This window comes from Corallincola platygyrae (assembly GCF_039544265.1).
Lineage (GTDB): Bacteria > Pseudomonadota > Gammaproteobacteria > Enterobacterales > Neiellaceae > Corallincola > Corallincola platygyrae.
In genome coordinates this window covers 115344-168975 of sequence record NZ_BAABLI010000034.1, presented here as the reverse complement: position 1 = coordinate 168975, position 53632 = coordinate 115344, and the positions used below count along the sequence as shown (strand labels likewise).

50 protein-coding genes (1 of these 50 running past the window's edge) are annotated in these 53632 nt (G+C 47.8%); 12 read left to right on the top strand and 38 right to left on the bottom strand.

Going from position 1 to position 53632, the window contains the following annotated elements; all coding sequences use genetic code 11:
* The 12 genes from tolA to ABEA14_RS19245 all read right to left on the bottom strand — a co-directional run.
* A partial coding sequence (gene tolA, locus ABEA14_RS19300; protein WP_345342487.1) for a cell envelope integrity protein TolA occupies positions 1-383 on the bottom strand: 383 nt, incomplete at its 3' end.
* Positions 384-389: 6 nt separating this feature from the next.
* On the bottom strand, positions 390-815 hold the full coding sequence (tolR, locus tag ABEA14_RS19295; RefSeq protein WP_345342485.1) for a protein TolR: 426 nt from the start codon (positions 813-815) through the stop codon (positions 390-392).
* A 6-nt stretch (positions 816-821) separates the two neighbouring features.
* Entirely contained in the window at positions 822-1517 is a 696-nt protein-coding gene (gene tolQ / locus ABEA14_RS19290; protein WP_345342483.1) for a protein TolQ, read from the bottom strand.
* Complete coding sequence (ybgC, locus tag ABEA14_RS19285; RefSeq protein WP_377776270.1) at positions 1510-1914, bottom strand: tol-pal system-associated acyl-CoA thioesterase; 405 nt, start codon at positions 1912-1914, stop codon at positions 1510-1512. The genes tolQ and ybgC overlap by 8 nt, the downstream gene beginning before the upstream one ends.
* Positions 1915-2588: 674 nt before the next feature.
* The gene (ruvB, locus tag ABEA14_RS19280) at positions 2589-3596 is read right to left on the bottom strand and encodes a Holliday junction branch migration DNA helicase RuvB (RefSeq protein WP_345342479.1); all 1008 of its coding nucleotides are present in this window, start codon (positions 3594-3596) and stop codon (positions 2589-2591) included.
* A gap of 8 nt (positions 3597-3604) precedes the next feature.
* Positions 3605-4231, bottom strand: coding sequence for a Holliday junction branch migration protein RuvA (gene ruvA / locus ABEA14_RS19275; protein WP_345342478.1), 627 nt, complete (start codon positions 4229-4231; stop codon positions 3605-3607).
* Between the two features lie 48 nt (positions 4232-4279).
* Complete coding sequence (gene ruvC / locus ABEA14_RS19270) at positions 4280-4801, bottom strand: crossover junction endodeoxyribonuclease RuvC (protein ID WP_345342476.1); 522 nt, start codon at positions 4799-4801, stop codon at positions 4280-4282.
* 4 nt (positions 4802-4805) lie between these two features.
* On the bottom strand, positions 4806-5552 hold the full coding sequence (locus ABEA14_RS19265) for a YebC/PmpR family DNA-binding transcriptional regulator (protein WP_345342474.1): 747 nt from the start codon (positions 5550-5552) through the stop codon (positions 4806-4808).
* A gap of 52 nt (positions 5553-5604) precedes the next feature.
* Positions 5605-6060 carry a dihydroneopterin triphosphate diphosphatase gene (gene nudB / locus ABEA14_RS19260; RefSeq protein ID WP_345342471.1) on the bottom strand — a complete coding sequence of 152 codons (456 nt, stop codon included), beginning with the start codon at positions 6058-6060 and terminating at the stop codon, positions 5605-5607.
* Entirely contained in the window at positions 6060-7847 is a 1788-nt protein-coding gene (gene aspS, locus ABEA14_RS19255; RefSeq protein ID WP_345342469.1) for an aspartate--tRNA ligase, read from the bottom strand. Before aspS ends, nudB begins: the two co-directional genes overlap by 1 nt.
* 74 nt (positions 7848-7921) lie before the next feature.
* Complete coding sequence (locus tag ABEA14_RS19250) at positions 7922-8170, bottom strand: FmdB family zinc ribbon protein (protein ID WP_345342467.1); 249 nt, start codon at positions 8168-8170, stop codon at positions 7922-7924.
* 183 nt (positions 8171-8353) lie between these two features.
* A complete protein-coding gene (locus ABEA14_RS19245) occupies positions 8354-11152 on the bottom strand; it encodes a transporter substrate-binding domain-containing protein (RefSeq protein ID WP_345342465.1) in 2799 nt (932 codons plus the stop codon).
* A gap of 269 nt (positions 11153-11421) precedes the next feature.
* Here ABEA14_RS19245 and cmoA point away from each other — a divergent pair, with 269 nt between their 5' ends.
* The 4 genes from cmoA to ABEA14_RS19225 all read left to right on the top strand — a co-directional run bounded on the left by cmoA (position 11422) and on the right by ABEA14_RS19225 (position 15992).
* Positions 11422-12150: a carboxy-S-adenosyl-L-methionine synthase CmoA gene (gene cmoA, locus ABEA14_RS19240; RefSeq protein WP_345342463.1), complete on the top strand. Its 729-nt coding sequence runs from the start codon at positions 11422-11424 to the stop codon at positions 12148-12150.
* Complete coding sequence (cmoB, locus tag ABEA14_RS19235; protein ID WP_345342461.1) at positions 12150-13139, top strand: tRNA 5-methoxyuridine(34)/uridine 5-oxyacetic acid(34) synthase CmoB; 990 nt, start codon at positions 12150-12152, stop codon at positions 13137-13139. Before cmoA ends, cmoB begins: the two co-directional genes overlap by 1 nt.
* 181 nt (positions 13140-13320) lie before the next feature.
* Positions 13321-15003 (top strand): M3 family metallopeptidase, encoded by a 1683-nt coding sequence (locus tag ABEA14_RS19230; protein ID WP_345342459.1) that lies wholly within the window; start codon positions 13321-13323, stop codon positions 15001-15003.
* 95 nt (positions 15004-15098) lie between these two features.
* Positions 15099-15992 (top strand): LysR family transcriptional regulator, encoded by an 894-nt coding sequence (locus tag ABEA14_RS19225; protein WP_345342457.1) that lies wholly within the window; start codon positions 15099-15101, stop codon positions 15990-15992.
* Positions 15993-16034: 42 nt separating this feature from the next.
* On the opposite strand, the gene ABEA14_RS19220 is transcribed toward ABEA14_RS19225, so the two are convergent.
* The 8 genes from ABEA14_RS19220 to cysC form a co-directional block, all read right to left on the bottom strand.
* On the bottom strand, positions 16035-17042 hold the full coding sequence (locus tag ABEA14_RS19220; RefSeq protein WP_345342454.1) for an NAD-dependent epimerase: 1008 nt from the start codon (positions 17040-17042) through the stop codon (positions 16035-16037).
* 152 nt (positions 17043-17194) lie between these two features.
* Positions 17195-18208 (bottom strand): UDP-glucose 4-epimerase GalE, encoded by a 1014-nt coding sequence (galE, locus tag ABEA14_RS19215; protein WP_345342499.1) that lies wholly within the window; start codon positions 18206-18208, stop codon positions 17195-17197.
* A 59-nt stretch (positions 18209-18267) separates the two neighbouring features.
* Positions 18268-19161 carry a UTP--glucose-1-phosphate uridylyltransferase GalU gene (gene galU / locus ABEA14_RS19210; RefSeq protein WP_345342452.1) on the bottom strand — a complete coding sequence of 298 codons (894 nt, stop codon included), beginning with the start codon at positions 19159-19161 and terminating at the stop codon, positions 18268-18270.
* A gap of 128 nt (positions 19162-19289) precedes the next feature.
* Complete coding sequence (locus ABEA14_RS19205) at positions 19290-21017, bottom strand: SLC13 family permease (RefSeq protein ID WP_345342450.1); 1728 nt, start codon at positions 21015-21017, stop codon at positions 19290-19292.
* Positions 21018-21026: 9 nt separating this feature from the next.
* Positions 21027-22442 carry a sulfate adenylyltransferase subunit CysN gene (gene cysN / locus ABEA14_RS19200; RefSeq protein WP_345342448.1) on the bottom strand — a complete coding sequence of 472 codons (1416 nt, stop codon included), beginning with the start codon at positions 22440-22442 and terminating at the stop codon, positions 21027-21029.
* A gap of 41 nt (positions 22443-22483) precedes the next feature.
* A complete protein-coding gene (cysD, locus tag ABEA14_RS19195) occupies positions 22484-23392 on the bottom strand; it encodes a sulfate adenylyltransferase subunit CysD (protein WP_345342446.1) in 909 nt (302 codons plus the stop codon).
* A gap of 24 nt (positions 23393-23416) precedes the next feature.
* Positions 23417-24220 (bottom strand): 3'(2'),5'-bisphosphate nucleotidase CysQ, encoded by an 804-nt coding sequence (cysQ, locus tag ABEA14_RS19190; protein WP_345342497.1) that lies wholly within the window; start codon positions 24218-24220, stop codon positions 23417-23419.
* 19 nt (positions 24221-24239) lie between these two features.
* Complete coding sequence (gene cysC / locus ABEA14_RS19185; RefSeq protein WP_345342444.1) at positions 24240-24842, bottom strand: adenylyl-sulfate kinase; 603 nt, start codon at positions 24840-24842, stop codon at positions 24240-24242.
* 362 nt (positions 24843-25204) lie between these two features.
* Between cysC and gltX the strand changes: the two genes are divergently transcribed.
* Positions 25205-26695, top strand: coding sequence for a glutamate--tRNA ligase (gltX, locus tag ABEA14_RS19180; protein WP_345342442.1), 1491 nt, complete (start codon positions 25205-25207; stop codon positions 26693-26695).
* Between the two features lie 212 nt (positions 26696-26907).
* Positions 26908-27246: a ComEA family DNA-binding protein gene (locus ABEA14_RS19175; RefSeq protein WP_345342440.1), complete on the top strand. Its 339-nt coding sequence runs from the start codon at positions 26908-26910 to the stop codon at positions 27244-27246.
* Positions 27247-27300: 54 nt separating this feature from the next.
* On the opposite strand, the gene recR is transcribed toward ABEA14_RS19175, so the two are convergent.
* A complete protein-coding gene (gene recR / locus ABEA14_RS19170) occupies positions 27301-27903 on the bottom strand; it encodes a recombination mediator RecR (RefSeq protein ID WP_345342438.1) in 603 nt (200 codons plus the stop codon).
* A 392-nt stretch (positions 27904-28295) separates the two neighbouring features.
* Between recR and ABEA14_RS19165 the strand changes: the two genes are divergently transcribed.
* Positions 28296-28646, top strand: a complete 351-nt coding sequence (locus tag ABEA14_RS19165) for a putative quinol monooxygenase (RefSeq protein WP_345342436.1) — start codon at positions 28296-28298, stop codon at positions 28644-28646.
* Between the two features lie 89 nt (positions 28647-28735).
* Complete coding sequence (locus tag ABEA14_RS19160; protein WP_345342434.1) at positions 28736-29278, top strand: glutathione peroxidase; 543 nt, start codon at positions 28736-28738, stop codon at positions 29276-29278.
* A gap of 43 nt (positions 29279-29321) precedes the next feature.
* On the opposite strand, the gene ABEA14_RS19155 is transcribed toward ABEA14_RS19160, so the two are convergent.
* The 8 genes from ABEA14_RS19155 to ABEA14_RS19120 form a co-directional block, all read right to left on the bottom strand.
* Positions 29322-32933, bottom strand: a complete 3612-nt coding sequence (locus tag ABEA14_RS19155) for a putative Ig domain-containing protein (protein ID WP_345342432.1) — start codon at positions 32931-32933, stop codon at positions 29322-29324.
* A gap of 261 nt (positions 32934-33194) precedes the next feature.
* Positions 33195-33524: a YbaB/EbfC family nucleoid-associated protein gene (locus tag ABEA14_RS19150; RefSeq protein ID WP_345342495.1), complete on the bottom strand. Its 330-nt coding sequence runs from the start codon at positions 33522-33524 to the stop codon at positions 33195-33197.
* A 71-nt stretch (positions 33525-33595) separates the two neighbouring features.
* On the bottom strand, positions 33596-36010 hold the full coding sequence (gene dnaX / locus ABEA14_RS19145; RefSeq protein WP_345342430.1) for a DNA polymerase III subunit gamma/tau: 2415 nt from the start codon (positions 36008-36010) through the stop codon (positions 33596-33598).
* Between the two features lie 2 nt (positions 36011-36012).
* Positions 36013-36558: an adenine phosphoribosyltransferase gene (gene apt, locus ABEA14_RS19140; protein ID WP_345342428.1), complete on the bottom strand. Its 546-nt coding sequence runs from the start codon at positions 36556-36558 to the stop codon at positions 36013-36015.
* A 126-nt stretch (positions 36559-36684) separates the two neighbouring features.
* A complete protein-coding gene (locus tag ABEA14_RS19135) occupies positions 36685-37050 on the bottom strand; it encodes a response regulator (RefSeq protein ID WP_345342426.1) in 366 nt (121 codons plus the stop codon).
* A gap of 519 nt (positions 37051-37569) precedes the next feature.
* Complete coding sequence (locus ABEA14_RS19130; protein ID WP_345342424.1) at positions 37570-38316, bottom strand: HvfC family RiPP maturation protein; 747 nt, start codon at positions 38314-38316, stop codon at positions 37570-37572.
* Positions 38313-39161, bottom strand: a complete 849-nt coding sequence (locus ABEA14_RS19125; RefSeq protein ID WP_345342422.1) for an HvfB family MNIO-type RiPP peptide maturase — start codon at positions 39159-39161, stop codon at positions 38313-38315. The genes ABEA14_RS19130 and ABEA14_RS19125 overlap by 4 nt, the downstream gene beginning before the upstream one ends.
* An 85-nt stretch (positions 39162-39246) precedes the next feature.
* Positions 39247-39621 carry an HvfA family oxazolone/thioamide-modified RiPP metallophore gene (locus ABEA14_RS19120; RefSeq protein WP_345342420.1) on the bottom strand — a complete coding sequence of 125 codons (375 nt, stop codon included), beginning with the start codon at positions 39619-39621 and terminating at the stop codon, positions 39247-39249.
* 225 nt (positions 39622-39846) lie between these two features.
* Here ABEA14_RS19120 and ABEA14_RS19115 point away from each other — a divergent pair, with 225 nt between their 5' ends.
* Positions 39847-40791: a tRNA-dihydrouridine synthase gene (locus ABEA14_RS19115; protein ID WP_345342418.1), complete on the top strand. Its 945-nt coding sequence runs from the start codon at positions 39847-39849 to the stop codon at positions 40789-40791.
* 95 nt (positions 40792-40886) lie between these two features.
* Positions 40887-41279, top strand: coding sequence for a TraR/DksA family transcriptional regulator (locus ABEA14_RS19110; protein ID WP_345342416.1), 393 nt, complete (start codon positions 40887-40889; stop codon positions 41277-41279).
* 58 nt (positions 41280-41337) lie between these two features.
* Here the strand turns inward: ABEA14_RS19110 and ABEA14_RS19105 are convergent, their stop codons facing one another.
* From ABEA14_RS19105 to ABEA14_RS19065, 9 genes are all read right to left on the bottom strand, one after another.
* Positions 41338-43095, bottom strand: a complete 1758-nt coding sequence (locus ABEA14_RS19105; RefSeq protein WP_377776269.1) for a DUF885 domain-containing protein — start codon at positions 43093-43095, stop codon at positions 41338-41340.
* Between the two features lie 201 nt (positions 43096-43296).
* On the bottom strand, positions 43297-44580 hold the full coding sequence (locus tag ABEA14_RS19100) for a tetratricopeptide repeat protein (RefSeq protein WP_345342413.1): 1284 nt from the start codon (positions 44578-44580) through the stop codon (positions 43297-43299).
* Positions 44580-45197, bottom strand: a complete 618-nt coding sequence (locus ABEA14_RS19095) for an energy transducer TonB (RefSeq protein WP_345342411.1) — start codon at positions 45195-45197, stop codon at positions 44580-44582. The genes ABEA14_RS19100 and ABEA14_RS19095 overlap by 1 nt, the downstream gene beginning before the upstream one ends.
* A 2-nt stretch (positions 45198-45199) precedes the next feature.
* Positions 45200-45601 carry an ExbD/TolR family protein gene (locus tag ABEA14_RS19090; RefSeq protein ID WP_345342409.1) on the bottom strand — a complete coding sequence of 134 codons (402 nt, stop codon included), beginning with the start codon at positions 45599-45601 and terminating at the stop codon, positions 45200-45202.
* A gap of 14 nt (positions 45602-45615) precedes the next feature.
* The gene (locus tag ABEA14_RS19085; RefSeq protein WP_345342491.1) at positions 45616-46140 is read right to left on the bottom strand and encodes a MotA/TolQ/ExbB proton channel family protein; all 525 of its coding nucleotides are present in this window, start codon (positions 46138-46140) and stop codon (positions 45616-45618) included.
* A 2-nt stretch (positions 46141-46142) separates the two neighbouring features.
* Positions 46143-47495, bottom strand: coding sequence for a MotA/TolQ/ExbB proton channel family protein (locus ABEA14_RS19080; protein ID WP_345342407.1), 1353 nt, complete (start codon positions 47493-47495; stop codon positions 46143-46145).
* Positions 47492-48271 (bottom strand): DUF3450 domain-containing protein, encoded by a 780-nt coding sequence (locus ABEA14_RS19075; protein WP_345342405.1) that lies wholly within the window; start codon positions 48269-48271, stop codon positions 47492-47494. Before ABEA14_RS19075 ends, ABEA14_RS19080 begins: the two co-directional genes overlap by 4 nt.
* 211 nt (positions 48272-48482) lie before the next feature.
* Positions 48483-49130, bottom strand: coding sequence for a TIGR02466 family protein (locus ABEA14_RS19070; protein WP_345342403.1), 648 nt, complete (start codon positions 49128-49130; stop codon positions 48483-48485).
* Between the two features lie 177 nt (positions 49131-49307).
* Positions 49308-52205 (bottom strand): TonB-dependent receptor domain-containing protein, encoded by a 2898-nt coding sequence (locus ABEA14_RS19065; RefSeq protein WP_345342401.1) that lies wholly within the window; start codon positions 52203-52205, stop codon positions 49308-49310.
* 456 nt (positions 52206-52661) lie between these two features.
* On the opposite strand from ABEA14_RS19065, the gene ABEA14_RS19060 reads away from it, so the two are divergent.
* Both ABEA14_RS19060 and priC read left to right on the top strand, forming a co-directional pair.
* Positions 52662-53435: a TSUP family transporter gene (locus ABEA14_RS19060; protein ID WP_345342400.1), complete on the top strand. Its 774-nt coding sequence runs from the start codon at positions 52662-52664 to the stop codon at positions 53433-53435.
* On the top strand, positions 53435-53632 hold the start of the coding sequence (gene priC / locus ABEA14_RS19055; RefSeq protein ID WP_345342398.1) for a primosomal replication protein PriC. The gene runs 348 nt beyond the window's last position; only the first 198 of its 546 coding nucleotides appear in the window; it begins with the start codon at positions 53435-53437; the stop codon falls past the right edge of the window. Before ABEA14_RS19060 ends, priC begins: the two co-directional genes overlap by 1 nt.

Sequence of the window (53632 nt, the reverse complement as noted above, 5' to 3'; positions counted from 1 at the left end):
TTTGCTGCTAGCTCTTTTGCCTTCTTCGCTTCTTGCTCCGCTTTTTTACGCTCTGCTTCTTTGCGCTTGCGATCTCGCTCAAGCTTCTTGATTCTGGCTTCTTCGGCTTTTCGCTTATCCTCTGCTTCTTTTAGCTTGCGCTTCTGTTCGTCTAACTTTCTCTGCTCCGCACGTTCAGCAGCTTTTTTTCTATCTTCGATTTGCCTCAACTGCTTTTCAACCAGCTTGCGATCGACTGTAACAGCTTGAATAGGCGCTGTATTTACCATCTGAGGCTGACGCTCAGGCTTGGTAAATTGAACACTCGCGAACAAAACGACACCCAGCACAATATGCGCCAGTGCCGAAATAATGATGAAATGATGAAGTGGACGCTGAGACACCCTAAGTTAGCCCCCACTCGGATCTGTCATTAGGCCGACAGTCTCTATTCCAGCGTTTTCCAAATCAGCCATAAGTGAGACCACATAACCATATGGCACCTTCTCGTCGCCCTTGACAACTACATGGGTCGATGGGGCTAACTCAACAATGGCTGCAATTCGAGCAACCAAGTCATCAAGAGGCAACTCTTCCGATTTACCTTTGTCATCAGTGAACCAATAAGTGCCATCGGATTCAATCGTCGCAATAACTGGAGGCTTAGCGTCTTCCAGCAAGGGGTTAGCGTCTTGTTTAGGCAGATTAACTTTCACCCCCTGAGTGATAAGAGGTGCTGTCACCATAAAGATAACCAGCAGTACCAACATCACGTCGATATACGGTACTACATTGATCTCCGCTTTTGGCTTGCGCCTTTTGCGTTGATAGCTCATTGAGACTTACTCCTGATCTGCCGCCACAGACTGACGATGCAAGATGCTGGAGAACTCCTCCATAAAGTTGCCATAACTGTTTTCCAGTCGCTCAACCTGGTGACTGAATTTGTTGTATGCAATGACCGCGGGAATCGCCGCGAACAGGCCCATAGCCGTTGCAATCAAGGCTTCAGCAATAGCCGGAGCCACAAGGGAAAGCGTCAGCTGAGCCTGGTTCATACTACCGAGGGCAACGAACGCATTCATAATTCCCCAAACGGTGCCAAACAAGCCGATATAAGGGCTGATTGAGCCAACGGTGGCCATAAACGGTAAGTGAGTTTCCAGCTCGTCAACTTCTCTGGATAGTGCAACACGCATGGCACGAGCAGTCCCTTCAACGGCATTTACGCCAGACTGATTGCCTGTGCTTCGGTGCAAACGAGCAAACTCTTTGAAGCCTGACTTAAAAATCTGCTCCATGCCTTTTGCATCAGCGCTGCGCGCATTCACTTCTTGATAAAGCTTGTTCAGATCAACCCCTGACCAGAATCGATCTTCAAACTTGTCCGCATGGTCCTGAGCTGCTTTCAATGCTTTTGCACGCTGAATAATCATTGCCCAGGAAGCAACTGACATCGCCAGCAGGATCAGCATCACAAGCTGCACCAGAAGACTGGCGTCAAAAATTAATTTGAGAAACGAAATGTCATTAGACACGGGGCAATACTCCTGTGATCTGTTCAGGTATGGCGATGGGTTTCGCTTGGTTTAGGTTAACGCAGGCTACTTTAACTTCTGCGGTTGCTATCAGAATGTCATCTTGGTTTCGAATCGCCTGCCTGAAAACAAGGCTGGCCTTCTTTCGCACGACAATTTCCGCAGTCACGTCGAGCATATCGTTAAACTTGGCTGACGCCAGGTTATTCATCACCACAGAGCGAACGACAAAGCCGATCCCTTGTTTGAGAAGCAAATCCTGTTCAATACCAAGTTCGCGAAGCCATTCAGTCCTCGCTCTTTCAAAGAATTTTAGGTAGTTGGCATAAAAAACTATGCCACCAGCATCTGTATCTTCGTAATAGACACGCACTGGCCAATGGAAGTTGTTACTTATCAAGGCTGCCCTGCCAAACTCCGAATTAATAAAGATGTCATTTTTATTGATGGCAGCTAACTATACAGAAAGTTCCGCCTGCATGGTAAGCCACATTCATGTCTAACTGAAGTTGTGATTTTCGACACAGGTTGAGGCGTAATTTATTTAAATATTCAGGCAAATTCGATAGAGGTTCGCGCGCCAAGTCACTTTGATGTAGTAAATTGATCTCAATCAATTTCATCATTTTTTTGACCACATCCTGCAAACCAAGCACGCTAAAAAAGATATTCTAACTTAATAAGTATTCAGGCCGACTGCATAACAAAAACAACACCAAACAAATAAAACCAATAAAAACAACATCATAATTCGAGCAAGCATTATTCAACCTTGCTTTACCAAAGCTATTACGCATTAGTTTTTCTTATTCTTAACCGAAAAATAACTCGTTTGTTTTGTATACAGGGCCTGCCTACAATGAGCCCCAGTTGAAGACAATTACTTGTAGTTTTTTGATCATCTTTGGATGGCGAGTTCGGTGAGTGTCTTCTCTCCCTGGAATCGAGGCGACGCCTCATTTATCAATCTGGATTTTCGCCTATCAGGCGCTTCCCGTTGAATGATATTGTTCTCTTTAACCCGCGAATTTCGCGGGTTTTTTTTACCTATATTTCAGAGAGTTATGCTGACTAGCTTTCTTTTCGCTCTAACCCAAAATGCATATAAGCACGTTGAGTTGCAATGCGGCCTCTGGGGGTTCGCTGCAAAAAACCTTGCTGGATAAGGTACGGTTCAAGCACATCTTCAATGGTTTCTTTGGCTTCACCTATCGCTGCGGCTACGTTTTCCAAGCCTACTGGACCACCATCAAACTTATCAATAAGTGCCAGCAGTAACTTCCGATCCATGAAGTCAAAACCTGCATCGTCAACATCCAGCATGTCCAGCGCCTGAGACGCGACCTGATCGCTAATTTGTCCCGCTGCTTTAACCTCGGCATAGTCACGAACCCGACGTAACAAGCGATTGGCAATACGCGGTGTGCCGCGGCTTCGGCGTGCTATCTCACCAGCACCTTCCTGAAGCAACTCCATGCCCAGATGTGCAGCTGAGCGTTGAACAATTTTGGTGAGCTCTACAACATTGTAAAACTCCAGCCGCTGCACAATACCAAATCGGTCACGAAGAGGCGATGTAAGTGAACCAGCTCGGGTAGTTGCCCCAATCAGGGTGAATGGGGGCAGGTCCAACTTAATTGAGCGAGCCGCAGGCCCCTCGCCAATCATGATATCCAACTGGTAATCTTCCATCGCCGGATACAGTACTTCCTCAACAACAGGACTGAGCCGATGAATTTCATCAATAAACAACACATCATTTGGTTCAAGATTGGTTAAAAGCGCTGCCAAATCCCCCGCTTTCTCTAGGACAGGACCTGAGGTGGTTTTGATATTTACATCAAGCTCATTGGCAACGATGTTAGCGAGCGTGGTTTTACCTAATCCAGGTGGACCAAATATCAACAGGTGGTCCAAGGCATCCTGACGCAACTTTGCGGCTTTGATGAAGATCTCCATCTGCTCGACAACGTGAGATTGGCCAGTGTAATCAGAAAGCAGTTTAGGGCGAATCGCCCTGTCGAGGGCTTCTTCTTCTCGTAAGTGGGTGCCCTGCACCAATCGATCAGCCTCAATCATTTCGTTTCCTAGACCATATTACGGAGTGCTTCACGGATAAGGGATTCACTATCCATCCCCTCACCTTTTACCTGGCTTACAGCGCGGCTTGCTTGTGCGGGTTTATAGCCCAAAGCGACCAACGCGGCAACGGCGTCTTCAACAGCATCAGTTGCCCTAACGAACGTATCGTCTTTCCCTTGCGGGCTCAATTCGAAGCCTTCACTAGCAGCTATAGCAGGTAGCTCTCCCCAGTTTTTAAGCCTGTCGCGCATCTCAACGAGCAAGCGTTCTGCGGTCTTCTTTCCCACACCTGGGAGTTTGATCAAGGATGAGATGTCATCATGATTTACGACTTGTACAAATTGAGCGGATGACATACCAGACAGAATAGCCAATGCCAGCTTGGGCCCTACACCATTAGTTTTTATCAGCTCACGAAACATTGCCCTTTCATGTAGAGCCGAAAAGCCAAAAAGCAGCTGAGCATCTTCTCTGACGACAAAATGTGTATAAACCGTGGCTTCCTGCCCAATATCCGGTAGCTCATAAAAGCTGGTCATTGGCAGCTGAACCTCATAGCCCACACCTGATACATCGATAACCAGATCTGGTGGCTGCTTAGAAACTATGGTTCCACGTAACTGTCCGATCAAAATCTCACCTTGTTGTTTTGCTTGGGTACTGGTGGTACTTGTAATGGATTAGCGCCAACGGCCCTTTGCTGTGCCGGAAACTTTTCCAGACATAGCTATCAAGCTCTGTCTCGTATGGCAGTGGCACAAGGCAATCGCTAACGCATCGGCAGCATCCGCTTGCGGCGTCGCCGGCAGTTTAAGAATATGCGCCACCATATGTTGGACTTGCGCTTTATCGGCGCCACCGGTCCCCACCACAGCTTGCTTTACTTCTCTGGCAGAGTATTCATGAACCGGAAGCTCTCGACAGGCAGCAGCAACGATCGCGGCACCTCTTGCCTGACCCAGCTTTAACGCAGAGTCAGCATTCCTCGCCATAAATACGCGTTCAATCGCAAACTCATCTGGCTGAAACTGGTGAATTAATTCGCTAACACCGTCATGAATGGTTCTGAGCCTTTCCGACAACGCAGATGCTGTCATACGAATGCACCCACTACCTAGGTATTTATACTTGGCGCCAACCTGCTGAATGACGCCGTATCCGGTAATGCGGGAGCCGGGATCAATGCCTAGAATAATACTCAAGCCGTTAGCCTAGCTGTTCCATAACATCGTCGGAGATATCTGCATTATGATAAACCTCCTGGACATCATCGTCGTCTTCAAGGCCGTCGATTAGACGCAGCAGTTTCTGGGCAGTGTCCAGATCAAGTTCAGCCTTGGTCGAGGGCACCATGGTAACTTCGGCGTTAACCGCCTCCAGCCCTGCTGCATCAAGTGCATCCTTCACGGTACCAAAGTCTTCAGGCAAGGTATAAACGTCAACGGAGCTGTCATCGTTCGTCTCTACATCTTCCGCACCCGCGTCCAAAGCCGCTTCCATGACCTGATCTTCATCTGTGCCTTCTGGATAAGAGATAACGCCCTTCTTGGTAAACAAGTAGGAAACAGAACCATCGGTACCCAGGTTTCCGCCAGATTTAGTAAACAGGTGGCGAACACTGGAAACCGTACGATTACGGTTGTCGGTCATAGTCTCAACCATCACCGCTGTGCCGCCAGGACCATAGCCTTCATAGATGATGGTTTCCAACTCCTGGCCATCTAATTCACCCGCACCACGCTTGACTGCGCGATCAACGGTATCTCTGGTCATATTGTTCGACAATGCTTTGTCGATAGCGGCTCGCAAACGGGGGTTAGCATCGGCATCAGAGCCACCTTCACGGGCGGCAACCGTCAACTCACGGATAAGCTTTGTGAAGATCTTACCGCGCTTTGCATCCTGCGCGGCTTTGCGATGTTTAATATTTGCCCATTTACTGTGGCCTGCCATAACCTATCTCCAATCTTTAGCACCGTGTCAGGTTTACATCGGTGCTCTTATTTCAATTCGCGTGTAATTCTAATTTCTCAGCAAGCTGAACAATGGCGTCACGATTAGACTCAGACGATACCTGAGCCAACGCCTCAGCAAACGTCAACCAGACATACTCCTGGTGTTCGCCTTCGCAAAGCCTGATAACCGTGTTCTGTGGGACTTTTAAAAAGAACCAATGCTCAAGATTTTCATTCACATCGGGGGCATACCGTTGTTTCCATTCAGGATACAAGGGGTAACGAACTTGTGTATTTACATCAACAATGGATGCGCCCACCAAGCCAGGCTCGACTCCGGTTTCTTCGTGAACTTCACGGATCGCCGCTGCGAGAGGCTGCTCTTGATGTTCCAGAGAACCGGTTACAGATTGCCAAAAATCATCGGGGAATGATCTTCGCATAAGAAGCACCCGGAAATCTTCCCGGTAGATCACTACCAGCACAGATTCCGGGCGTTTATACATTACTCAGCCGCCTTTTCCTCGGCAGCCTTCGGTTCTGCGGTGATCGCTATCTGAAGCTCAGCAAGCTGCTCAGGGTTTGCCATGCCTGGGGCATCGGTCAATGGACAAGCGGCAGTTGTGGTTTTAGGGAATGCCATTACGTCACGGATCGTGTCTGCTCCGCACATCAGCATTACCAAACGGTCCAAGCCGAATGCCAGACCAGCATGTGGTGGCGCACCGTACTGAAGTGCTTCGAGTAGGAAGCCAAATTTCTCTTTTGCTTCTTCATCGGAAATGCCAAGAATACGGAATACCGTCGCCTGCATCTTCTGATCAAAGATACGTACAGAGCCGCCACCGACTTCGCAACCATTAAGTACCATGTCATAGGCGTCAGAAAGTGCAGTAAACGGATCAGCTTCCAGCTCTTCTGGGGTTGCATTTGAAGGCGCAGTGAATGGATGGTGTAACGCTTGCGGACGACCATCGCTCTCTTCAAACATTGGGAAGTCAACAACCCACAGAGGGCGCCATTCGTCTGCTACCAGGCCAAGCTCTTCACCCAGTTTAATACGCAGTGCACCCATAGCCTCAGTAACGACATGTTTGCTGTCAGCACCAAAGAACAGGATATCGCCAGTTTCCGCACCAACTTGTTCCAACAGCGCTTCCATCACTTCTGCAGAGAAGAATTTGGCGACTGGCGACTGCACACCTTCAAGGCCTGCGGCTCTATCATTGATCTTCATCCAAGCCAGGCCTTTAGCACCATAGATGCCAACAAACTTGCCTAACTCATCGATCTGCTTACGGCTGAACTTGTCTGCACCACCCGGCACTTTGATCGCTGCCACGCGACCTTTTGGATCATTTGCAGGGCCCGAGAATACTTTGAAGTCGACAGATTTCACCTGCTCGGCCACGTCAACCAGCTCCAGCGGAATACGCAGATCTGGCTTGTCGCTACCAAAGCGACGCATCGCTTCTTCATAACTCATGCGAGGGAAGTCACCCAAGTCGACATCCAACAGTTTTTGGAACAGCTGGCGGATCATCTGTTCGGTAACACCCATGACTTCGTCAGCGCTCATAAATGAGGTTTCGATATCAATCTGGGTAAACTCAGGCTGACGATCAGCACGTAAATCTTCGTCACGGAAACACTTAACAATCTGATAGTAACGATCAACACCTGACATCATCAGCAACTGCTTGAACAGCTGCGGTGATTGGGGTAAGGCAAAGAATTTGCCTTTGTGAGTACGGCTTGGAACAAGGTAATCACGCGCACCTTCTGGCGTAGCAGCCGTCAGAATAGGTGTTTCAACATCAAGGAAACCAGCCTCATCCATAAAACGACGAACTTCACTGGTCACCTTGGCACGGAAAACCATCTTCTCATTCATCTCTGGACGACGCAGATCCAGATAACGATAACGCAAACGTTGCTCTTCGCTATTGTGCTGGTTGAAATCCAGTGGCAACGGCGCAGAAGCGTTGAGGATTTCAAGCTGCTTACCAAGCAGTTCTACACCGCCGGTGGCCATATCTTTATTTACCTGGCCTTCTGGACGAGCACGGACAATACCGGTGACCTTAACGCAGAATTCGTTTCTAAGCGTGTTTGCCAGCGCAAATACATCTTCAATATCAGGATCGTAAACAACCTGAATTATTCCCTCACGGTCTCGCAAATCGAGAAAAATCACACCCCCAAGATCACGTCGGCGATTAACCCAACCGCATAACGTGACTTCCTGGCCGATAAGGGATTCATTTACTTGTCCACAGTAATGGCTGCGCATTTGTACTTTCCTGTATTTCAGAACAGATTGCGCCACCTGAAAGGCAGCGCAATCGCGTGTTAACTCTTTAAATTCTAAATTGGCTCAGCCGTCTTGCCAGAAGAGCCCTGCCCGGAATCGGATGCAAGGTTCTTTTTCGTGCCGCTCTTAAAGTCAGTTTCGTACCAGCCTCCGCCCTTTAGGCGGAAACCTGCAGCAGAGATCATTTTCTTAAGAGCGGGCGCAGAGCAGCTTGGACAGTCTACCAGCGGCGCGTCACTGATCCGCTGCAGCTTTTCTAGCTGATGACCACAATCTTCACAACGATACTCATAAATTGGCATTGGCTAACTTACCTACTTCGTCTTAACCAAGATAGAAGAACAGCCCTGCATTATATTCAAACCACTTTTATTGTCACGGGCTGGGGGGCTGTTTATCTCACCGTTGTGGATTTTGCAGGCGAAAAATTATGTATTTGGCTGGGAAACAGGCGACGAAGCTCACCGCCAGACAGGGCGGCTATATTAAGTCAGCATATAACCGTTTTTGTCAGCATCTTTGATTCGGTACATCAAAGCATCGGCACATCGAAGAAGACTTTCAATGCTTTCACCATCTTCAGGGTAAACCGCTACCCCAATACTGGCACTGAGCTTGGCGTTTCCATCAGATAACTCGAATGGCTCGGACAGTACCTGAAGAAGTTTTCTAGCCAACTCCGCTGCATGTAAACGATGATGCAAGTTAGTGGCTAGTACGACAAACTCGTCTCCACCAAACCTAGCCAACGTATCTGAACGTCTCACCACGCCCTGAAAGCGATCTGCAACACCCTTCAATACAGCGTCACCAATGGCGTGACCGTATTTATCGTTGATCTCTTTGAAACCGTCGAGATCGATAAACATCAAAGCCATCAGGTTTTTTGTTCGTGCGTGATTCTCCAGAGCCTGACTCATCGCATCTTCAAATTGACGTCGATTGGCTAACCCAGTCAGCTCATCGTGGCGGGCAAGATGGCGAACCGTTTCTTCAGCCGCACGACGTCGCTCAATTTCGCGATTCAAACGGCGATTCCACAGCACCATCAGAGACATGGCCAGCAACACCAGCGCCCCGACTTGAACGCTGACCCGCCATATTTTTTCTGAAGAAACACCTTGATCAATAGTCAGGTCAAGCCACTTCGACAAAATGGTTCTGCGCTCATTTTCCGTCAACATCTGCAGTGCTTTGTTCAGAATCGAAACGAGTTCCGGCCAATCTTTTCGAATACCAAACTTTGACGATTCCTGCTGAATATCATGCAGTGTTGAGAGTTTCAGATTACTTAATCCAAGCTCTCGAACGGTAGCGACTGCGACCGTCAAGTTATCCAACAAACCAAACACTTCTCCGCGAGCAACAGCGTTTAATCCTTCCTGTCCAGAATCAAACACTTTCAGTTGGATCTCTGGATGGTTTCGCCTTAGCCAGGGAATCACTTGGTAACCAGCAATAACACCCAATGTTTTGCCGTGAAGTTGGCTCAGCTGTGAGATCAACAGCTCCTCTTCCCGCATTGCTATCGCCCATGGCGTGGGCCAGTAACCATTTGAAAATGACAGTGCTGTTTTGCGTTCCGGCGTATCACTGATTGCAGCGACAAAATCGACCTTATGAGCCATCACTGCATCCAGCACTTGTTGCCAGCTAGCGTAGAGCACGACATCGATTCGCATGCCTGTGCGGCTCTCCAGCCACTCCACCAAATCGGCATTTACGCCAGAAAAGTTGCCGAGATCATCCACAAACTCGAATGGCGGGTAGTTCCGAACCGCTCCCAAACGTATAACGGGATGGCGTGCCAGCCACTGGTTTTCCTGTCGACTTAACTCAACGGATAAAGGAAGATTTTCGAAATAACGGTCTTTTGGCGCAAGAACCCAGCGTCGCTCAATATCAGCCAAGTCACTGATATCAATTGATTCAAAGCCGAGTTGAATACGATGTTTGAGGTTTTCATTACCGCGCCCAACCATTGAAAGCACTTCAGCCGCAAATGATGGCTCCGGCAGTCGAACAAACTGATTCAATTGATTACGCTGGATCAGCACATATTCGGTCAGGTTAGATAAACCAAAGAAGCCAACAATTTCGTCAGCAATCGTCGCTTGAATCATCTCAAAGTGGTCATCGTAATATCGCAGGTTTAGCTGTGGATACTGGCTCTGTAGTTGAGGAAGATAACTCGCCTGCCTGAGAACACCCACTGGCCTGTTTTCAAGCTGACTCAACTGACGCACGTTAGACGTTTCAGGAGAGTAGAACTGCGCTTTCAGGGTCATAATCTGGTTGGCAGGCTCTAACCCTTCGTGTGAGATATCAGCGCTAGGGAGAGCTGATACAATATCCACCAGCTGCAACTCCATCTGGCTATTAAGCGTGTGGCGGTCTTGAACCACAAAATTCACTTTATAACCATTACGTTGTCCCCAAAGCTTCCAGATATCAACCACCATGCCGCCAGGATTGCCATCCTCATCCAGCATCATGTAAGGCGGTGCATCTGGCAGAATGGCGATCACAATGCCCGCTTGCTCACCTGAGGTACCAAACCAGCGGCGATAAATAGCGGAGCGCTCTTCGTCAGTAAAAAGGGCAAAACCTGCTTCAATAGACTGCAAAAGCGCTTCATTACCCTCGGAGACAGCAGGGTGCAAAGAAAGCGTGTGATAAGTCAGCTTACGATGGTTCGGATATTTTTTCTCAAGCTCTCGGGCATTTTCGTATTGATTGGAGATCCTGTTCAAACCAGTAAAAGCAAGCACATCGCCACGAACAGCGGCATCATAAACATCAAACTGACGCTCATATTCACTTACACGCAATTGCGGATAAAGTTTGTTTAACAGATTGACGTGATTCGCGCCCTTAACGGAGCCAATTAAATAGGGTGTCAGGGATGTCGCCTGCTTAATATCTGGCAGGGAACGATGAATGAAAACGTTTGAAGTTACGTGGGCAAGCGGCGATGCAAAATCCAGGAATCCTTCCCTCTCCGGGTTTATCGCCAGCCCAGCATGGATCTGAGCTTCACCGGTTTGCATCATCTCAAGAGTTTGGTACCAGGGTAAGGAAAGAATGTTGACCGGTTGACCAGTTTTGTCAGACCACAAACGCCACATATCAATCAACATGCCTGTGGGTTTGCCGTTCACGGAGAAATGGTATGGATAAGTATCGGCGCTGGAAACTATAGTGATAGGCTCATCGTTTGCTGAAGCAAAATGAGACACTGCAAAGACTAAAAAGCCGAATATTCGATACAACCAAGACGTCAAGTTCGCATTCCTTTGACCAAAAAGACCTGAGGTGGTCGGGTTTGCGCTTCGCTTATTCGAAGGGCAAGACTCCAAACTTCCTTTGCCATAACCACAACGATGATTCACCAATGCGATATCGATTATAACGCGAAGTGTCAAAAAACCTAACACTCATTATTTGTAGCCTGGCATTTGAGTAAAGCATCAAAAGCACTACGGAGTCGCGGTTTTCAGATTGTTTGCGTTACAATAGCGCCTACATTCTCCAAGCACATCAATGTAGTTAAATGCAGAACAAAGATACGCTGTTCTCAACGCCTCTCACCAATATTGGCGATTTTCGTTTTGACCAAGGCGTGGCTGATGTCTTTTCAGACATGATCCAACGCTCTGTGCCAGGCTATACAAATATTATTGCAACCATTGGCGAGCTTGCAAAAAGTTACGTGACTCCTGGCAGCCGTGTATATGACTTGGGTTGCTCTCTTGGTGCCGCAACATTGGCGGCAAGAAGGAATATTGATGCCAGCGAAGTAGAAATTGTTGCCATTGATAATTCAGAGCAGATGATTGAACGTTGTCAGAGGAACCTTGGCGCATATCGCTCCGAAATTCCGGTACATATCGCGTGTGAGGATATCCGGCAAACAGAGATTAAAAACGCTTCTATGGTGATCCTGAATTTCACGCTGCAATTTCTCCCACCCGCAGATCGCCAGGCACTGTTAAACAAAATATATTCAGGTATGCTGCCCGGCGGACTGCTTCTGTTGTCAGAAAAAGTGCACTTTGAAGATACGCAAATTAACGAACTGCAAATCGAACTACACCATAACTTTAAACGCGCTCACGGATACAGTGAGTTAGAGATCAGTCAGAAGCGCACAGCACTAGAGAATGTGCTGCGAACAGATACCCTGCCTGAGCACATAGCCAGACTAAAAGAGATTGGCTTCAAGCATGCATCCCCTTGGTTCCAGTGTTTCAACTTCACTTCGATGGTAGCGATCAAATAATGCCTCAGGTTCATCACGATATTTTTTCGCCCTTTTATCGCGACATTATTGATTCCCCCCTGGCTCACTGGCTTGAAACTGCCCCTGCGCAACTGAAAGCCTGGTACACAGAGCATCTGCATGGCGAATTTGGCCGCTGGCTGCGCGTCATCGAGCAACTACCTGAGTTTGAAACTGCAGAATACGACCTATGTAAAGAGGTCCGATTCGGAACTGGAGAGCTCTCTTCGGAGAGCGAAAAAGCCCGGATAACGGGTTTGCTCAAACAACTAATGCCATGGCGCAAGGGCCCATTCAACCTCTATGGGGTTCACATCGACACTGAATGGCGTTCTGATTGGAAGTGGGACCGATTACTGCCTCATATTTCTCCTCTGAAAAACCGGACCGTGCTTGATGTTGGTTGCGGAAGTGGTTACCACATGTGGCGCATGTTGGGTGAAAAAGCGGCTTGTGTTATTGGCATTGATCCCACTCAGCTTTTTTTAGCCCAATTCTTGGCAGTAAAAAAATTCGCTCCGCAAAACCTACCCATCCACCTTCTGCCATTTGGGATCCAGGAGCTGCCTGACCTGGAAGCATTCGATACCGTTTTTAGTATGGGAGTGCTTTATCATCGGCGCTCTCCAATCGACCACCTTTATCAGTTAAAGAGCCAGCTTAGACCTGGTGGAGAGTTAGTACTTGAAACTCTGGTGGTTGATGGAGACGAGCAACAGGTTGTGGTGCCCGGTGAACGCTATGCGCAAATGCCGAATGTTTGGTTCCTACCCAGTGTAAAAGCCTTGGAGCACTGGTTGAGTCGCTGTGGTTTTGAACAGATAAGAACCGTAGACATCAATGACACCAGCCTTGATGAACAAAGAAGTACCGAGTGGATGGATCGCCAATCACTGAAGAACTATCTGGATCCACTGGACCAGAGCAAAACAGTGGAAGGCTATCCTGCCCCGAAACGGGCAGTAGTTATTGCACGGCGTCCAGAGTAGCGCCACGGTGTTTCGTAGAGCAATTCAGGGAACTTTGAATGCAGTTCTCTGCACACTACTTTTAATTAGCTTTGGATTACAAAGCGCTGAACAAAGCAGTGTACAGCACTCACCCGCGCTTGCTACGCAGTGGCAAAATCCTGCACAGCTAAAAAGTCGTTGTGACCAGGCGGTAGGCCAAATGATACAAGGGCCGAAGTTTAGTGCCGACCAGAGCGAGTCGTCAGGAAGGCTGCTTGGCATCTGGTTACTGCCCTATTTTGATCTTCTCGCTCAATCTGAGCAAATGTATCTACTTCACCCGGATGCTCATTGGCGTGAAGCATTCAGTTACTGTCGGCTTGCCATTAACCTAGCAATCACAGACTGGAAGTTAGGTAACAATGGTGATTGGTGGAGACCCTTTTTAAACAGAAACAGGCAAACAGAGCCAGCGAAATGGCAGCAAGCACTTTTTAACAAGAGCTACCCTGGCCTTATGTACGATAGTTTTCCTGAAGATCTGCAGATTGATATAAATACAGCGAAAAACAGCTTTCTGCTCTCTCTACAGAGTGGTGAGCCTATATCTCTACCCTGGCAATGTGCTGAACGGAAACCCCATAGGAAAGAAACGCTCGCAGAAGATAAGCGGATATCGATAGATATCTATAGACCTGCTGAGTTTTATCGATTCATGGCAAAGGCATATCGCAGTGAGTGTCGCGCCTATACATTCCGAGCTCATAAGTCTCGTGGGGGCAAGGAAGCAAGGAACCAGCTCAACCGGCTTTTGGCTGCCAGAGCTAGATTTGCCATCGACGTTGGGGCTGACAACTGGACCGACTATCAACTCCAACACAGTCTACTATCGAAGCATGAGATCCGAAATTTTCTGCTTGCATTAGAACGCCAACTAACAGCATTCTCTAAAGATTATTCGCCGTCTTCACTTCAACCTTGGGATCTTTGGTTTCGCCAAACGCAATCGCTATCTCAACACAGTCACCAGTCTAACCAAGAACTACGAATCGCTTTGACCACTGACGCTGTCACCAATCGCATTGCGTTTTGGTCTGAGAAGCTTGAACTAAGGCTGAAGCATCTTGAAGCGTACAAATGGGGCGCTGATGTCAGCATATTGCAACTTCTGGATAGCCAAGAGCGTGTATTTGGTGAGATTTATATCGACCTTTCACACCCCAAAACCAAGTTAGGGATTGGTCGTTTACGCTACCCCGTAGCAGGGTATCAAGCTGGTGCGATGCTGATTAAAGGCCAAAAATCACCTCTGGCTAAAGTCCGGCTGAGCAGTTTGGATAGCGCCATTCTTCAAGCGTTACAGGGGATATTGCACCACCCCGAATATCCGGGCTTTACAGCTTCTGCCTATCCAGACTTACAAGGCCTGGAAAACAAAATTCTGAAAGCTATTTCAGAACAGCGGCAGCCAACTCGTCATCCTCACTTATGGTTGAGACAGGTACTCAGCGCCAAGCTCGCCTTAGCCTATCACCAAAACGACCTGAGCCAAGGCAGTTTCGAAAAGCTCACTATCAAGCTGATTGGCGACAACCTGGACGCCATCGGCACACCACCGGCACAGATACCGTATGCAATGAGCAATTTAGCCTCGCCCGGCGTGTTCAGCTACCGAGAGCTGTGGCAAAAAGCTATCGCTCAGCAGGTTTCTGCTCGCTACCACGCCGGCGAGCTTGAGCTGGACACTCTTTTATCAGAGCTAAATCGACTTAGAGGCCCGCAGGCAAAACAGACGCTTAAGCGCCTCACGGGGTTTGAAGTTGGCAGCAAGCGCTATGGTGTAGAGCTCGCGAAAAAATTCATAAGTTCTCTTTATCCCGACTTGCCAGAGAAAAGCGAATAGTTACAATAAAATAGCGAGCGACACGGAAGTCAGCACGTAACTTCCCTCGCAGCCTGCCGCCAATAGCAATCACTTGCGATGAGAGACGAAAGGACATGAGTCAATACCGCCCCCGAACAACTTTAGAACAATGGCGAATTCTGCAAGCTGTTGTTGACGCTGGAAGCTATGCCAAAGCGGCGGAACTCCTTAATAAGAGCCAGTCTTCGCTAAACCACGCCGTTGCAAAGATGCAAACACAGTTGGGCATTGCATTGCTCGAAGTAAAAGGGCGAAAGGCTTTTCTCACTGAAGCGGGCGAAGTCATGTTACGCCGCTCCCGCCAGTTGACTGAAAACATTGAATCACTTGAACATTTGGCCGAAAGCATCGATTTAGGTTGGGAGCCAGAAATACGGCTAGCGGTTGAGTTGGTGTATCCCATTGATGACTTAAACAATGTCCTGCGGCAATTTGCACCAGAAAGTCGAGGCTCTCGTATTAATGTAAAGCGAGTGGTCATCTCGGGAGGGCAAGAAGCAATCAAAGATAAAGACGTCGATATTGCCATTGTAAACAACGTCCCCAAAGGTTATCTGGGCGAACCTCTAACGAGTACCGAGCTTTGGTTAGTTTGTCACCCTCAACACCCTCTCTCTGAAGAGGAAAGACTCGAAAGCCACCATCTGGAACAGCATTTACAGCTGGTAATAAGAGACACTGGCAAACAGCCAAAAGAAGAACAGGGTTGGCTAAGATCGGAACAACGCTGGACAGTGGATAATTTCTATGAGGCACTGAGCCTTCTCCGTCAGGGTACCGGTTTTGCGTGGTTACCCAGATTTATTGCTGAGGCCGAAATCAAAGCCGGTAGTTTAAAAAGGCTCTCGATGCATGGAAGCGAAAAGAAAGCGGTTCAACTTAGTATGGTGATACCTGAGCCTGATAAGCTGGGCCCAGGTAGCCAAAGGCTCAGAGACTTATTCTTGACCCACCACTCAAACAGTTAGCAATGACATTGAGTTAAAAAAGGCCGCTAAAGCGGCCTTTTCTTATACTTGGTAATAGTCACGATACCAGTCAATAAACCTCTGAACACCGGTCTCGATTGGAGTCGATGGGTGGAACCCGACCGCTTTATTCAGATCATCAATATCAGCATAAGTAGCAGGCACATCACCGGGTTGGATTGGCATGTAATTTCTGTTCGCTTCCATACCCAACGCTTTTTCAATACAGGTGATGAAATACTCAAGCTCTACAGGCTGATTATTGCCGATGTTGAACACTTTATACGGCGCACTTGAACAGTCAGGCAAAGGCGCAGCACCAGTCCAATTTGGATTCGGCTGAGCAGGTTTATCCTGAATGCGAACAATGCCCTCAACAATGTCATCGACATAGGTAAAATCACGCTGCATCTTGCCGTGATTAAAAACGTTGATTGGCTTGCCTTCCAATATCGCTTTAGTAAACAGGAAAAGCGCCATATCAGGACGGCCCCACGGACCATAAACGGTAAAAAAGCGCAGACCGGTCGTTGGAATACCGTACAAATGGCTGTAGGTGTGGCCCATCAATTCATTGGCCTTCTTGGTGGCTGCATACAGAGAAACAGGATGATCCACATTGTTATGAGTGGCGAATGGCATAGTGGTATTTAAGCCATATACCGAACTGGACGACGCATATACCAAGTGCTCTACGTCATTGTGTCGACACCCCTCTAAAATGGTGAGTGTTCCGGTGATGTTCGCATCTGTATACGCAAAAGGATGTTCCAAAGAGTATCTGACACCGGCTTGTGCCGCCAAATGAATCACACGATCAAATTTTTCAGTAGCAAAGAGCTTTGCAATAGCATCACGATCTTCTAAAGCCATTTTCACATGACGAAAGCCGCTCAATTTTTCAAGTTGGCTCAAACGGTCTAGCTTTAGATTAACATCATAATAGTCATTGACTATGTCCAGGCCGACTACCTCATGCCCCTGCGAACAAAGGCGCATGGAAGTATGGAAGCCAATAAAGCCTGCGGCGCCTGTTACTAAAAATTTCATTCGTTTTCCTTTGCTAATACCAATCAGAATAAGAATATTATCTACCAACGGGAAGCCTGGTTGACCATATCTTTATGCGGATTGGTACAATAAAAAAGGGCCACATAAGCCCCTTCCCCATAACGTCCAAGTCAAAGCTTAACCTTAACTGGCTAGCTCTGATAGCCCTTTGGATTGCCAGACTGCCAACGCCACGTATCTTGGGTCATCTCTTTCACAGTTCTGGATGCCTCCCAATCCAGTTCACTTTTCGCTAGCGCAGGGTCAGCCCAACATTCAGCGATATCACCAGGACGACGAGGCGCTATTTTGTAAGGCACCTGTTTGCCAGAAGCCTGCTCAAAAGCATCAACCATCTGCAATACAGAATACCCGCAGCCCGTACCCAAATTGTAAGTGACAACACCCGGTGAGGCTCTGAGTTTATCAAGCGCTTTCAAATGGCCAATAGCTAGGTCAACTACATGAATGTAATCACGCACACCGGTGCCATCAACCGTAGCATAGTCGTCGCCAAATACGCTGAGTTGCTCCAGTTTGCCTACGGCAACCTGCGAGATAAACGGCATCAGGTTGTTAGGCAAACCATTAGGATCTTCACCGATCAAGCCACTTTCATGCGCGCCAACCGGGTTGAAATAACGCAGCAGCGCAATATTCCAAACACTATCAGACACATACAAATCTCTGAGCACTTCTTCGACCATCAGCTTGCTACGGCCGTAAGGGTTGGTCGCACTGGTAGGGAAATCTTCCTGAATAGGTACCGATGCAGGATCGCCATACACTGTGGCAGAAGAACTGAATACCAGGTTCTTGACACCAAACTCAGCCATTACTTCACAAAGAACAATGGTACCAGTCACGTTATTCATGTAGTAGCTCAATGGCTTCTGTACCGACTCTCCTACCGCCTTCAGGCCTGCGAAGTGAACCACCGCAGAAATATCGTGCTTCTCAAATACGGTTCTCAATGCGTCTCGGTCAAGAATATCTATCTGATAAAATGGCACTGACTTACCGGTAATCTTCTCAACTCGATTTAGCGACTCTTGAGATGAGTTGCATAGGTTGTCGACAACCACCAATTCCTGCTCATCACTGAGAAGTTCAACCACTGTGTGGCTGCCAATATAGCCGGCTCCGCCTGTAACAAGGATGGTCATAATAAATTGCTCGCGAACAATGAGGGGTTGCACAGGCAACCCCTCATAAACAGATAATTTTATACTTCAGCTGTAACTTGCTTCAGGAACTCGGCAAACTCGCTGCCCATACCTTTATGGCGCAAAGCGTATTCAACATTCGCCTTCATGTAACCCAGCTTAGAGCCACAGTCATGGCTCTTACCCTTCATGTAGTAGGCGTTTACCTGTTGCTGCTTCATTAACACAGCGATGGCATCTGTCAGTTGGATCTCGTCACCGGCACCAGCAGGAGTGAATTCAAGAATATCCCAAATATCTGAACTCAGGACATAGCGACCAACAACGGCAAGATTAGAAGGCGCCTCTGCGAGTTCTGGTTTTTCAACAATCGCCGTCATAGGCGCAGACTCACCCTGCTTCAGTTCATGTCCTTTGACATCAGCAATACCGAACTTGGACACATCCTCATCTGGCACGGCTTCAACCATCACCTGGCTACAACCTGTGTCTTTAAACATGCGGACCATTTCAGCCATGTTTTCACGGGTCAAATCACTTTGCACATCATCAATAATCACGTCGGGCAGTACAACTGCAAACGGCGCGTCACCAACCATAGGGCGAGCACATAAAATGGCGTGCCCCAAGCCTTTAGCTGTTCCCTGGCGCACATGCATGATGGTTACGTCTTTCGGACAAATGCTCTGAACCTCGTCCAGCAACTGACGCTTAACACGCTTTTCCAATGTTGCTTCAAGTTCAAAGGAGGTATCAAAATGGTTTTCAATTGAATTTTTACTGCCATGAGTAACCAGCACTATCTCCTTGATGCCGGCTGCTACGCACTCATTGACCACATATTGGATCAGTGGCTTATCAACAATAGGCAGCATCTCTTTTGGTATGGCTTTGGTGGCGGGAAGCATTCGAGTACCGAGACCGGCTACGGGAATAACAGCTTTCCTGATCATTAATGTGTCCTTACAGTTGGTATTGTATCTGCAGATTATATGCCGAACGTGACATTTTAGTTAAGCACAAATGTGACATATATCTCATCAGGAGTCACCTAAAGGAAGTCATATTGCCGTGGGCGGCTTTAGAAAGGAAACAGCTTCGGCACCAAATAGAGTACAACCACGCTATAAACCGCAGAAACAGGTAGTCCAACTGTGGCAAAATCCTTCAAGTGATAGCGCCCGGTATTAAATACCATCAAGTTAGTCTGGTATCCGTAAGGACTGATAAAACTTGCGCTGGCACCGAATGCAACAGCCAAAGCAAATGGCATCAGGTTCACTTCAAATCCTACAGCGAAACCATAGGCTAAAGGGAATGTGAGCGCCGCTGCCGCATTATTCGTCACCAATTCAGTCATGACCAAGGTCATCAGATAGATACCAACAAAGGCCCAAAAGACATCTCCACTTGCGAACCAGATTTCGGCCTGAGTAGCCAGCAAGTCGGCTAACCCGGTGTTTTCTACAGACTTAGCCAAAGTTAGCGCTGAGGTAACAATTAGCCACAACTCAAACGGGAAACGCCGTTTTATCTCATTGGTGTTCAGCACCTTGATAGCCAACATTCCAGCAAGCAAAAACACTAGCCCAGTAAGTAAACTAACGAACCCAGTCGCTGCAGCTGCTACAACCGAAGCAAAGGCTCCGAGTATCGACCATTCTTGCCAACGCGAAAGAGCCTTAGGAAGTTGAATGCCACTGACAACAAAAAAGTTTTTGTCGATATTTCTGTGTTGCGTGAAATCGGGGCCAACCGCCAGAACTAAATTATCCCCGGCCCTCAACTTTACATCCCCGAGCTTTCCAGAGATCTGCTCACCTCCCCTACGCATAGCAACAACAGCAGCATCAAAGCGTGCTCGAAATCCCGCTCGTTTGAGCGTTCTTCCTATTACCGATGCAGTGGGAGTAACAACCACTTCAATGAGGTTTTCCGATGGCAGACCGTTATTTTCAGCAAATAGACGCACACCTTCAAACTGTTTGAGCTGATGAAGCTTTTTGACATCTCCAGAGAAAACCAAACGGTCACCCGCTTCAATCACAGCCTGTGGTGTCACAGGACTAATCAAGCGTTCATCTCGCACAATCTCAACCAGGAACAGCGACTCCATGTTTCGCAATCCGTTGTCCTGCACACTCTTTCCCACAAGGGGCGAGTCCTCAGCCACTTTCGCATCGATGAAGTAATTCTTATATTCACTGCTGGCTTGAGCATGACTTGGCAACCAACGCGCTACCAACATGAGCGTCACGCCGCCGCCAACGACCAATGCTAATCCAACCCAAAAGAAGTCAAAAAAAGCGAAGCCCTTTGCCCCCGTATCCAACATCAAACTATCCACAATCAGATTCGTTGAGGTACCAATCAAGGTCATTGTGCCCCCTAAAATGGCAGCATAAGACAATGGGATAAACAGCTTAGAAGGCGCATGAACGCCATTGTTTCTGATAGCAGGAATTAGAGATGCGACGACGGCGGTATTATTAAGGAATGCAGATGAAACAGAGGTGAAGCTAATCAGTTTGACAAGAGAAACTGCATAGCTGTCAGAAATGAGCCTATGCGCAAGTTTTTTAAGCCAACTGGTCTTCTCTAATCCAAGAGAAACCGTCATTAAAAGCAATAACGTTACCAACCCTGGATTGACCGCATTTGCCATAAGTTGGTCCTGGCTGATAAGAGAACCAGCCAGAGCAAAAACAAGCACCACACCAAACAGAGACGCGGGTCGAATGCGAGTGAAGAGTAATCCGGCTAACAAGAAACCGAATAAAGCGAGCACTCCCCACTGCGCAAACGTCATAGTTCTCTCTTATTTTAATGCCAGAATATCTTTCGCTTCCCAATGTGGGAAATGCTTTCTGACCAATGCATTCAGCTCAATCTCAAACTCAGAGTATTGGCCACGCACTATATCAACACGCTTACCCGCGCCCGAAATCATTCCGGCACCCACCGTGACATTGGTCAGGCGATCTATGATGACAAAGCTACCGCAACCTTTAACACTCTTATAGTTATCAAACGCTACAGGTTGATTTAAGCTGATTTGGCACTGGCCGATCTCATTCAGGTTCAATCGTACCGCGTCATTCCTCTCCATGGTGTTGACGTCGATCTGATAATCAACGTCATCTATACTGCCCGCGGTAGTTTTGGACGCCAGTTTGAAATCATACTGCTTCCGAGGCAGCATGGGTTCCTCTGACATCCATACCACTGTTGCCTCAAGCGAATCGCTGACTGCAGGCTGATTATTGGCATGGACCAGCATATCTCCACGGCTAACATCGATTTCGTCTTCTAACGTTAAGGTGACAGCTTGGCCAGCAAATGCTTCTTCCAGCTCTCCATCAAAAGTGACGATAGATTTAACCTTTGAGCACTTGCCTGATGGCAAAGACAACACATCATCACCAATTCGAACAACACCACCAGCAATCGTACCGGCAAAACCGCGAAAGTTGAGGTTCGGGCGGCTGACATACTGCACAGGCAAGCGGAAATCTTCATAGTTACTGCTCGCTGTTAGCTCCGCATTTTCGAGCATCGCCATCAATGTTTCGCCGTGGTACCAAGGCGTTGATGCACTGCGTTCAACAACATTGTCGCCCTTCAAGGCGGACAACGGAACGAACTTAATCTGTGGTATGTCGAGATTCTCTGCGAATTTCAGGTAGTCAGTACGGATATCTTCAAATACCTGCTCAGAGAACTCCATCAGGTCCATTTTGTTTACCGCAACAACCACCTGTTTAATACCAAGCAGCGAAACGATGAAACTATGACGTTTGGTCTGAGTTTGAACTCCGTAGCGCGCATCGATAAGAATCACAGCAAGGTCACAGGTCGACGCACCAGTAGCCATGTTACGCGTGTACTGCTCATGTCCTGGTGTATCGGCAATGATGAACTTACGTTTATCGGTAGAGAAGTAGCGATACGCCACATCGATGGTGATACCTTGCTCTCGCTCTGATTGCAGGCCATCGACAAGCAACGCAAGGTCGAACTCTTCGTCAGTCGTATTAAATTTTTTCGAGTCTTTCTTAATAGATGCCATCTGATCTTCAAAGATCATCTTGGAATCATGCAGTAAGCGCCCGATAAGCGTACTTTTACCATCATCTACGTTACCGCAGGTCAGAAAGCGCATCAGCTCTTTCTGCTCGTGCTGTTTGAGGTACCCCTGAATATCTGAGGCGATAAGTTCTGATTGATGAGACATAACTATATTCCGTGCTAATCGCTTTCTTTATCACCCAGGGCCTAGAAGTACCCTTCACGCTTTTTCTGTTCCATCGACGCCGCCTGGTCATGGTCAATGACCCTGCCCTGGCGTTCAGACGTCTTGGTTAACAGCATCTCCTGAATGATTTCAGGTAAGGTCGTAGCTGTAGACTCTACGGCTCCCGTAAGCGGATAACATCCCAGCGTGCGGAAGCGCACCATCTTCATTTCTGGCGTTTCACCTTCACGAAGAGGCATACGATCATCATCGACCATGATCAGAGTGCCATCACGCTCAACCACTGGTCGTTCCGCAGCGAAATAGAGTGGAACAATCTCGATATTTTCGAGATAGATGTATTGCCAGATATCTAACTCTGTCCAATTAGACAAAGGGAATACGCGTATACTTTCGCCCTTATTAACCTTGCCGTTGTATATGTTCCACAACTCTGGACGTTGGTTCTTTGGGTCCCAGCGATGGTTGTTGTCTCGGAAAGAGTACACCCGTTCTTTCGCTCTGGACTTCTCTTCATCACGACGAGCACCGCCAAAGGCCGCATCAAACTGATAGTGATTTAATGCCTGCTTCAGCGACTGAGTCTTCATTATGTCGGTGTGTTTAGCACTGCCATGGGTAAACGGACCAACCCCCATATCCACACCTTCCTGGTTGATATGAACTAACAACTCCATATCATGCTCTTCGGTGAAACGATCACGAAACTCTATCATTTCACGGAATTTCCAGGTCGTGTCTACATGAAGCAGAGGGAATGGCAACTTACCAGGGTAAAAGGCCTTTCGGGCCAAATGAAGCATGACAGCAGAGTCTTTACCAATGGAGTAAAGCATTACTGGGTTATCGAACTCAGCTGCGACTTCGCGAATGATGTGTATACTTTCGGCTTCGAGCGCCTTCAAGTGTGTCATATTGAACGGTTTCATAATCCGGCCACTACTCTGCTAGCGTTAAAACAGGTCAGCAGTAAGCAATTCCTTGCTCGCTGCAATAAAAAACGGGTTGAGAATCGATTCTTTCTGGTTATACCTCAATGGCAATCGAGTCTCAGCATCAACCATCTCGGCACCAGCGGCTAGCACAACTGCGTGCGCGGCGGCGGTATCCCATTCCGATGTCAATCCCAATCGTGGATAAAGGTGTGCTTTGCCTTCTGCAACCAAGCAAATCTTTAAGGAGCTGCCCATTGCCACCATTTCATGGTTAGGCAATTTGGTTAAAAAATCCGCGACTTCAGGTGACTGGTGACTGCGAGAACCAACGACAGCCCAAACGTCACTCTGCGACGGGGTAACCGAGCTGATGGTTGTACTATTCCCATCTTTTACTTTCTCAGCGCCAAGCCCCTTACCACCTAAGTATGCAGTTTCCAGAACAGGGGCAACGACAACTCCAAGGGTTGGTTCACCACTTTCAACAAGGGCAATGTTGACGGTGAATTCGCCATTACGCTTGATGAACTCCTTCGTCCCATCCAAGGGATCTATAAGCCAGTACTGAGTCCATGACTGGCGCGTTGGCCAATCAATATCATCCGACTCCTCGGATAATATGGGGATATCTGGAGTTAACTTAGAAAGACCCGCTACGATAGTTTCATGCGATGCTAAATCAGCAGCGGTAAGCGGACTGTTATCACCTTTGACTTCTACACCAAAATCGTCTTGCTGGTAAATCGTCATGATGGCTTTGCCAGCATCTTCAGCAATGGCTAAAACCTGATTAAGCAAACTTTTATCGACTGTCAGAGACATTATATTATTCGTCCTTAAACTAGCTGGCAGCTGGTAAATATCCATTCGATTTCAGGTAATCAAACAGTTGCTCAGCGCAAGCTTCAACTCCATGCTCAGCAGTTTTTACCGTTATCTCTGGTTCCTCTGGCGCTTCATACTCGCTATCGATACCAGTAAAGTTCGGTATGTCGCCCTTGCGAGCCTTCTTATAAAGACCTTTGGGATCGCGCTCCTCACACACTTCGAGGGGAGCATCAACGAATACCTCAATGAATTCGCCTTCTCCCTGAAGTTGCCGGACCATCTGCCTGTCAGCTCGAAATGGGGAGATGAATGCTGTCAGAACCATAACACCAGCATCAACAAACAGTTTGGTAACTTCGCCAATACGACGGATGTTTTCTACACGATCTTTATCACTAAAGCCGAGGTCGCCGCAGAGGCCATGCCGGATATTGTCGCCATCTAACAAATATGTATGGACACCGTTTTGGTGTAATAGCTCTTCCAAACAACCTGCAACAGTCGATTTACCTGAGCCACTGAGACCAGTAAACCAAAGCACGGCAGGTTTATGTTGTTTCAATGCGGTGCGTTCCTGCTTGCTGACTTTATGGTTGTGCCAAACGATATTGTTCATATGAAATCCCTCTCGACGATAGGAGCGTCGACTATTGCCATGTAAGCTAACTCAGTTTGCATATTCCAAAAAAGAATTTTTATTTTGTTTTTATTCCATTTTGAAATATACGGCTGATTATTCTCGTTTTAACTGCCGGTATGGACCTATAACCAACACAATCATTGGCTTAGTTAGTGTCATTATGATGCCAATTCGTCGAACGAGGCCAATATGCAATCGAAAATTGGGAGATAACACAAGATGCTTTAGCTTGGAGATTTTTATCTCACAGTGGGTCGCACCCCTCCCCTGCTTTTAATACAATAGCGCTTTCGAATTTCCCTTCTGGGTATCCACCATTATTTATTTTGAGGCTTGAAATGACTCAGGTTCGCACCCGTGTAGCCCCCTCTCCAACCGGCGACCCTCATGTAGGCACTGCCTACATCGCTTTGTTTAACTACGCCTTTGCCAAACAACATGGCGGTGAATTCGTGCTACGAATTGAAGATACCGACCAGGCACGCAGCACACCTGAATCTGAGCAGATGATAATGAAAGCCCTGCGCTGGCTGGGGTTAGACTGGGATCATGGTCCAGATGTGGGTGGCAATGCGGGACCATATCGTCAAAGTGAACGTGCAGAGATCTACCAAGAATATGCGCAGCAACTACTTGATGATGGCCATGCTTTCTACTGTTTCGCGACACCAGAAGAACTGGATGAGATGCGTCGTGAACAGCAAGCTGCAGGTTTGCGCCCCAAGTATGATGGCCGCGGCCTGAAGCATACGGCCGAAGAGATTGAGCAACGCTTGGCTGCTGGTGACCCGTATGTGATCCGAATGAAGATCCCTGAAAGTGGCAGTTTCAAGTTTGAAGATCACCTCCGTGGCGAAGTAGAGATCCCATGGGAACAGGTGGATATGCAAGTGCTGATGAAACAGGACGGTTTGCCGACATACTTCCTCGCTAACGTCGTTGACGACCACTTAATGGGGATCACTCACGTATTTCGTGGTGAAGAGTGGCTGCCATCAGCACCTAAATTGCTGCAATTATACAAATACCTGGGCTGGGATGCGCCAGTGCTAGGCCACATGCCGCTACTTCGTAACCCTGACAAAAGTAAGCTATCGAAGCGTAAGAACCCAACCAGTATTCTCTACTATCAGCGCATGGGTTATCTGCCTGAAGCACTTCTCAACTATTTGGGTCGTATGGGCTGGTCGATGCCCGATGAGCGGGAAAAGTTCAGCCTGGCAGAAATGATCGACAACTTCGACATAAAACGTGTTTCGCTGGGTGGACCCGTGTTCGACCCGGTTAAACTAGATTGGCTGAACGGTGTCTGGATCCGTGAGAACTTATCAGACGACCAGTTCATATCAGAGCTGCATAAATGGGCATTCAACGAAGAATACCTGCGCCAGATGCTGCCCCATATCAAAAGCCGCGTAGAGCGTTTCTCCCAAGTTGCCCCACTTGCCAACTTTATGTATAGCGGCCTTTTGGATCTGCCAGAAACCGCATTTGATGGTTTGGCTTTGGAAAGCGAGCAACTGAGAAAGGTACTGCAATTTGTTTCCTGGGAGATGGATAGCCTTCGCCACTGGGATAAAGAACAAATTTTCCCAGCGCTTAAAGGCCTAGCCAAAGCCATGGATGTCAAGATGAAGGATTTCATGGCGCCAGTGTTTATATCTATTGCCGGTACAACCGCTACTTTCTCAGTGGTGGATGCAATGGAAATCCTTGGTCCCGACCTTAGCCGGGCAAGACTACGCCAGGCATCTCAGCTGGTAGGTAGTCCATCCAAGAAAGAAGCAAAGCGTTGGCAGAAGGAATTTGATGGATTACTACGTAGCTAACCCCATCAATTAATAGTGTAGAAAAAGGCGCCCATGGCGCCTTTTTTATATATTTCAGTTAATTAGATGGCACTAAGGGCTTATTTGTTATTGGTCACAAAACCAAAAAAGAAGCGTAATTACTCACCAAAACAGCTGGCTTCAACACATTTAACAGACTATCTATTTGGCGGTACACAGTTTAATCAACCGTACTCATGGAGGAGTCAATAATGACAAAATCTCATCTACATACTTTCGCAGCCGCCATCCTAATTGTTGCCAGTTTCGGTTTCGGTGCGACGGCGAATGCAACCAACAGTGAACAAGCTGACATCGTCAATCCAGCACAAGCATCTCAAACCATTCAAATTAATGAAGCATCCGCAGAAGAGATTGCTGAAGTACTTGATGGTATTGGTCTAAAAAAAGCAGAGGCGATCGTGGAGTATCGAGAGCAACATGGGCCTTTCAGCTCTTTGTCTATGCTTGAAAACGTGAAGGGTATAGGCAGCAAAACCATTGCAGCAAATAGCGACAAGATCGCGTTTGATATACCCACACTGCAATAGTGTTTCGCCCCAAAAAAAGGCCGCTTAGCGGCCTTTTTGATGGTATGTAAAAACTTACTCCAGTTCCCTTCTCCCGGCAAAAGAGTGCGCCAAAGTAGAGCCATCAATACTTTCAAGTTCTCCGCCGACAGGGACACCATGCGCAATTCGAGATGCTCTAATCTCAAAGCTCTTTGCCATATCCGCAATATAGTGAGCAGTGGCTTCCCCCTCAACCGTCGGATTGGTTGCCAGGATCACCTCTTCGATACCGCCAGCAGCAAATGTGCTCTCGAGTTGGTCCAACCCGATATCATCAGGTCCGATGCCATCAAGCGGAGAGAGATGCCCCATCAGGACAAAATAACGCCCACTGTATTGACCGCTTTGTTCAACCGCAACGATATCCGCCGGAGTTTCGACAACACATAACAAACCACTGGCCTGTCGCTTAGGGCTGCTACAGATATCGCATACGGCTTGTTCAGTGAAGGTTCTACACTGCTGACAGTGCCCTATCTCATTGACCGCTTTGCTCAAGCTATCAGCGAGATCGGTGGCCCCCTGCCGGTTGCGCTCCAGAAGGTGAAATGCCATCCGTTGGGCACTTTTAGGTCCCACGCCGGGTAAACAGCGGAGCGATTCGATTAACTGGGTAAGTAGTGGTGAAAACTTCATAATTTCAGAATTTACCAGTGAGGTCGCCACAATAGCAGCGACAATCATCAGCGTCGAGTCGAAAACGCACTATGGGTGCAAACGCTACAGCACTATAATCATACCAATCCGAATATATGGTCGACCAGGAAGCCTGGGTAAGTTCAATTCAAAGCGCAGTCATGCAGCAATGGTTTTTCCCTTGCAAATGGCTGCAACGTAGAAGTGGGCTTGCTCAGGCTTCCCCGTTGGGCGGGTTGTAAATCACTTAATGCCGCGTTGGCTTATTTCGGCGTAGAACAACTATGCCTTCAATCACCTGCCTTGCCTAAAGTGATTTAAATTCCCGCTGGTAGATCAGATTCTTATTCGGATTAGTATCAGATCTCCATTTATCAGCCAGGAAAACCATAATGTCGAAAAAGGTATTCTGCCTCGCGCAGTTTAAAGCCAAACCAGGAAAGGAATCTGAGCTTTTCCGAGTACTCCAAGCACTTGAGCCAAACACACTTAGAGAAGATGGCTGCCTGCAATATACAGTGACCAGGCATATTCCAAGCCCTTTTGCCGAGGGCTCTAGTTTTCCTATCGTTTTTAACGAAATCTGGGCCGACATGCCTAGCTTCGAAGCACATTGTCAGCGCAAAGAGATACAGCAGTTCTTTGAGGCACAATGTGTCGCTGAAAGTGGCTTAGTCGAAGATTTCAATGTCTGCGTCTACAGCGATGAACCAGAAGCGTTTGATGCACCGGTACTAGACTAAACTCTCAACACATCGACTATATGGGTGATCACAACTCAGCCCTAAGCCGTAAGTCACTCAACAACGTAGAGTTAGATAAGAGGTACTTCATGGATCGATTGGGTTTGAGCTTGCTGTTTTTGGCATCTTCAACATTCGCCGGTAGCGCATTGAGCTGTGACGACATTTTCAAAGGTCAGGTGAGAAACAAACTGCACAGCAGTAAACAGGTAGACCTGTGCGAGCTAACCCAAGACAAAGCCGTACTGTTCGTAAACACGGCAAGTCAGTGTGGCTTCACTCCTCACTTCAAATCGTTGGAAGCGCTGCACAAGCAATATGAAAGCAAAGGCTTAGTTGTTGTGGGCATGCCATCGGACAACTTCTGGCAGGAAGAGGACGACGAAGCTGACACGGCTAAAGTCTGTTACATCAACTATGGCGTTACCTTTACCATGCTGTCGACCGGAGAAGTCCGGGGTGATGATGCCGATCCAGTATTCAAGCAACTCGCCGAGAAAAGCGGAAGCGCACCTAAATGGAATTTCTACAAATATCTGGTAGATACAAACGGTGACGTGCAGGTGTTTCCACCGACAACAGCACCGGACTCAGAAGAGTTCCAATCTGCAGTCAGCGCTCTGTTGAAATAAAAAAGGCCGCTTAGCGGCCTTTTTTACCAAGGGTGTTCCAAGGTTAGTTACATTCTGTGACTAACAGGTTTCCACCATCAAGATTATCATTAACCTCAAACAGGTAGACGTAGTCACCTGCAGCAGGAATGTCGATAATACTTTCTGTTCCGACGCCGCTAGCGACAACGAGATAGGTTGTCTGGTCGACGGTTACACTACCATCAGCAGCATATTCATTGGTCCAATCCTGGCTTGCAAATTTAAAAGTGAATTGGGTCGCCTCAGGCTCAGTCACTTTAACCTGATATCGGTTATTGCCGACATAATCAAACTTATGAGTATCAGGCGTCGCGGCAAAGTTATCGCCGGTTACGTAACTACCACGGATCCACATATCTTCACCGATAGGACCGATCTCACCCGTTGGGTTTGCCGAGCAGTCGACAGGTACCGTCAAATCCGGAGCGGCTGGCGCTTCGGGCTGATCAGGCAGATAGATCAACTCAGGCTCTTCGTAACTCAACTCGTTTACTCCGTAAGCCACGTAGCCATCATAACCCTGTGTCATATCAAACGTCAGGTCACCAGCAACGGCATTCTCATAGTCTTTGTGGATTAGGAATTTAAAGCAATCCGTGGAGTCGATGTAGGCTTTGACCGTGTAAAGAGCACCAAAGTCACCAATGCTCGTTCTCACAATGCCGCTGTCCATGGAAGTAGAGTCCTCCACAGCCTGTGTCACAGCGTCACATGACTCATCATTCCATGCATACAGCTCATATTCTGCATACAGCTGGAACAGCTCTGCTTCACTGAGGCCTGAAGTCATCTCATTCGGCAGCTGGAAGTAGATAGATACCTCTCTGCGAGGGCGGCTAGCCTCTTCCTCTGCTATTACCTGAGCCAGCTTTTCTTCGGCAGCTTCGGCATCCAAGAAACCATAGAAGGGGCTGTATTCATTCCAGTCCATACGTGAAGCAAAGGAACCCGCTTCGGTATCAACAGCATCCAGAGGAATGCTTGAACTATACATGCCCTTGAGGACCCTTACACCACCCGGAACAAGTCGCAGTTTCCAACCATTTGGCAGTTCATAAAGCGAGGTTTCATAGACCTGCCACTCACCCTCAAACTTATTGACGATATGCCAGGTTCTCGCTTCGCCAGCCTCGTCAACAAAGAAACTCTCACTAAAGCGAATTACATTGTACTCGCTCAGACCTTGTATGGTTTCGTCGCTGAACGCCGAAAGCTCTACGCCGGCATCAAGAGCGGCAAATACCTGTCCTTCAAGGTCTTCAATATCTTGAGAGCCCCATTCTGGGAACTCGTAACCAACCCATAAGCCATTTTGACCTTTCTCCCATACACGCATGACCTGGCCGATATCATCTGAAGCTTTGGTGAAGCCGTAAGATTCCAGTGCGTAGTGATGGTAAGTTGTGAAATCTGTCGTTCTACCCTCACCCAACTTACGGAAAACAGTAGACCAATCCTGGAACTTGATTTTGTTACCATCCAGATCAAGCGCTGCTACTGGCGATTCAGCATCAAGCACATATCGAGCTCCGGTCATTTCAACGACACGTTCGCCATCAACGATGCGAGATGTTTCTGCGCGTTCATCCCAGTAGCTGACCAGCTCTCCGCCATCCCAACGGAAATCCGCATACTCTTCAAGTTCACGGTCACCACTGCGAGCAAATACAGGCTTAGCATTTGTTTCTGTCCGCGTACCATCTGGCGAAACGGTTTCAGTAATTAGCTGGTTGATAGAGCCATCTGCGTCCCAATCCTTCTCGATCAGATGTGTCACCACACCATCCTGAGTTGTCGTGCGTGTGCGACTTTCGCTGTATGTCGCCTTAGTCAGGTCCGTTGGCGCAAATTCATCAAACTTAACGGCAGATACCAAGCTACCTTCACCAAACTGTTTAGATTCGACTTTGTGCTGAACCATATCAACAGCAGAGAAGTCCTGCTCGGTAATCGCTGCAATCAAATCGATATCATCGAAAACTCGGCCATTATCACGCGCACCTTCAACTGATGGAGAGCTCTCGTCGAAATACTCCATATAGTCTCTTGACTGAGCGGCGTCGTCATAGGTTCCGACGCGATAGCTCTGGCCTTTGAAGTTTTTCTCTCCATCGCGATCCTTGTCGACCTGCCATGAAGAAAGTCCAACGAAGCTTCCATCTGCAGAGAAAGTTTCACGCCACTGAGCAGTTTCATAAACCCCAGGCTCGCCATCAATCATGATCAGATTGTATTGAGCATCAGCAAAATACTTAACTGCCGTACCTTCTACGACTCTCGGATCACCTTTGGTGATGATTTCAGAGTACTCTTCAACCAGGTAGAGAAGCTCTGAGGTATGCCAATCAACAAAGCTGAAGCGGCGCTTGCCGGTTTTAACCGTTTGGTTGTCTTCCAGTTGTTCAGCTAATTCATCTGCTCGCGCTTTAGCCTCCTGTAGGTCATCGGTGGCTTCGATCGCGGCATCTGCCAGCTCTTCTTTCAGCTCTTCAGGTAGTTCATCGTTAAGGAAATCGCCAAATAGCACTGTGTCATCGGCATTTTGCGACAGCTCTGATGAAACACTTGCTTTGGCAGCAAGCAATTCCTGTTGAAGTTGTTCGTTAGTGACAGAGCCAGCCAATACCAACTCTAAACTATCCTGAACTTCATCATTCACAAGTGTGGTAAACGGTGTGACTACGCCACCTTCATTTTGAGCGGTACCCAGGTCGATTGACGATAGTGGCAACCCTGAAAGCAGAACGGGATTTGATGAAAAGTCCTCGCCGGTATCTATATCCGTTGCACCTTCACCCAGTAAAGCTCTTACAGGTACCTGAGTAGCAGCCAACACATCCGCGCCAGTGAGAACCAGGTTGTATGAACCTGTATTGTCAGTCACAGCACTTGGCTCACCCTCATCCAACTGACCATTTAAGTTCTTATCAAGAAAAACCACTGCACCAGCAACATAGCCATCAATCACCTTCCCGGACAGCGAGACACTCTCTTCGACGGTTACGGAAAAGGCGGGCAGAGAGACTGAGTGCTCACCATCAGAGACAGTAATGACGATATCACTGTATTCGCCACCATCATCTACAGCTGGAACACCGGAAATGGTACAGGTAGCAGGATCAAAAGTAGTCCAGTCAGGTAATCCCTCAATGCTGCAAGTTAATGTATCGCCTTCTGGATCATTTACCGTTGCCTGAAAACTATAATCTTGGCCCTCAACGATACTAAGAGCTGGTGCCCCCGATATAGTAGGCTGAAGATTTACTTCAACAATTACCGAAAAGGCTGGTAACGAAACCGAATGCTCTCCGTCAGACACTGTGATAACAATGCCTGTAAACTCGCCACCATCATCCAAGCCTGGAGTTCCCGAGATGCTGCACGTAGCAGGATCGAAACTAGCCCAATCAGGTAAGCCTTCAATACTGCAAGTTAAAGCCCCTCCTTCGGGGTCATTCACAGTTGGCTGAAAACTATAATCTTCGCCTTCAGCAACACTAGCAACTGGCACACCCGAGATCGTCGGCTGTAGGTTTACAGGGGCTGGATCACTACCACCTCCACCACCGCCACATGCGGAAAGAGCCATAGCTACGCCTATGGCGAGAGCCAACTTCGTTTTGATGAGATTCATTACTGCTAATCCTTCGCAATATTCAACTAGAGAGGCACCTTAGAGCGAACAACGGAGCATCCAGCTCACTCGCGGGTGGAAATTCAGACCGAAATGTAACAAGAGATATCAGACCACAAAACTCTTATATAACGATTTGCTTACATTTCTTAACATGCATCAAAATCGTTTTTTGTTTATTGTGAAGCACTTCAAAATCGTGAGCCGTTTGTAATAAAAAAGGCCGCTTAGCGGCCTTTTTTATTAATGAATATCAGTGAACTAGAATGGCATTTTCATACCTGGTGGTAACTTCATTCCACCTGTCACTTCTGCCATTTTAGTTTTGTTGGTTTCTTCGATACGACGTACGGCATCATTGACGGCAGCCGCAACCAGATCTTCAACCATTTCTTTGTCATCTTCCATCAATGACTCATCGATTTCGACACGACGAACACTGTGGCTGCCGGTCATTGTGACTTTAACCAAGCCCGCACCAGACTCGCCTGTGACTTCCATATTGGCGATCTCTTCCTGCAGCTTCTGCATGCGATCCTGCATCTGCTGCGCTTGTTTCATCAGGTTGCCTAAGCCACCTTTCATCATGATCTGATTCCTCTATTAAACTGCCACATCGAGTGGACTTAACTTTCTCTTATATGGGGACAGTATCCCCTAATTCAAGGCAACGCGGCAATGGATTCATCATCTACAGTCGCATCAAATGTCGACATAAGATAGGCGATGCTGTCATCTGCATATATGGTTTGCTTTGCATTAGCCAACCGCTCTGCAAACAAGCGCTGTTGGATCTCCAGTGGCGTTTCAGTTTCCGGTACACGACCAATTGTGATGCTAACACTGGCTGTCTCACCGATAACCTCACTGAGTCTTTCGACGAGTTGTGACTGTAATCGTTCCGTTGCCAGGTGTTTTTGTGTCTCGACCAGTGTCAAACTGAAATTTGCACTGTCACGCTGAAGCACCGAATTCACAGCCAATTGACGCACTATGCCATCGAAACCGCATTGCTCAATCAGGTTACTCCAATAATCGTCCGTTGGGAGCAGATTAGGATTCGTATTTCGCACAGCCGGAGCGGGAACTCCTTCCCCATCAATTGGTTCAACAGGTTGCACAGCAGCTACCGCCGCTCGTTGTTGGGAAAACTCGGTCTGAGAGGCTTGAACGGAGTTTGCCGATGCAACCGCCTCGCTCTCAACTTTATGAGAAGCTTGTACTGGTTTTGATTGCTGAGGCTCAGGGTTGAGCACTGCAGCACTCAACCCATCAGGCTTTTTTCCGCCGCTCTCCAGATTTAGCTTTCGGCTTCGCAATATGTTTCTGGCAGCCAATGCCTTACTGGTACCAGACTCGCTCGTCGTCCTCTGCTGCTGAGGTGCAGAGGGCGCTTGCCGAGTTATCGCTGGGGATACCGCTGTTGATTCCGACAGCTCTTGCCGAACATCAGGCGAAGCATGTCCTAAGTTTTGCCCTCGCTGAGCATCGGCAGTCAACTGAACATGGCTTTGCTCTTTAAATAACTCGATAGCTTGGTCATCGTCATGCTCATCAGAGACATCATCAAATAATGCTTCTGGAGGCAGGTCAGAGAAGTTGGCTTCGGATTGAGCATGATCGTTTTGATTTTCAAAAGAGCGCGCGACGGCAGCAGGCTCTGTCAGTTGTTGATTTGGCTTTTCATCAATAGAGTCAGCAGCCGGAGCCACGCCTTTAGCTGCGAGACCGCCAGTCGATTCAGGAGATGCCTTTTTATCTACTACAGGCTGCGCTTCGCTGGGATTGGCTTTTTCCGTACCGTTTTCAACTAGGTTGATGTTTTTTTCATTTGCGACAGTCGCTTCAGGCTCTGGGTGAGAGTCAACACCAGGTGCAGCATCAGGCATCGCTGCTGGCTCAGAAACTTCTAGAGTCTGTTGCTTAGCGCTCTCTCGTGTTTCGCTGGCTTTCTCGACTGGCTCACTGAGTGGTTTAGAGACACCACGCTCTGCTCCCTCTGGGCGAAAGCTCAAGCACCTGAGCAGCGTCATCTGCAGCGCGACTTGAGGGTCCGGCGCAAAAGGAAGCTCTTTTTTTCCTTCCAGCATAAAGCGGTAGTATAGCTGCACCATTTCTGGTGCTATTTTTTTAGCTAATGGCGCTATCTCTTGCCAAACGCCAGTCGCGCCATGCTGTTCACCCAAATGCTGTATTAATGCAAGGCGATGCAGACCATCAGCAAGCTCAGAAAGGAGTTTGTCAAAATCTGGCGAATATTGCGCCATGAGCGCTACCTGAGCCATCGCACCAGCACTGTCGCCGCACACGATTTGGTCAAGCAATTGAGTCAATTGCTCCCGTTTTACCGTGCCCAACATCTGGCAAACAGACTCGTAGCCAATGTTGCCTTCACCGTGAGCAATGGCCTGGTCAGTGAGGCTCAGAGCGTCTCGCATACTGCCTCTCGCTGCTCGAGCGAGTTCAGCCAGGGCGTTGTTTTCAAAAGGCAACTGTTCAGCGGACAGAACATTAGCCAGGTGCCCACTAATTTCTTCACTGGACAAACTGCGCAGATTAAACTGCAAACAGCGAGACAGAATGGTAATAGGTAGCTTTTGCGGGTCGGTAGTCGCAAGCAAAAATTTTACATGTGGGGGGGGCTCTTCGAGCGTCTTTAACAGTGCATTAAAGCTGTGCTTCGAGAGCATATGCACTTCGTCAATCAGGTAGACCTTGAAGCGCCCTCTCGTTGGCCGGTATTGCACATTTTCGAGCAGCTCACGAGTATCTTCGACTTTGGTTCGAGATGCAGCATCAATCTCAATCAGATCAACAAAATTGCCCTGAGCCACTTCAACACAACTGGCGCATTTACCACAGGGTGTTGCCGTTGGCCCATGTTCGCAGTTCAAGCTTTTGGCAAGTAAACGTGCGATGGTGGTTTTACCCACGCCTCGCGTACCGCTGAACAAAAATGCATGGTGCAGGCGCTGCTGTTCAATACCATTGCTGATAGCTTGAACAACATGAGGTTGTCCTACTACCTGGGCAAACGTTTGTGGACGCCATGTCCTGGCCAGCGCCTGGTAACTCATACTTATTCGCCCTCGAACTGACAGAGGTAATGGCAGGGAATGCCGTGCTGTTCCAAACGCTTCTCCCCTCCGATGTCTGGGAGCGATACGACAAATGCAGCACCTACAACTTCAGCTCCCATTCGTCTTACCAGCTTGGCGGTTGCCTCGATGGTGCCCCCAGTTGCCAACAGATCATCAACCAACAATACCTTGTCACCTGGCTGGATAGCATCTAAATGAAGCTCCAGCGTGTCCATGCCATATTCCAACTCATAAGTCTCACTGATTGTTTCGCGAGGTAGCTTGTTTGGCTTTCGAACCGGTACAAAACCCACACCCATCTCAATGGCTACAGGCGCGCCGAAAATGAACCCTCGAGCCTCTGTGCCAACAATCTTGGTCACCCCTTTATCTTTGAAAGGCGCCATAAGGGCCTTCACAGAGACAGCAAAAGCTTCTGCATGCTCCAGTAGTGACGTTACATCTCTGAACTGAATACCAGATTTTGGGTAATCGGGAATGGTCTTAATGTTGTCTCGAATGAGACGAATGGTTTGCTGATCCATGGATAACGCAATCGTGAAATATAAACAAAGCGAAAGGTTACCACATAACACCTAGCTGCGAAAAAGGCGCCTAAGCGCCTGATCACAACTATTTGAATTTTTTAGTCTACGAAGCAGGCAAGAAAACTATGCCGCGATAGAACGCTGACACTGTTTAATCGTAGCGAGAAGCAAATCCGCATTCACCGGTTTTGCGATCGCGCCATCAAGCAGAGCCGGATCGTACTCAAGCTTACTTTCGGTGCTCAATAGCAGAAGAGGTACTTCGTTGTAGCCAGAAAGTTTTCTCAGATTCTTTGCGAGAGTGACGCCATCCATAATCGGCATACGCTGGTCGATTACTACAGCAGCGAACTGCCGATTTTTTGCGAGGGTCAATGCACTAAGGCCGTCCCCAACCTGCTCTACATATACCCCAAGCATTTGTAGTTGAAGCGCCACTCCTTGACGGATGCTAGGGTTGTCATCCACTAACAGTACTGTTTGTTCCATGAGTTTCTCGTTCCGAATAGGTCGCCGCTTGTAAGCGACGGCGGCATTATAAAGAAAGCAAATTGGACTGCTAGCAGCATTCGACATTTACGCTGAGCAGCCATCATATTTAAGAGAAATAACGCCTAAACTCGAGATGTAGATCTCAGATAGCACAAAGTTTCAGACTATGGATTTGGCTCAGCGTTCAACAAAACTTTATAAAATTCTTGGGGGGGGGGAAGAATTGAATCGTGGGCCACAAAACTCATCGAGGCCCAGGTAAGGCATTAGCCGACCAGCTTCAGCCAAGTCAAAGTCGCAGGTAGTGTGGGGATCAGTAGTACTGCGATAAAACCGAAGAAATATGAAACGTTGTAAGGCTCTTTAAACGAATGGTCCGACATACTGCACCTGTAAATTGATCTAGATCAAACTAAGAGGCGCGTATGCTACTCAAGAAGCAGCCCAAGCTCAAGGCCATTTTTTGTTCTGGTGCAAAACAACGAGAGCAGTCGTGACAACTTTTTGCCGAACGGGTTATTGCCCTCGGCAAATGATGCCTCGTTGTGCTAGCTGGGCCATGACATCCATTGCGCCTTGCTGCAGTTGCTCAATGCTAAACTGCGGGGCCATCTCGTGTATCGCAGTGGCTAATGCATCACTGCTCACTCCTGGGTTCTCAGCCAGTAACAACAATAACTGTGCTGACATAGGGTTTAGCTCGAGAAATCTGACCTCGTCCTGCCTATCTCGATAAACAGCAAGGAACGTATGCTGTTCATCAGCCGCCTGAGGCTGATAATCGCTGCTTATCTGATGAACTTTGAACGGATAACTGACCACCTTCGCCGTTGGTGATACCTTGAGTGGCGTATCTTGTTGTGGTGCCACGGCAAGCCATTCAACATCAGTGTCATTTGCCGCACTCACGGCCAACTCAACCCACTCATAGTGAGCCAGATCTTTCAGAAACACCGGGTCGGATTCAGTGGCTTCATATTCTTCAGTTAAGAAATCAACAAACTCTTTTGAGATATCAAGAAATATCGGCGACTGACAGTTATGATTTGCGAAAAACTCTTTAACCAATCCGAGCCATTGCTCATCAGTGTACAAGGTTTGCAACACAGGAAACGCCGAGTCAACAAAGCCTTTGACGTTGTTGAAGAATAACTCTCGGTAAACAGCCAGACGGCGCTCCTCAATCCCTTCCGGGGCCGCATTTCGCTCAGGCATTCGAATATGTTCAGTCAGCTCGTATTGCACATCTTTAAACGAGATCATGCGCTTATCGCCTCCAGCTCAGATTGCACTTTGCGCTGAATAGAATGGATCTGGTCCACTTCCAGAACCAGCTCACTCATAGGAGGAATATTAAAGTCTCGCTCCAGAAGTGTGGGATGAACACCGTGAATGCGATATGCCTCTTCCAATAATGTCCATACCGGATCTATAACCTCGGCGCCGTGGGTATCGACGATAAGGTCTTCCGCTTCATTGTAGTGACCCGCCACGTGGATATAACGAATGCGGTCGCTGGGAAGCTGGGAAAGAAACTGCTTTGGATCGTAGTTGTGGTTAATCGAATTAACGTAAATATTGTTCACATCTAACAGCAATTCACAGTCCGCTTCGTCTAACACTTGGTTAATGAAATCGATTTCTGCAAGTTCCTGCCCGGGTGCGGCATAATAAGATACGTTTTCCAGTACAAGAGGACGCTCAATAATATCCTGTACCTGTTTTACTCGCTCAGCGACATATGACGCAGCTTCAGTGGTAAATGGAATTGGCAGTAGGTCGTACATGTGGCCATGACCAGAACAGTAGCTTAAATGTTCTGAGTAAATTTCTATTTGGTGCTCATCCATGAACCGCTTTACCGCTTTTACAAAATCCACATCTAAAGGGGTTGGCGCGCCAATAGAAAGACTGAGTCCGTGGCATAGGAAGGAGTGTCGTTCGGTCAGTGCTCTAAATTGCTTGCCAAACTTACCGCCAAGACGCATCCAGTTTTCTGGCGCTACTTCCCAGAAATCTACTTGAGCAGGTGGTGATTCAAGCAGTTCATCAAGCATTTCTCTGCGCAGACCTAAACCCGCTCCTTGAATGCCTTTATTTTTCGACATGGCAATAACCTATTCCTGTGCGCCCAAAATAGATGCAGCCAGCAGGAGCTGGCTGCAACAGATGTTGTGATAAGGCTTCTGACGATTACTTAGAACCGCCGCACTTGCCTTCTCCACACTTACCTTCTTTACCTTTCTTTTCGCCGCCGCACTTACCTTCGCCGCATTTGCCTTCCTTGCCTTTCTTTTCGCCGCCGCATTTACCTTCGCCGCACTTGCCTTCCTTGCCTTTCTTCTCGCCGCCGCACTTACCTTCGCCGCACTTGCCTTCCTTGCCTTTCTTCTCGCCGCCGCACTTGCCTTCGCCGCATTTACCTTCGCCACCGTCAAGCTGATAGCCGGCTACCAGATCCTGAACGGCAAACGGATTCGCTTCAGCTTGTGCTGGGAGAGCGGCCAAAGAACCAACAACAACGGCACCCAGAGCTGCTGCAACGGTAGTCTGCTTAATCTTATTCATAACGGTTTCCTTCTTTGTATCTACACTTGTGTTTAGGTTTAATCGAGCCGATGGTTACGTTGTCAGCCCCGATGTAATTGAAAAGACCTGACCCTTCGAATTTTTATTTCAAATTTTTTCATTGATTTTGGTCAATTCATTTTAGAACAAGTATCAACACCATGCGTGATCCCCTATGCACTAGGCGCTAAACTGCCCTCCTTGACGCAGAATAAGGCTTTAATGATGCAGCTTCATTTGGCACCTATGGAGGGTGTCATGGACGATGTAATGCGGGACCTTTTAACCCGGCACGGTGACTTCGATCTCTGTTTAACCGAGTTCATACGCATTTCTGACAGGTTACTTCCAAGGCGTGTTTTCTACCGCTATTGCCCAGAATTGCACTGGGGAGGAAAGACCCCGAACGGCACGCCTGTCCGTATTCAATTATTGGGGCAACATCCGGAACTGCTTGCTGAAAATGCAGTTCGGGCTATCGAATTGGGCTCCCAGGGGGTGGACTTGAACTTTGGCTGCCCGGCAAAAACGGTAAATAAAAGCCAGGGTGGTGCTGTTTTATTACAGTCAACCAAACAACTCGAAACGATCGTTTCAACGGTTCGAGCGGCGATCCCGGCATCCAGCCACCTTTCAGTGAAAATAAGGTTGGGCTGGGAGAGCTGTGACTTGGCAGAAGACAATGCCCTGGCAATTCAAAACGCTGGCGCTGACTCTTTGACCATACACGGCAGAACAAAAGCGCAAGGGTATCAACCTCCGGCGGATTGGCGGAGGATTGGTAAAATCCGGTCCCACCTGAAGATCCCAGTCATCGCCAACGGTGATATTTGGAATGTAGAAGATTACCGAGCGTGTCGCACTGAAAGTGGTTGTGACGATGTGATGTTGGGCCGTGGCGCGCTGAGAATGCCAAATCTCGGCCAACAGCTCAAACGCGCCAGCGAAGGGCAGCCTCATCAAAACATCTCCTGGCCTGAACTCAAATCAGAATTAGGCTACTTCTATCGCCTGACCATGCGCTCCAGGAACAAGGGATATTTTGCTAACCGTATAAAACAGTGGCTGGGACAGCTGCGTTTAAGCCATATTGAGGCGGAACAAGCGTTTCAAAATGTAAGAACACTGAAGTCAGATCAAGAAATCATCAGAGTTCTTTGGCAACAGTAGCGCATTTGATTTAAGTCATTCGGACAACTCTATCGCTTACCTATGATACATACATCACATTTTGTATTTATAACAAGGTAATAACGGTAGCTTTCATGTGTAGCCCACTGACCAAACAACAGCAAAGCAAGTTTGAAGAAATGCTGTCGCAACAGGCTGCCTCACTTTGTAGAGAAGCGAGAGAGATCTATAGCTCTTCTCACGCCATGGTAGCCAATGGCGATACCGATCTGCCCAACTCAGTTGAAGGTTGGATTGAAATATTAAACCAGTACAGTGACAACGAGTCGTTCCAAACACGTCGTCAACTTGAGCGCATCGCTGCTGCTCAAGAGCAGATTGAGCTAGGCCTTTACGGCATTTGCTCTGATTGCGAAAGCCCGATCTCGCTCGAGCGTTTGCTCCAGGATCCTTCACAGCAGCGTTGCGGCGTTTGTGAAGCCAGGTACAAACAATTATCTGCCAGTAGCAAACGCGTCTGGTTGTAAAAAAGCCCCTTTCGGGGCTTTTTTTATATTCAGGGATGAATTGCATGACGCGGGTGCGCTAGAGCGACGAAGCTTGCGCTCGGCTGGTAATCCAGAGGTCGATTTTTGCTTCCAGTACCGACAGAGGCAAACTACCATCAAGTAATACCTGATTATGGAACTGCTTGATATCAAACTTATCTCCGAGGGCTTTTTCGGCACGCTGACGGAGTTCTATGATCTTCAACTGGCCTACTTTGTATGACAGAGCCTGCCCCGGGATCGCCATATAGCGCTCTACCTCAGCAACAACATCTGTCTCGGCCATTGCTGAGTTGTCCAGCATATATTGGATAGCCTGCTCCCTACTCCAACCTTTGGCATGTATCCCCGTATCCACAACTAAGCGCATCGCTCTTAGCATCTCATCGCTTAGCTTGCCAAAGTATTGATAAGGGTCTTCAAATAATCCCATTTCAACGCCAAGGTACTCCGCATACAAAGCCCAGCCTTCAACAAACGCGGTTGCACTGCTGAATCGCTGGTAATCAGGTAATGACTCTAACTCTTGCTGAATGGTTATTTGGAAATGGTGTCCAGGTGCGGCCTCGTGCAACGACAGTGTTGTCATGCCCCACTTGGGTTGTGCTTTGAGGTTATAGGTATTGATATAGAAAATACCAGGACGACTGCCATCGGGAGCGCCAGGCTCATAGCTCGCACCGGCAGCAGACTTCTCCCTGTAGGGTTCTACAGCTTTGACGTAATAGTCCGTCGCGGGCATGGCATCAAAATAGTCAGGTAAAACAGCGTTGATAGTCCCTTTCAGTCCTTCATAGCCATCAACCAAACCCGCTGATGATTCAAAGAAAAATCTAGGCTCTGACGATAGATGTTCAAAGAAGGCTTCCAGCGTTCCTTCAAAACCCACTCGCTCTCTTACCTCATTCATCTCACTTCTGATGCGTTCGACCTCGCGCAATCCAATAAAATGAATCTCGTTTACTGGCAGTGCAGTGGTGGTATGCACGTTAGACAGGTGCTGGTACCACAACCTACCGTTCGGCAGATCCCACATGCCGTCAGACCCTCTGGCTTGTGCGATGTATTCATTGACCATAAAGTCTCGTAGTCGTTTAAATGCAGGCAACGCCACCTGAGCGATTTTGATCTCATATTCCAATTTCACAGCATCGCTTAGGCCGGCAGGTGCGTTTTTCAGAGGACCGTAGAGTGGGCTTTGTGTTGGCCCTTCGACCAGTTGCGCATCTAACTGTTCAATGACACGCTCAGCGAGCACTTTAGGTAACACAACCTTACTTTCTGCACCTTCTCGCATTCTTGAAATAGCACTATCTACCCAGGCGGCAAAGCCATCCATTCTGGACATAAAGGCACGATAATCAGTCTCATCTCTGAATGGCTGAGCGGACTCCCCACTGCCGAGTTGCAAAAAAGTGCTGTATCTGGAATAGAACTGATTTAAAGGCATAAAACGCTGGGGAAAGGTTTCATCAACCAGATCTATCTGCCTGTCATATAAAAAGATATCAAGCGTCAGTTGGCGAGCGGCAGACAGAGAATCGCGGTCTATTGACTCAGCCTTGTCCTGATAACCACTATTGAGCTCGTGCCGCCCTTTGAGGTATTCCTCAGTCAGATCATTACCCAGCACATGGTTGTACTCGAAGTTCCCTAAATAGGGGGCATACAGCGGGTCAAGCGACAGTCGCTTTTGCATGTAACTATCGACGAGCGCGACAACCTGCTCATCTGGAGTACCGGAGGGGCTTACCTGCTCCTCTTCAACAGGCTGACAGGCCATCAAAGCTACCATCGGTAGCATAGCGACAAGGCGTTTCATTAATAATTCCTAACCTAACTTAAGGAGGCTGAGAGTGGAAATGGATAGTACCAATTGTCAGTAGTGGATGGTTCGAATCTTCAAAACTAATTGAAAGCCATCACACTGATAGCGCATGTGTTGCTTACTTAACATTTACAATAAAAAAACGGCTTCCGAAGAAGCCGTTTTTTGTTAGAGCTTAACGCCGTTTCGACCAGCTTTTTCCCGAATATAAGCCGTCCAGCTTGTTGCTGACTTCTTAGTCTTGGGATACTCCTTGGCCTTGAGTACGCTTGCATAAGCTTTACGATAGTCGCCTTTATACAAATAGGCTTCCACCAAGCTCATGTAGATTCGACCGGGGTTCTTAGCTCCCAGTTCAAGCGCCTTCTCATAGGCAACAGCCGCATCACCATATGCTTGGCTTTGCAGGTGCAAGTTAGCCAGCTTACGCCAGTAACTCGGATCACCAGTCAACTCTGCCACCGCTTGATAATATTCAGCTGCTTTTTTGATCTCTTTCGCTGAATGCCAAGTGTTTGCAAGAACGGACAAGCTTTGCTCATCTTTCTCAAGCAAACCAGAGCTCAAATATTTCTCTTGGATCTGCGCAGATTTGTATGGCATGCCGTTGGTTGCATACAATTGTGCAAGGGCTTTAATCTCGTTAGGCTTTTCCAAATAGTTTTGCTTGTACGCTAACTCCATGGTTGAGAGTGCTTTTTCGTACTCATCAACCATCATGTAGAACATACCTAACTGAGCCCACCAGCGCTTATCTTCAGGAAAGATATTGACCAGTTGCTCAAGCACTCTCACGCTGCTCTTGAAATCTTTCTGCTCATAATAAGAAGAAAGCTTCAACACGTATGCATTTTTCTCAGGCTTTTCAGAAACTGCAATGGCTCTATCGATTGGTGCAATCATGTCAGAAAAGCGACCGATCTGATAGTAAGCCTGTGCCTTACGCAGGTACACGGCAGTTTCTTCTTTACCGGTGAACTCCATCCACGCGTCATAAGAAGCGATAGCATCTGCATACTTCTCAGTCTGCATTTGCAAGTCAGCCAAAAGCCTTAGCGTTTGAGCCTGTTCTGCCGTATTCAAAATGTCAGGTGCTACTGCCGCCTTCAACAGCTCAACGGCTTTACCCGCCTGACCTTCCTGTAAGGCGTACATATTACCTAAGAAACGGTCAATATAGGCCTTGTCATACGACTTGCTTGCTTTCTTTTTGACATCGAGCAGGATTTCAATCGCTGCCGGGATATCGTTATTCTCGGAAAAAGCTTCGAATGCTCTAGTAACTTTTTTGCCGACAGTTGGAGACAGTAGCTGAGTTTTCCGCTTTTTATGCTTCTCAGCCACAGGGTCTTTTTTATTGTCAGCAGCAGCTGCGTCAAAGCTGGGAACATACCCAATGGCAACGGCAGTAGCTAAGGCAATACCAAGAACAAAATTTTTCTTAATATGCATCAGTTGCCTCCATCAAGAGAGAAGTCAAGCTGCACAACTATACCAGGTTGCTCAACTGCCTTTCCGTCTTCGAATTTAGGATCATATACCCACTTACGCAAAGCACGCTTAGCGTTTTTATCAAACACGCGCCTCGGCTCAGCATCTATCACCTTAATATCTTTCGGGCGGCCATCAGTGCCGATAGTGAATCGAAGCTTAACCCAACCTTCGATGCCATCTCGAGCAGCCTTCGCTGGATAGTCAGGTGGAATACGCACTTTAGGAGTAGCGTCACCTTCCTTCTTGAGTACCCCAGGGCTACCCATACCACCAGAGTCTGACGAAATGTCGACAGCAGGTACGTCCAATGAAATACCAGGGGCTGAATTATCAACCGGATCTGGTTCCACCGGAGGCGCCTTAGGCGGCTGCTTTGGCGGAGGCGGCGGCGGAGGTGGAACGCGACGACGCTCCTGCACAGCCGACTTAGGCTTGTCCATCACAATATCGATCACGGGTGTTGGCGCACCCGCTTCGTGCCGCTTTGGCCCCCCACCAATCAGGGCGGCCATAAATACGAACAGACCGAAGGTGACGGCTACGCCCAATAACAGGGAAATCAGTAACCGTACCATAGTTAGTTGTTCTCCGCGGCAACCGATATCTTGTCGATACCCGCCTGCTTAATCTGATCCATGACCTTCACAACAACGCCGTGTTTAGCTTCAACGTCGGCTTGGATCACTACAGTGTCAGTAGGCTGTTCAGCCAGCATACGTTCGATGTTCGCGCCTACGCGCTCCACGTCAACCATACGCTTATCCATCCAAATTTCGCCGTTTTCACGGACGGCAATAAAGATGTTGGCATTTTTCTGTTTGCTTGCAGTACTCGCCTTAGGACGAAGAACTTCAATACCCGCTTCTTTCACAAAAGAGGTAGTAACAATGAAGAAGATAAGCATGATGAACACGATGTCGAGCATCGGCGTCATATCAATACCAGCTTCTTCTTCTTGGCTTCTATGTTTACGTGCCATCTCAAAATCTCTCTTTAATGATGCGGCAAGCTGTCAATCAAGCTCTCTTTGGCCACTTTTACTTTGGCCTCCAGGCGTGAACTAAAAAATACGCCTGATAATGCAGCAACCATGCCCGCCATAGTCGGTACGGTTGCCATAGAGATACCTGATGCCATCAAACGTGGGTTACCTGTCCCTTGTACCGCCATAATTTCAAATACAGCGATCATACCGGTAACAGTACCCAACAACCCGATCAGTGGACATACGGCCACCAGGGTTTTGATTAACAGCATGCGAGCGTTCAGCTTTTCAGCCGCTTCGGAAATCCAGGCCTCACGGATCCTGTGTGCGTACCAAGATGTGGTATCCGCGCGAGAATCCCAGTCCGAAACAATTTGTTTACGAACGCGAGGAAACTCGACGTAAAGGAACCAGTATCTTTCGATCATCAGTACCCACATTAGGAAGAGCGCGGCCGCAACGATCCAGAGGACGTCACCGCCAGTAGCGATGAAGTTCCTGACAGATTCCCAAAGCTCCATCAGGTAAATCATCATTAGGCCTTCTCCTGCTCCGCGTGTGCAGCAACGATGCCTGCACTTTGCTCATCCAGCACTTGAACAATGCTCTTACTGCGCGCAGCAACCAAGCTATGAACAAGGATCAGAGGCAATGCCGCGATAAGACCTTGAGCTGTAGTTACGAGAGCCATAGAGATTGAACCAGCCATTACTTTCGGGTCACCAGTACCAAACAGGGTGATTGACTCAAACGTCTTAATCATACCTGTTACGGTACCCAACAGACCCAATAGTGGGGCGATGGCTGCGAGGATTTTGATGATAGCAACGCCGCGTTCGATTCGAGGAGTCTCGCGCAATACGGCTTCATCAAGTTTGAGTTCAAGGTTTTCAGTATCTGAAGCCTTGTTCTCTTGGTAAACCTTAAGAATACGACCCAGCGGGTTGCCTTCGCTAGGTGTAGAAGTGTCCTTCAGCTGACGACGGATCTTGGCACCGATGAAACCAAGCGTGATGAAGCGCTCGATAGCAATCAGGAAGCCCAATGCCAATACACCGGTAATGATGTAACCAACGACACCGCCCTGGTGATAGCGCTCTGTCAGCGTAGCTTTGGCAGTTTGCAGCCCCAGAATCAGACCTTGTGATGGGTCGATATAAAGAGGCTCAAAGCCCTCGGTATGAGAGTTAAAGGCCGGTACAAGACCAACAACATAACCATCAGGCTGACGGCCCAGAGGCTGTACTGTGCCAGTGTCAGCACCGAACAACAGGTACTTGTCTTCAGCCAATAGGTTGAAAGTACCAACACGTGTCACAGCTTGTTCTGTGCTACCACCTTCTAACTCAACAACTTCAGAATTGAACTTAACAACTTTACCGGATTCAGTCATTTCAGTCTGAAGTGCAAACCAAAGCTCTTCAAGCTCAGTCAAAGTAGGTAGTTCTTTTGCTTCAGCAAGCTTAGAAAGCAATTCACCACGGCCTTTGTATTGAGCACTTACGATTGAAGTAGAGATGCGACCAACGGTGTCACCGGCAGCCTGGCGAACAACACCAAACATTTCACCCAGTGTACCTTTCGCATTCTCCAGCTCTGTTTCTTTCTCTACCAGAGCAAGCTCATTAGCGTTAAATTGCTTTTGCAAGCGCACCTGACGAGCTTCTTCAGCTGCCTGCGCTTTCTTTGCTTTCTTCAAAAGAGCTAATTTGTCAGCACGCTCCGATAGGAACTCCTGCTCACGCTCTTTGTTAAGCTTACGCTCACTAATGCGATCTTTTTTGACCTGCTGTAACAATTGGTCCAAGTTGCCAACGTTCGCTGATACTGGCGCAACGGCCATCATCATAGCAGCAGCGACAGAAATGCTAGCTAGTACTTTTCTCATTGTGCAATCTCCGCAGCTTTAACAGGAAGCTTAATCAGATCTACCGCGGCCTGCTTACGAGCCATACGAATAGCTTGGGTAATCGGGTTCAGATACTCATCACCGAGCTCTTGCCACGCACGGGCATCGTTGTCCCAAACCCAAGCACTTTTCTGATCGAGAGACTGAGCTACAAATACAACGCGGCCGAGATGGAACAGGTCAACAGTAACGTTGTTACCGTCTAGTTCCAGCTCACCTTGATATGAAGCAATCTTGTTACCGTAATCGTTTTCGATCTGATAAGCCTCAAGTACCTGACGGTATTTCTCTGATGTTGTTACATCAGAACGCCCCATCAGTTCACGCAGACGCTCAACACGCTCTTTACGGTCTTTGATAAGAATTGGCACATCCAATTGGATGAATTGCTCTAACGTATCGATCATACGATACATTAAAGGTACAACACCTTGCTTAGTGTCTTCGATGCCATCAATCTGCTTTTGCAGTGAAGCCAGCACAGCGTTTTGGTCGTTAACCAAACGCTGAAGGTGATCATTGTAGACTTTAAGGTTTTCAGTCTGATCGACAACTTCACGATACTCGGCAAGCAGATCTTGGCTCTGCTCGTACAAGCTATCGATTTTCTGTTGTGATTTTGCTGCTTCTTTGTGAATGCGGCCTGATTCTGCCTGGACATCAGAAAGAGGCTCAGCGGAAACGCTCATCGCGGAAAGAGCAAAGGCCCCTGCCAGCGCTGATGCGATCAAGCTTTTTTTGCTTACTCTGGACATAGTTCCCAACCAACTATTGGCGTTAAAATTTCCATGATCTTAGTCATGGGTTTTTGGCTATTGTCTTTGTTATAGATTATTTATGCGGTTCCCCGCACAACAACTGGCAAATCCTCTTAGATCTGACCCTTAATGTCAATAAATCCTGCCAATCGATTATTACTTGCTGGCAACATTTTTAGACAGTAGCTGAAGCGAATTGTTAAGAGCCCTAATCAAACCAACAATTAAAAGCAATGGTTACTCGCTTGTCCTGTCCCATAAAAGGACTTACTTCATGCATGAGATGGCTTGGGAAGAGTACCAGCTTAGATACTTCAGGCTCTATCACAAACGTATTTTGACTGAACGGCCCCTTTAACGACCCATTCCCCCTGTCCCTGTGCATCTTTACGCCAGGATTTGGCGTAAGAAACTTAACCCGACCACTGTCAGAAAAGTCGGATGGTTTTTCACCTGGAGAAACGAAATAGATCCCTGACCAGCTCGCGTTTGGGTGATTGTGGTGCGATATATAGCCTCCCTTAGACGTTACGTGAAACCAGCTGTGGAACCTAGGTTTAAGCCGCGCCGCCTCAGACTGAGTGTAACCATTCAGGTGTGCAACAGCAGGCAATAGGGTTCTCAATATAAACTGTCTCAGCTCTTTAACAGCATGGTTATCGACCTCAAGAAAATTCCACTCAGACTCATAAATATTGATTTGATTCGTCGGGACCGGCTCCTCCGCTTTGTATGTACCGGATTTTTCCCAACTAAGGCAAAGGTCCAGTAGTTCAGTATTTAGCCCCCTTGGTGCTTCAAACCTTGCTTGAATAATAGGTACCGCAAAGTGCATTCCTATATGAACTGATGACATTGAAACCTCTTTGCATAACTCTTCGTCAAACCTTCAACATACCAACACCCTTAGCGCAACAAACTAATGGCAATTCTGCCTCTATCACTCAGGATTCATAACAATCTCAGTATGTCTTAGTCAAAAAAAAAAGGGCGGACAAATGTCCACCCTTATTTAGCATTGCTTCAACAACTTTTAGAAGTTGATCTGCGTGCTCAGATACCAGCGGCGACCCACCAAGTCGTAGGTGTAGATATCTGTGTTAGAGTCGTTGTAGCTTACGTAGTACGGAGGCTCTTCATCCCAAAGGTTGTTGATACCTGTTTGTACGCGGATGTTGTCGCTGAAGTTGTAACCAAACGATACATCGTGGTACCAAACTTCATCAACTTCCAGGTTGCCTGGATCAGCGTAGTCATTAGGATCTTCACCAAACAGAGCTTTCGCTTCGTCTGTCATGGAGTCAATGTAACGGATCTGGTAGAACGCATCCCACTGATCGCCCGCTACGTTCAAGCCTAGGTTAGATTTCCACTCTGGAGTAGAACCTGCACCGAAGGTCACAACACCAACATAGTCATACTTGGTTCCATCTGGAGTAGTTTCTTCAAACTTATCAACCCAAGTAGTATCCCAGCTCACAGTCCAATCCAGACCTGTTGCTTGGAAGTTATAACGTACGTTGAAGTCCACACCTGCAGTTTCAAGCTTGGCAGCGTTCTCATTCAAGAACAGGATACCATCTACTTCACCATCAGCGAGACGAGTGAAGTCTCCACAGTAGTTACCTGTACCGCCCAGGCCACCGTCATCAGATGCGTAGCACTGATTGAGCTTGGTTGTTGGGTCGATACTTGTAATAGCATCGTCAATTTCAATGCTGTAGTAATCAACGGTCAGAGACAGACCATCTACCATGCCATCGAAATCAGCAACGAAGCCAGCAGTGAAGATATCAGCCACTTCTGGGTTCAGTTCTTCATTACCACCAGCAATTGCACGAACCTGTCCATCTTGTTGCTCAAAACCAGACGCAACATCATTCATACAGTTTTGGTATGTGTTGCTGGCAGGATCAAGATCTTCCCAGTTGCTACATGGATCAGTGTAGCCTTCGTATGAATCGCCATTACCACCGAACAATTCAGGGATACTTGGAGCGCGGAACGCATCTTTTGTGAACTTAGAGCGAACCATGAAGTTATCATTGATTTCCCAAGTTGCACCAATGTTCCAAGTACTGTCTGAACCGAAAGTAGAGTAGTCGAAGTAACGCATAGCCGTAGTAACGTCTAAACGCTTAACGCCTGGCAAATCTTCCAGAACTGGAATTGCCAGTTCGATATATGCTTCGTCTACAGAGTATTCACCTTCAGTAGGTAGTGCAGCATTACCGCCACCGATACCGTACTGAGACAGGACGTCTGGGTTATCTGAACCAGTTTCACGACGATGCTCTACACCGAAAGCGAAACCAAGCATACCTGCTGGCAGTTCAAAGATTTCACCAGCGATATTAGCGCCGTACAGTTCCTGACTGTTGTGACCAGTATCTACTTCAGTGTATGAAACGTAGTTAGCAGCTGCAGCCAACTGATCGTCGGTCATGTGACCAACACCGAACCAGTTTGCACATGGGATTTCGTCAATACCGTTACCACCTTCGATACAGACTGATTCGTCCATAGTTTGGGCGAAACGCTCTTTGTTAACCTGGCCTTTAACTTTCGCAGTACCATTGTTACGAGCGTACTGGTAGAAAACTTCCCAGTCGAATGTAGTATCAAGCGCGTCAAATGCACCGTTGAAACCTGTAACCAACCGATAGGTGTCAACTTCCTGCTCGAATTGACGAGGACCGATGTCAACCATACGACGTGTATTCATGTTCACGTCATACTCATCGTTCTCATCCCAAACGCCGTCACCGTTTACGTCATTGAAGAAACCGTTCTGAGAGAACCATCCATCATGCGTAGTAGGGTTGTAGAAAGAACCAGCGGTTGAAGTACCGAGACCATCTGGACGAGTAGGCGCCATCTGCTGATTAGAGCGACGGTTAGTGTACATACCTTCAGCAAAAACACTTAACTCGTCTGAAATTTCATAGTTACCCAGGAAGTTCAGCTGAACGCGGCTCTGAGGAGTTTCAAGGTAAGACGCTGATGAGTAGTTATAGCTATCTTCAAAGAAGCTGTATGGCTTGTAGCTCTGGCCACCTGCAGGTACAGGATCCAAGTTCTGGCCACCTGGCAGCCAAGTCATTTGTGGGTTATCAGGAGTACCGTCACCGTCTGAATCGTATCCGATGATGTTACCACGGCCACCAATCACACCAGATGAACCACCGCAGAATTTGTCAAGTTTACCGTCACCATCAAGGTCAAGGAACTCGAAATAAGGACATTCAGAGTAACTTCTGTCAGCCTGACGAACCTCTTCTTTGTTGTAATAAGTCGCGTTTACAACGAAGTGACCACGGTCAAAACTTTGGCCAAGGGTCGCACTCAATGTGCCTTCTTCACCATCATCTTCAAACGTTTCACCGTACTGAGCATCAAACTGGAAACCTTCGAAATCGTCTTTAAGGATAACGTTGATTACACCGGCGATTGCATCAGAACCGTAAACTGCAGAAGCACCATCTTTTAATACTTCGATACGTTTGATGAAGGTTACTGGAATATTGTTAAGGTCAACAGACGCGTTTGCACCAGTACCTGACATTGGGAAACGGCGACCATTTACCAACACCAGAGTACGCTCGGAGCCAAGACCACGCATGTTAGCTTCTGCTTTACCAACAGAACCGTTGTTAACGTTGGTACCCAACGCTGCACCAGCGGTTGATGTCATTTGACGAAGAGCATCGTCAATTCGGGTGATACCCTTGTCCATCAAATCCTGAGCGGAGATGATGCTTACAGGACTGGCAGTTTCCAGGTCAGTACGCTTAATACGTGAACCTGTTACCTCAATACGTTCTACTTCTTCGTCCGCTGCGAATGCAGGAACTGCGGTTGCGGCGCTCGCAAAAGCACCACCAACCATGGCTAGGCGAACAGCCGTAGCCAGCTTGCTGGATGTATACATCTGTATTTCTCCCTGGACCACTTATTTTCAAGTGTTTTTTTTATTTTCCGGCTGACTGAGCCAGTCCGGAGTTGAACAAGTTTCAACGTGCAAACCTGTTCTGTCGCATCGTGGATATAAGCACATGACTCCCTAATTGGTCAACACCATTTTTACATTTGATTAATAAATGTTTACCCGACTTTACATTCCATACGAGTACGCTACTTCTTGATAATCAACAGGTTAAAAATTAGCCGCTACTTAATTGGAGGCAGTTCTGGTGCGCATTTGCGCTAAATTGGCGCAGCGTTAACCTGCGGTGTTTCAAGGTGTAACAAAAGATTGCCTTAAAGCCCTGCACCAATCGGGGGAAATATTTCTAAAGTAGAAAGAGGGTTCAAATCGTCGACTTCTCGCCTGGTTTTTTCGTGTAATGTGGTACGCTATTTCCCTTTCCCCTATTAATTTTTATTCATGTTGGAACTCGCCCCTGAGCTACACATCTGGCTTTGGCTATGCGGTGCCGCGCTGGTCGCAGGATTTGTAGACGCAATTGCTGGTGGTGGTGGTCTGTTAACCGTCCCAGCCCTGATGTCAGCGGGACTACCTCCGCACATAGTTCTGGGTACAAACAAGCTGGCTGCGACCTTTGGCTCCTTTGCCGCCAGCCTTACCTACTATAGAAAGAAGCTATTTTCGCCACTGTTTTGGTGGAAGTCGCTGCTGACCACTGCATTGGGTGCAATAATCGGTACCTTTATGGTTGACATGTTTAGCAGCGACGTTCTGGAAAAGATGCTTCCTGTCATCATCATCCTGATAGCCATTTACACTCTCTTCCAACCTAAGATAGATAACAACGAAGGGAAATTACCCAAGGCTTCCGCCAGCCTCTCACGTAAACAGGTGTCTCAGGGAATAACCCTGGGGTTTTATGATGGTTTTGCGGGTCCGGGAACGGGAGCCTTCTGGACAGTATCAAATATGGTACTGTACAAAATAGATATCCTTTGGAGTTCCGGTGTAGCCAAAGCCATGAACTTTGTCAGTAATGCATGCTCTCTGGCGGCATTTATCTGGTTAGGCCACGTCAATTGGTTGATGGGCCTGGCGATGGGCGGATTTATTATGCTGGGCTCGTTCATTGGCGCCCATTCTGCTATTCGATTTGGTGCTAAATTTATCCGGCCCGTTTTCATCACCATGGTCATTGTAATGGCTGGAAATCTAGCATGGCGAGCTTGGTAATGAATTCAATTCAATCTGCAAACCTGGAGAAAACCAGATCCCTAATCAACGCTCTCGGAAAGAAAATAAAGAGTGAATCACTGTCAGGAAACATCTTCCACCAAGAGTTATTTGGCCCCTACTCTCTGTCACTTAAACAAGCATTCGATACCTGTTTAACTTCACTGGGTCAGTTGGAACAAGCAATTCAGTGCCAC

Bases quoted from the DNA above. Each gene is read 5' to 3' on its own strand.
- ABEA14_RS19130 (WP_345342424.1), bottom strand. From the start codon at position 38,316: ATGATCTCGTTTAAAGATGTGCAATACGAGCTGACTGAACATATTCGA.
- cmoA (WP_345342463.1), top strand. From the start codon at position 11,422: ATGCAGAACAAAGATACGCTGTTCTCAACGCCTCTCACCAATATTGGC.
- ABEA14_RS19100 (WP_345342413.1), bottom strand. From the start codon at position 44,580: ATGCATATTAAGAAAAATTTTGTTCTTGGTATTGCCTTAGCTACTGCC.
- cysQ (WP_345342497.1), bottom strand. From the start codon at position 24,220: ATGTCTCTGACAGTCGATAAAAGTTTGCTTAATCAGGTTTTAGCCATT.
- ABEA14_RS19080 (WP_345342407.1), bottom strand. From the start codon at position 47,495: ATGAGAAAAGTACTAGCTAGCATTTCTGTCGCTGCTGCTATGATGATG.
- tolR (WP_345342485.1), bottom strand. From the start codon at position 815: ATGAGCTATCAACGCAAAAGGCGCAAGCCAAAAGCGGAGATCAATGTA.
- ABEA14_RS19065 (WP_345342401.1), bottom strand. From the start codon at position 52,205: ATGTATACATCCAGCAAGCTGGCTACGGCTGTTCGCCTAGCCATGGTT.
- cysN (WP_345342448.1), bottom strand. From the start codon at position 22,442: ATGTCTCATCAATCAGAACTTATCGCCTCAGATATTCAGGGGTACCTC.
- gltX (WP_345342442.1), top strand. From the start codon at position 25,205: ATGACTCAGGTTCGCACCCGTGTAGCCCCCTCTCCAACCGGCGACCCT.
- cysD (WP_345342446.1), bottom strand. From the start codon at position 23,392: ATGAAACCGTTCAATATGACACACTTGAAGGCGCTCGAAGCCGAAAGT.
- ABEA14_RS19230 (WP_345342459.1), top strand. From the start codon at position 13,321: ATGATACAAGGGCCGAAGTTTAGTGCCGACCAGAGCGAGTCGTCAGGA.
- ABEA14_RS19085 (WP_345342491.1), bottom strand. From the start codon at position 46,140: ATGATTTACCTGATGGAGCTTTGGGAATCTGTCAGGAACTTCATCGCT.
- dnaX (WP_345342430.1), bottom strand. From the start codon at position 36,010: ATGAGTTACCAGGCGCTGGCCAGGACATGGCGTCCACAAACGTTTGCC.
- ABEA14_RS19120 (WP_345342420.1), bottom strand. From the start codon at position 39,621: ATGAATAAGATTAAGCAGACTACCGTTGCAGCAGCTCTGGGTGCCGTT.
- ABEA14_RS19125 (WP_345342422.1), bottom strand. From the start codon at position 39,161: ATGTCGAAAAATAAAGGCATTCAAGGAGCGGGTTTAGGTCTGCGCAGA.
- ABEA14_RS19075 (WP_345342405.1), bottom strand. From the start codon at position 48,271: ATGTCCAGAGTAAGCAAAAAAAGCTTGATCGCATCAGCGCTGGCAGGG.
- ruvB (WP_345342479.1), bottom strand. From the start codon at position 3,596: ATGATTGAGGCTGATCGATTGGTGCAGGGCACCCACTTACGAGAAGAA.
- ABEA14_RS19265 (WP_345342474.1), bottom strand. From the start codon at position 5,552: ATGGCAGGCCACAGTAAATGGGCAAATATTAAACATCGCAAAGCCGCG.
- ABEA14_RS19095 (WP_345342411.1), bottom strand. From the start codon at position 45,197: ATGGTACGGTTACTGATTTCCCTGTTATTGGGCGTAGCCGTCACCTTC.
- ABEA14_RS19165 (WP_345342436.1), top strand. From the start codon at position 28,296: ATGTCGAAAAAGGTATTCTGCCTCGCGCAGTTTAAAGCCAAACCAGGA.
- ABEA14_RS19250 (WP_345342467.1), bottom strand. From the start codon at position 8,170: ATGCCAATTTATGAGTATCGTTGTGAAGATTGTGGTCATCAGCTAGAA.
- ABEA14_RS19220 (WP_345342454.1), bottom strand. From the start codon at position 17,042: ATGAAATTTTTAGTAACAGGCGCCGCAGGCTTTATTGGCTTCCATACT.
- cysC (WP_345342444.1), bottom strand. From the start codon at position 24,842: ATGAACAATATCGTTTGGCACAACCATAAAGTCAGCAAGCAGGAACGC.
- nudB (WP_345342471.1), bottom strand. From the start codon at position 6,060: ATGTATAAACGCCCGGAATCTGTGCTGGTAGTGATCTACCGGGAAGAT.
- ABEA14_RS19110 (WP_345342416.1), top strand. From the start codon at position 40,887: ATGTGTAGCCCACTGACCAAACAACAGCAAAGCAAGTTTGAAGAAATG.
- recR (WP_345342438.1), bottom strand. From the start codon at position 27,903: ATGAAGTTTTCACCACTACTTACCCAGTTAATCGAATCGCTCCGCTGT.
- apt (WP_345342428.1), bottom strand. From the start codon at position 36,558: ATGGATCAGCAAACCATTCGTCTCATTCGAGACAACATTAAGACCATT.
- ABEA14_RS19105 (WP_377776269.1), bottom strand. From the start codon at position 43,095: ATGGTAGCTTTGATGGCCTGTCAGCCTGTTGAAGAGGAGCAGGTAAGC.
- ABEA14_RS19155 (WP_345342432.1), bottom strand. From the start codon at position 32,933: ATGAATCTCATCAAAACGAAGTTGGCTCTCGCCATAGGCGTAGCTATG.
- ABEA14_RS19175 (WP_345342440.1), top strand. From the start codon at position 26,908: ATGACAAAATCTCATCTACATACTTTCGCAGCCGCCATCCTAATTGTT.
- ABEA14_RS19205 (WP_345342450.1), bottom strand. From the start codon at position 21,017: ATGACGTTTGCGCAGTGGGGAGTGCTCGCTTTATTCGGTTTCTTGTTA.
- aspS (WP_345342469.1), bottom strand. From the start codon at position 7,847: ATGCGCAGCCATTACTGTGGACAAGTAAATGAATCCCTTATCGGCCAG.
- ABEA14_RS19160 (WP_345342434.1), top strand. From the start codon at position 28,736: ATGGATCGATTGGGTTTGAGCTTGCTGTTTTTGGCATCTTCAACATTC.
- cmoB (WP_345342461.1), top strand. From the start codon at position 12,150: ATGCCTCAGGTTCATCACGATATTTTTTCGCCCTTTTATCGCGACATT.
- ABEA14_RS19135 (WP_345342426.1), bottom strand. From the start codon at position 37,050: ATGGAACAAACAGTACTGTTAGTGGATGACAACCCTAGCATCCGTCAA.
- ABEA14_RS19225 (WP_345342457.1), top strand. From the start codon at position 15,099: ATGAGTCAATACCGCCCCCGAACAACTTTAGAACAATGGCGAATTCTG.
- ABEA14_RS19070 (WP_345342403.1), bottom strand. From the start codon at position 49,130: ATGTCATCAGTTCATATAGGAATGCACTTTGCGGTACCTATTATTCAA.
- ABEA14_RS19115 (WP_345342418.1), top strand. From the start codon at position 39,847: ATGCAGCTTCATTTGGCACCTATGGAGGGTGTCATGGACGATGTAATG.
- ABEA14_RS19090 (WP_345342409.1), bottom strand. From the start codon at position 45,601: ATGGCACGTAAACATAGAAGCCAAGAAGAAGAAGCTGGTATTGATATG.
- galU (WP_345342452.1), bottom strand. From the start codon at position 19,161: ATGATCAGGAAAGCTGTTATTCCCGTAGCCGGTCTCGGTACTCGAATG.
- galE (WP_345342499.1), bottom strand. From the start codon at position 18,208: ATGACCATCCTTGTTACAGGCGGAGCCGGCTATATTGGCAGCCACACA.
- ABEA14_RS19060 (WP_345342400.1), top strand. From the start codon at position 52,662: ATGTTGGAACTCGCCCCTGAGCTACACATCTGGCTTTGGCTATGCGGT.